This window comes from Nocardia sp. Marseille-Q1738 (genome assembly GCF_965283145.1).
The window spans coordinates 1-56178 of record NZ_CBDIMS010000008.1 but is presented as its reverse complement, the minus strand read 5'-3'; the positions used below and the strand labels follow the sequence as shown (position 1 = coordinate 56178).

Genomic DNA, 56178 nt, shown 5'->3' with positions numbered 1-56178 from the left:
GTCATGGCGGGACTCCGTTCAGGACAGGCCGAGCGCACGCAGGCGCACGGCGTCGAGGGTGTGCTGGGGAAGGGCACGGCCGAGGGTGCTCATCAGCCGGGATTTCTTGCCGACCGGGTAGCGGGCGCGGGGTGTGCGGGCGGTCACGGCGTGCAGGATGGCGCGGGCGACCACGTCGGGGCTGGAGCCGGTGCGCTCTTCCTTCAGCGAGGCGGTGGTCATGGCCCGGTAGGCGTCGCCGTACAGTCGCCTGCCCTCGGCGCCGATCGCGGCCAGCCGCGGCTCGACCTCGTCCTCCAGTTTGTCGACCGCGGCGGTGTGGGTGGAGCCGGGTTCGATGAGCACCACAGCCACTCCGTACGGCTTGACCTCCATGCGCAGGGCGTCGTTGAGCGAACGGATGGCATGTTTGGACGAACACAACGGCCCGCCGAAGGGCAGGGTGATCCAGCTACCCACCGAACCGACGGTGACCACGCGCCCGCGCGAGGCACGCAACATCGGCAGCATGGCCTGGGTGACGGCCACCTGCCCGAACACGTTGACTTCGTACTGCCAGCGCAACGCCTCCAGGGAAACGAACTCCACCGGCCCGGTGACGCCCACGCCCGCATTGTTGACCAAGGCATCGAGCCGGCCGAGGCGCTCGGCGGCCTCGGCGATCCGGCCGGCATCGGTCACATCCAGCACGATCGGGGTGACCGAGGGACCGAGCGATTCACCGTCGGCCTCCTTGCGCACCCCCGCAAAGACGGTGCAGCCCTCCCGGGCCAGCAGCAACGCGGCGGCCCGCCCGATTCCGGTCGACGCTCCGGTCACCAACACGGTCTTCGACATCACTTGCTCCCTTCGTCTGATGCCAACAATTGTTGACCAAGCCTCTCGGTAATGTCAACACGCGTTGGCCTACATGCGTTGACCCAGCTGCGAGCCGTACCGGAGATTCCGATCCGAGCGCGCACGAGAGCGCGCAGGCGGGGTTGGAGGGTGGCCGCCATGCGGCAGCGTGATCATCGCGGGGGCGTGTCGGCATCGGGAGTGCCAGTCAGGTACCGCTGGATTGTCGGGCCGAGCCAGGCGATGACCTCTTGTCGTGTCATCGCGGCCAGGGGTGGGAAGGCTAGTGCGAAGCGGCACAATGCCATGCCCAAGATCTGGGATGCCGCCAGGCCGGCGCGGACCGGTCCGTCGCGGGGGTCGTCGTTCAGGCGGGCGATCACCGGTCCCAGTTGGGTGGCGAAGATCGATCGCATCCGTTCCGCGACGGTTTCATTGGTCACTCCAGCGCGCAACAGTATGAGCAGTGTTTCGTCCCGCTCCCACCGCTCGAGGAAGTGAGTGACCAGTACAGTGCCGACTTGCTCACGCGGGATCACCGTCAGATCCGGCAGCTCGAGATCGAATTCGACCGCCGCCGCGAACAGCCGCTCTTTGTTGCCGAAGTACCGCATCACCATCGCGGGATCGATGGCGGCGTCCGAGGCGATCGCTCTGATGGTGGCCCGGTCGTACCCGTCGGCCGCGAAGCGCTCGCGGGCCGCGGCCAGGATGACAGCTTTCGTTTCAGCCGAACTTCTCCTCATGTCAACAAGTGTAGGCCAACATGCGTTGACAATGGCGGAAGCGCGCTTGGCGGACAAGCGTCTGACCGTCACCCGCTACCATTCAGTTATCCGACGGTGGCGGGATTGGATGGTGTGCACAGCCTGAACACCGGATCGATTCCTGGCGATCAGCTCGTCGACCGGCTGTTCAGGGCAGGTGATGCCGAAGACCGTGCTGTCCGAATCTCTTGTGGTGCAGCTCCACCATGCCGTTCACGCCGATTGGATGGGTGGTAGGGCGCCGATCTGCTGCATTGCCGAGAACAGATTCGCCACGCCCCAGTGCTCGGTGATCTTCCCCTGTCGCACACGCATCGCATCAACCGTCTCGAACTGGACACGGCGGCCGGTGGGGGCCACACCGAGGAACTCACCACGGTGTGTTCCGGCGTATGTCTTGAAGGTGGTCACCACCTCGCCGTCGATGGTCTGCCAATGAATGGTGGCAGAGAAGTCGGGGAAAGCGCGGCGCAGCGCCATATACAGCTTCCGCACACCGTCCTTGTCGGGCGTCGTGCCAGGTTGCGGTGTGTGATCGATGAAGTCGTCAGCGAAAAGGTCTTCGAAAAGCGCAAAATCCCCACCGCCCTGCACCAGTTCGGTGTTGCGACGAACCACTGTTTTGGCATCTGTCGAGACTTCGTTCCCAGCCATGCTCATCCTCCCTCGTTGAACTACCGGCCTGAGGACACCCCCACCCTATTCGGTATAAGTGGCATCAATCCGAGTTCGTCGACGGCGCGCCAGCCGAGGTGATCTACTCCATCCGCTCCGTTCGCGCCAGATCCTGACGCTGGAACAGCAACCGGTCGAACTACGTGCGAGAGCGCGGCGGGGCGCCGCGCGCCCCGCCGGAACGCTGTTCGCTGCGTGCTCAACCACGCTGTCGCTCGGCGGTCCGAGGTGGCCGGTTGCATTCTGCACACCGACCGCGGATCGCAGCCATGATCAACGGGTAACTGCCGCTGAGTAGCGAGGGTCGACCGGTTTGTTGTTCTCACGACGCGCCGGATAACCATCTTCGAACGCGGCTGGATGCAGAATTTTTGCGCCGTCGTGTTCGGTGGCTCGGGTTGAGCCAGTCGGGCAACGGTTCTCGCGCGGCAAGCCACGTCTGCGGCACCCCGACGATCGGACCGGGACGGCTGCTGGTGCCGGTGTAGGCGGCGACGATCCCGCCGACGATGGCGCTGGTGGTGTCGATGTCTCCGTCTGCCGCGATACATGTGGTGACCGCGGCCGGGTAATCGTCCAGATGCTTGGCCGCGACCCACATTGTGAACGGCACCGTATTCTGCGCGGTGACCAGAGATCCGTTGCCGAGTTCATCCGCGGCCTCCTTCGCGGAGGCGCCGAGCAGGGTGCGAGCACGGCGAATCAGTCGGCTCGTGTCACCGTCGTCGAGGCGATCGAGGACGGCGGTGATGAATTCCCATGGTGTGGGTCGCGTCCCGAGCAGGCGGGCATGAGCGGCCTGACCGGCGGCGAGTGCCACCGCGACCGCGCCGAGGACGCCTTCTGGGTGCATATGCGTTACCTGCGCCGACCGGAAAGCCTCGGCGGCGACTTTTTCCGGATCGCCAGCGTAAAAGGCACCCAGCGGGGCGACCCGCATGGCCGCACCGTTGCCACAGGAACCCTGGTGATCGAACACGGCTCCGGCCGCCTCCCGCCAGCGCACGCCGTCCCGGATTCGACGCAATGTGTCGACCGCCAGGAAGCCGTAGTCACGGCTCGGGTCGAACCGTTGCGCGAAGGCGGCGGCAAGCCGATCCTGGTCGATCCGACCGTGACGGGACAGTTCGGCAACCACGGTGCAGGCCATTTCGGTGTCGTCGGTCCACCGCCACCGTCGGGCAGGGAGATTGCCTGCCCGAAGATCCGGAATCGACCGGCCCATGATGGGGAATTCCGCACCCAACGCATCCCCCACAGACAGTCCATCGAGTGAATCGAGCATCAAGTCGATATGCATCGCGTCCGATGGTAGCCATGCCGAATAGGCGGCGCCAACGAGCGCGGTGGCTGGGCTGGACCTCAACTGGACAGGTCTCCGGCAAGGAGCTTTTCGGCTGGGCGCCTTGGCGATCGAGGTCGACCAACCCCCGACTTCCCTGAGCGCGGTGTCATGGAAGATCAGGTGATGCGGCGGGCCGATGGCGCGAATGGCCTACCAACAGTTCATCTTCGCTGAAGCCGAGCTGGAAGACATCATCCGCACCCGGAGCCGCTCAGTCGGTTCCGAGCGTTAACAGAACTGCCTGCCGGACAGGCGGGCACGGTGAGTTGCTTCGGCCCCTACTGGTCAGCGCCAGGTGGGGAGTGGGCGCGCGCATTTTCCGGCTCTGACTGCCGGAGGCTCCAATGACCGCCCACAGGGCTGGCCTTCGCGGTGGCCGGCCATGGCCTTGCGGGCATCGGGTAGTGGGGACATCGAACTGAGCACGGCACGTGTGAGCTGTAAACCGATTGACGACTACTGCAATTCCGGGCGGACCTTCATCCCATGCGTTGGTAGCGACTGCACGGATGGAGACCCGCCGGTCACGGGCCGACTTGGAGCGAACCAACCTCTGCGGCTGTAACAGCGACTTAGAGTTATCCGCTATGGGAGGTAGGCATCGGAACAGCCATGAGCAGGGCCGCGGCATGTTGGCTGTACTGGTTTGACTGGACAGCTGATACGGGTGCAACCGAACTGGCGTGACCCACACAAGCCCCGCAGGGGCCCCGGGGGGTGGAGGGTGCCCACCCCCCGGGTGGGTGGACGCCCGCGGGGTGGGCACCTCAACCCAGCTCGGACCGTAACGGATTCCCGGGCCAGCCATGACATGATTCGACTCGGAGTCGTGATGAAGCACCCAAGGGACAGCGGTGCGTCACCGGCGATCTGCGGCAATGCTGTCCAGGTGCATCGCCACCAACTCCAACAGCACGGTGGCACATCGGAATCCGGTCCTACGCGGTGGTCGGGGGAGGAGGGTTGGCGACCGCGCTCGCGGGGCGCGGTGGCGGTCACGATCACGACGGCCGCCGCGTGGGCCGGGTGGTCGGCGAGATAGTTTCGATGGATGACCACTATTGCGAGGTGGTGTCGAGCGGTCGGCGCGACAGTGCTCATGGTGTGTAGCACGCTGGTGGGCGGAGGTGTCGCCAATGCCGAAGAACCTGCGCTGCAGTGGGCCAATTGTGCTGCTGTAGAGCAACTTCCGGGTTTGGAGCGGTTGCAGTGCGCCACTCTCGACGTGCCGGTTGACCACGCCGCGCCGAACGGAGCCACGGCACGGATCGCGCTGTTCAAGGCACCCGCGCGGGATCCAGGGCAGCGCCGTGGCAGCCTGGTGATCAACCGGGGCGGGCCCGGCTACCCGTCGTCGGTGTATTTGGCGTACCTGGCTTCCGGCGCGTTGCGGGCCCCCTGGGACGACCGGGTCTGGGATCGCTACGACGTGATCGCGGTCGATCAGCGCGGCGTTGGCTTCGCTACGCCAGCGGTGACCTGCTTCGAAACCCCCGAGGACGCCGCCGCGTTCGGAACCGATGTCACGGCCGTTCCCCTGGGACCGCAGGACGTCGCGGTGCGAGCGGTCCGAGATGCCGAGTTCGCCGCGGCGTGCCGACAGCACAACGGTGGCCTGCTCGACCATCTGACCACAGCCGCGGTAGCACGAGATCTGGACCTGGTACGTGTGGCCGTCGGCGAGCCGAGGCTGAACTTCCTGGGTCAGTCCTACGGGGCCGCGCTCGGCCTCGTCTACGCGAATCTGTTTCCGCGCCAGGTCGGTTCGTTCGTCCTGGACAGCGTGCTCAATCCGGCCTGGACCTCGAGCGGACCGGCCGATTCGGTGTCGTCGGAACGAACCGGCGGCGACGTCGCGACCACGGAGGCCATGAACGAGGCGCTGCGCCTGTGCGCTGCGGGACGATCGTGCGCCTTTGCCGTCGACGATCCGGTGCGGGCCTACCCTGCCCTGCTGGCCGAGCTGCGGGAGCACCCGCTACCGCTCGTCGCGCCGGACGGTACCCGGACCTCGCTCACCTACTCCAAGCTCGTTTCCTACCTGGGCGGAATGCTGTACCAACCGTGGCTGTGGCCGGACGTGGCTTTCGACCAGTTGCTGCACCTCGCCTACCAGGTGTCGACCTCCCCGAGGGAGACCCCGGCCGCCGCCGAATTGGCTCAGCTCGTGATCGAGAAGATCGATGCCAGCGGGCTCGGCCGCGCGTACTCCCCGCTCGACCAGGCCTACAGTGCCTTCACCTGCAACGACGTCCAGCTACCCCGCTTCGCGCCCACCTGGTGGTCGGCGGCGCAGCGGCGCGAGGCGGTCGCGCCAGGCTTCGCGACACTACGGGCATACGACACGAGCCAGTGCGCGTTCTGGCAATCGAATCCGACGGACCGCTACACCGGTCCCTGGGAGACACGGACCGACACCCCCGCGCTGATCCTCAACAGCCGGTTCGATCCGGCGACGCCCCTCGCGGGAGCGCTCGATGTCGCCCGGCGACTCGATGGCAGCCGGGTACTCGTCCATGAGGGGATCGGTCACGTCGTGACCCAGCAGTCCAGTTGCGCGGTCCGCGCGGTCTCCGACTACCTGGCGTCGGACACGCTGCCCGCCGAAGGCGCGACCTGCAACCCGGACGCGATCCCGTTCGCCTGAAAACTCCGGTGGCGAGCCGCGCAGCCGCTTCCGACACAGGTGCGGACAGATGGTTCGTTCCGGCCATTGCGAACGCATCGTCACTGTCGGCGACGACTAAGCGATCTGTCCGTTGCCGTGGACCACGACGACCAGGCCGAAGATCTCGGCGATCGGGTACGAGACCCCTTATCCACTGTGTCCAGGCGAAACACCGTGTCCGTGGACGTGTCAGGTCGGCGTCAGGTCGGTGTCAGCGGGCCTGGCGACAGTATTCATGTGAACAGCACAGCAATTGCCGCTTCCGGTGATCATGCCTTCGCCCAGCTGATCCGCTTCGCCCTGGTCGGCGGCTCCAGCAACATTGCCTATGTCCTGCTGTTCATGGCCATGAACGAGATCGGCCCGATGGCCGCCAATATCGCCGCCTCGATCGTCAGCACGGTGATCGCAAACGAACTGCACCGGCAGCTCACCTTCCACGCGGCCGGACGGGTCCGCTGGTTCACCGCACAGTGGGAAGGCGGCGGGCTGGCGCTGATCGGCCTGTTGATCAGCACGGCGTCGCTGGCCGGGCTCGACTTCTGGGCGCCCGGCCTCGGGGGGATCGCACAAGCGGGCGCCGTGATCGCCATTATGGCGGCGGTCGGCGGTATGCGCTTCCTGGCTCTGCGCGGCTTCGTCTTCTGAGAGATCTTTCAGGCATTTCGAATCAGCCCTGGCGTCAAATCTTCTTGGAGCGTCCTGATCACACGTGTCAGTGAATCTGGATGGTGAAAGGGGTGGCAGCGTGTGGCCGGGGATGCCTGGGCGTCGACGGTTATGTCAACGGCATGCGAGGGTTTCACGTTCCGCGGACAGGTCACGTCGCGGTGTTCGGGAGGCTGTGCGAGACACCTGTCCGCGCATCGGGCCGGAACCGTCGAATAAAGGGAGATGCCGCCGGCAATTCAGGCACCACTGTGTAGTGGGAATGGTCTGCAGTAGGTGAATCGGTATATCGGCGTGACATCCGCTGCATAGGCCGTAACGGCCTGTGGTGATCAGCGTGAGGGCTTCATCGATGTCGGCCAACGCTCGTCGGGCGGCCGTGGCCAATGTGATGGTGACCTCATACCTGGCCGAATCAGCCGCATTGGTGGGCGCGGCGGCGCGGTCGATCTCGGCTTCGAGTTCGGCCAGCTGCTGCAGGCGGAAGCGGCGCTGCTGATTCAGTCTGGCTCGCAGTGCGGGGAGGTGATCGGTAAGGCGTGCGCGTGAGGCGGGGTGTGCTTGGGTCATCCTGGTCTCCAGGGCTGGTGGTTGGAATGCGGTTTCAGATGCGGTCGAGTGAGGAGGGATGGGCCGCCCTGCCAGCGGCCCCTGGTACGACCACCTCCACGCCATCCGAATATTCGCTGACAAGGCCAGGATCGTTTACATGGAACGGCTGCGCCTGTCCGTCTGCGACAATTGCAGGCGCGGCACTTGTCCGATTTCTCCACTCGCATCCCCGGGGCCGTTCTCGACAGCGCGCCAGCCGGAAAGTGCGATAGCAGATGGATCGGCGGTCGAATCGGGCGGCGCGGCTGCTTGCGACAGGATCCGAGCGGCGTGCTGGTGGCGTGGGCACCCGGGTCAATGCGTGGGTGCGGCCGCAGCGGCCGGTGTGGTCGCGATGCGGATACCGGGCACTGTGCGGGTCAGGGCGATGGCGATGCGCCGTTCGGATTCGTCGGCGAACCGGCCGGAAATGGTGGCGTCGCCTTCCTCGACGGTGACATGCCACCGCCGTGCGCCGGCGTATTCATCGAGGAGGTTCTGTGCATCGGCCGCGAGTGCATCGTCGGGCGTGAGCATGATCCGCAACGCGTCGCTGCGGCTGAACATGCCGACCACGCGGCCGTCGAAATCGACCACTGGCAGACTGCGCAATCCGTGTGTTACCAGCCTGCTCGTCACCTCGGCCAGGGCCGCACTGCCCGGGACCGACACCGCCGGTGTGGTCATCACTGCACTGACCGTGCCCTCGAGGTTGTCGGCCCGCAAGAGGTCACCACTGGTGAGTACCCCGACAAGGCGATCGTCCTGGTCGAGAACGGGCAACGCCGCGTAGCCCAGTTCGGTGAGCGTCAGCGCCGCCTCACGGGCCGTGGTGTTGTGCCGCACGGCGATGATCGGTCTTTGCATTACCTCGCATACCTGCATGTTCTTCATTCCGTTCAACTCCGTTCAGTGTCCGGGCCGGGCATTTCGATGTGGCGTCGCGCGAGAAAGTGTCGTCAGGGGCGGGCCGAGGCGGCGATGCCGCCACTGACGACGCGCAGGCCCTGGTGCCGGGCCGGGTCTCAGTCGCTCGGACCTACGGGTATCGCGGGTACCAATGCGGGATCAGCGCAGCGGATCGGATTCGTGCGGTGCGTCAGGTCCACAATCTTCGGCGGCAATGGCCGGCTGCGGTCGGTCCGATCGATGCTCACCGTTTCACTGCTCCTACCTGCGACTTCTGGTCAACCCCATGATGGCGTGGCTGTCGATGCGATCTTGAGCCGATTCGACAATCGAGGCGTCGAGATTTGTGGCGATGGCACAGCACAGGTGTGTCAGTCGTTGTCGGTGACGGCGAGTTCGATCATCATGGCGAGACGTTTGCGCGGGTCGTCCAAGTCGAGGTTGGTCACCTCTGCCATTTTGCGCAGCCGGTTTCGTACGGTGTTCTCGTGCACGCCGAGTCGCGCGCCCGCCGCTGCGGGGTCGCCCTGCGCCTGCAACCAGGCGCGCAGCGTGGCCACAAACTGGGTGGAGTTCGTGCGGTCGTGGCGCCGCAACTCCGACACCGGGCCCCGTGCGGGAGTGCGTCCAGAAAGCCCTGCGGTGCGCAATCGTTGTAGCAGGATTTCGTCCCACGACTCGTCATAGGCGGGGGGCGCCGCAGCCGCGGAGCGGGCCTCGTGCAGCGCCAGGCATTCGTCGGCCTCTTGGCGCGCCAACGCCAACTCTGCGGCTCGGGCAACACCGCTGATGCCGGCCGACACCGTCATCTGCGCGGGCAGTGCCGCCTGTCGGTCGCATATCCAGCGGCGTGCCGTCGCCGCCTGATCAGCGGGCAGCACGGTGTAGATGGTGTCGCCGACCAAAGCGCTGCGGCTCGAACGGGACCAGCCGAATCCGGTTGTTGCTCGCTCGAAGACCAGCAGCAGCGCGGCGTGCTGCTCCTCCGCGATCCGAGCGCGCAGCGCGATCACCCGCAAACTCTCCGGTGCCAACCCCAGCCTGCTGGCCACCGTCGCCGCGTCCGCGGCGCCCTCCAGCAAACGGATCACCAGGTCGGATTCCACCTGACGTTCCAGGTCCGCGCTGGCCCGCGACCGCAACAGGTGCAGGGCCACCGTGCGCGCGCCGTCGGCCAAGGCCATGCGTCGAGCCCCGTGTAACGGTGCCGGGCACGACACCCAGACCGAGCCCAGCAGTTGCCGGCCCACGCGCACCGCCACGACCATCCGTCCCGTCATACCACGGTCTGCCTGCGCGGGAACGAACAACGGTTCGTCCGAGACCGCCAAATGCGCGAATACACCGTGCGCATCGAACACCGCCCGCAACCACTGCGGCATCTGCCGGCCCAGAATTGTCTCCACCCGTGCGGTGTCGAGGTGCTGCTGCGGCCTGGAATACGCCAGCACCCGAGACAGGCGGTCCTCGATCGTCACCGCACCCCCGACCGCGTCGGCCAGACTGTCGGCCAAGGCGAACAAATCGGTCGGTCCGCGACCGGCCTCGGTCTCGCGTCCTTCCAGCACCAATCCGTAGACCACCGTGGCCACCTCGCTCCAGGCCACCGCAGGGTCGACCACCATCACCGCCACACCCTCGATTTCCGGCTCGGCCTCGGTCTCGTCACCCTCACGGATGAGCGCGACAACAGCCCGCGCCGACACCGCCCACTCCACCACCTCCGACATGAGCGGGCTCCGATGCCCAGCAGCACATCGCCGACTTCCGTGGGGTCCTGATCGGCCCCGTGGATGACCACGCTGCGCAATTGGGTGGACCGGGGAACCGAACCCAACCGCAAGCGGATCCCGTAGCCACCCAGTACGTTCGCCAACCGGTCCAATGTCACCATGAGCCGCTCCGATGTCGAACCGTAGGTGCAGCGCGATCAGGCGCCCGACGCGGGCGATGCGTATGGCGAGACTCGGTTTCCGCGGCCAACCTGTGTCTCGCAGCGGTCCGTCACTTTTCGGGGGATCTGTTCGGTTGTTCGACGAGATCGGCGAGTACGGCTGCTTCGCTGAGGTCGGTGTTCTTCGTGCCGGTGAGCAGCGTGAGCATGCTCTGGTCGGCCAGTTCGCGCAGGTGCGTGAGAGCGGCGGCGCGGTCGGGTTCGGTCAGTTCGTCGCGGTAGCGGCGGGCAAACTCGTCGAAGAGTTCCGGTCGTGGCCGTACCACGTGCGCAGTTCGGTGGAGGGGGCGATCTGTTTGCACCACTCGTCGAGATCGGCTCTGGTTTTGCTGATGCCGCGGGGCCAGAGCCGGTCCACGAGGACGCGGGTGCCGTCATGCGGGGTTGGGTCGTCATAGATTCTGCGGATTTGCACAGTGCGTCGAGTCATAATCGACTCCCCTTTATCGCTGCTCGCCTGCGGCGTCTCAGCGGGACAGCCCCTGCGGCCGGGGCCGCGCGCCCGCAGGCCGCTCGGCTGGTCCAGGCCCTTTCCACATATTGCACGGTACGCCTGCTAAGGGTCCCTGACCGGTGAGATCGCGTTTCAACTGTCGCATCGGCGGCGTCGGCAACGGTCCTGCTGATATCGAGGGACTCGCCGCGGAGGTACCCCGCGACACCGAGGACCATGCCAACGCAGCCGGATGTCCAGGCCGTCCATGCGGCGCCGCCACTAGCGAAGCCACCGACCCACGGCGCGAGGAACAGTGCAAAGCCCACGACGGCCAGGGCCAGGTAATCGCGCGTGGGGTCGCCCGCGAGCAGCGACCACAACGCGGTCACCGCGGTGAGGCCACCCAGCCCGATCATGACGGCAGTTGCCACGGCGGATGAGTGCACCACGGTACCGGCCAGCATCACTGTCACGACTCCAACGACGAGTGCCGCCCGGGATAGGCCTGCACGGCCGCTGGACTATCCAGCACTGACCGCCCTCAGTGATGGGTTCTATGCCCGGGTGATACTCCGCTTGGGGTGGCTCGTGCCCGCAGGCACCGTGTACTTCCACGCGGACAACGACCTTCTTGCGTCGCAGTCCGATCGCCAAGTGCTCGCATCCGCAGGCTCCCACCGGTTCGGCAATGGATTCTTCGACCAATCGGCGCAACTGTGGGGACACGAAGGAGCGCTGCTCGCGACCAGTCACCAGCTGGTCTACTTCAAAGGCTGACTGCGTGGATGGTCGGACACAGGGTCACTGAGGACACCGAGGACACCTTTGCTCAGACGAGGGTAGCGCGGGTTTGCGCGTAGGCGATGACATCTTCTGCGTAGGTTGAAGCATCTCCTTCGGCGAAGCACTTTCGGAGCTGGTCGAATGCGTCGTCGAGGTCTGGTCCCGGCCCCCGATCGGCGAGCAGGACAACGATCGCCTCCCAGGTCCGGCTCCGTGGGGCGGGTTGGGTCAGCAGCTCGTCGAGGTACCGATCGGGCTCCACCAGCCGTAATGCTCGGCGCGCGTAGGCATGTACGCGCCGGGGCAGCTCGGCACGTATGGCGTCGATGTCGGTCTGCAGCACATGCTGGCCCGGCTGGTCCGGGTCGAGCCGCAGGGACCACATCGTGGTCAGCTCGTGCGGCAGGGCGTGGGTGTCGATCAGGCCGGGGCCGGTCGCTTTTTCCAGCGGTGTGGGTGGTAGACCCAGCCGCGCGTTGCGCCAGTTGCCGAATTCCCACCAGCCCGTTGGCGTGGCGCTCAGATCCAAGCCGAAACTGAGCACCTGCTGTCCGCTGGTCCATGTGCGGGAAACCCGGGTGCGGCCGACGGAGGCGACACCGCCGGTTTCGACCCGTACCCATGCGGGTTCGGAGCCATGAAACCCGTACGACTGCAGTAACTTTCCTGCTTCACGCAGCAGGCGGCGCAATACCGAGTCAGGTCTGACCATGACCGCAGACTAATGACGTGTCCCGACAGATTACGATCGCTGATTTCTATCGGCTCTGGGCATCGGCGGCGGTGAGCCAGCTCGGTACCGCGATCGGCACCGGCGCGCTGCCGTTGATCGCGATCCTGGTCGTGCACGCGTCGGATCTGCAGGTGTCGTTGATGGCGGCGTTGTCGGGGATCGCCGCAGCCCGCTGATGGCTCTGCTGATGTTGCGGGAACTGGGCTTCACGCCCTGGCAGTGCGGTTTGGCCCTCGGCCTGCCGACTCTGGGCGGCCTGCTCGGCTCTCTGTGGGCGCCGAAGCTGGTGACCCGGTTCGGCGGCCGCGCGGTGCTACTCGGCTTCCAACCCGCCTTCATCGCTGTGGGCCGCCTACTCGCCGCAGCCACCAGCACCCGTGTCGCGATCGCCTGCGCGGCCGTCACCCTGCTGGCCAGCTCGCTACTGCTCCCGTGGCGGAACAGGGCCGCACCCGTGATCCTTCAGTGATCGTTGGCCTGTAGTGCGAGGTTGGCATGAGGTAGGTCCAGGATGCCGAATCGGTGCGCGGCCCAGATGCGGCGGGAGCGTTCTTCGGGGTAGGGCTGGGTGGTCGGCTCTTCGTTGTATACGCGGGTGGTGCGGGTGTGTGGATCGTAGGGTGCCCAGCCAGGGTTGCCCGTGGTTGCGAAGCTCACCCAGTCGGTGCGCATGTGGTGGGCAACCTGGGTGATTTCGTTCCCGGCGTTCGGGTGGGCGGACCGGTGGCCGCGTACCTCGTCGGCGCTGAGGGTGCCGAATACGAGCAGGAAGTCGAGGCAGTGCGAGGCGCCTTGTTCCCGGTTGAAGCTCCAGCAGAGTTCGTAGAGCCAGATGGGTCCGCCACCGGTGTGCGCGGAGTCGGCGAGGTGCAGGCTGGGCATGCGGAACAGCCAGTCGGTGTTGATGAGGTCGTACAGCTGCCCAGGGGTGGCGTCAGGGTAGGCGGTGCCGTAGTTGCTGCCGGCGTCCGCGGTGGGTGCGAGGTGGGCGAATGCTGCGGTCATTCGCGCATCGGTCGGCACACCTCCGGGCCGAGAGGTGTACAGCCGGTATTCGTCGCGGGTATGCCCGACCAGCAGGTCGATGTCGCGCGCGGCGCCGCGCGCAAGTGCGTGCCATGGTGCGTCAGGGAGCAATTCGCCGTCGACGATGGGTGAGAACGGTGTGGGGGTGAGCGCCATGGGGCCCCAGGATTCGACGTATTCCGGCATCTTCTGGATCACTGCGTCCGTCGCGTCGGTCAGTGCGCGTGGTGGGAGCTGGGCCAGCTCGCCGATCGTGGCACGCACCCCGAGTTGTGCGGCGATGGTAGCGGAGATCGTGGCGGCGAGCGGTTCGGAGAAGTAGGTGCCGGGCATGCTCTGGCTTATCGCGCGGCGAAACAGTCCGGCTGCCATCGGCATGACGAGCAGGGCGGCAATGCACGCTCCGCCGGCGGACTGGCCGAAGACGGTGACGTTGTCCGGATTGCCGCCGAACGGGGCGATGTTGTCCTGGACCCATCGCAGCGCCGCGATCTGGTCGAGAATGCCGCGGTTGTCCGGGGCTCCGGTGATGTGGGCGAAGCCGTCCATGCCGACGCGATAGTTGATGCTGACCATCACCACGCCGGACCGGGCGAGGGTCGCACCGTCGTAGTGGGGGTTGGCGGAGTTGTTCTCCAGGTACGTGCCGCCCTGGATCCACACCATCACCGGCAATCTCGCGGCGCCGAGGTCGGGTGACCAGACGTTGAGAGTCAAACAGTTGTCGGAACCATCACCGGTGTTGCCGGCCGCCGCCGACATCACCGAACCGGCATGGCTGGCTTGGGGAACCGGTGGGCCGAACTCCAGCGCGTTGCGGATACCATCCCACCGGCGGACCGGTACGGGAGCTGCGAACCGATGCGTGCCGAACGGTGGCTCTGCGTAGGGGATACCTCGGAAGACTGCGACATCGCCCTCCCACCTGCCACGGACAACTCCCGCAACCGTGCGGATCTCGGGTTCGATATTCGACGAAACATTCTGACGCTCAGATGACTTCGGCATCGGTACATCCTCGCCACACAATTGCGACTCACACCACCGATTTGCCACGTGTCACGACAAGTCCCACATCACCACCGAAATCGACGGTCAGAACATCCACTTCGTCCACGTCCCCGCGGTGTCGGGCGCCACGTCGGCGAGGCGGTTGCCGACCGCCACGTCGGCCGCGAGTGGCGGGTCGAGATGGAGTTTCAGCACGGGTTGATGTGATCAGTCTTCATCAGGTGCATCGGGGTCCGGCAGCGGACGGTGCCCGCCTCGTTTCTGTCACAGGGTCGAGCCGCTGGGCACCTTGGGTGCGTTCGGGTTGTAGATCACGGCCTTGAAATACGTGATGCCGGCCGGTTCGGTCGGCATCACGTTGGGGCTGGGTGTCATCTTGCTGTTCGTGACCAGCGGTGGGCAGTCCACGCCCTCGACATGCACGGTCTCGTGTGGCCGTACGACCACGTTGAAGGGGGTTTCGGTTTTCCATGCCGTACCTATGACTCGGCAATGCTGCCATGCCTCGACGAGATAGGTGTCATTCGTGTCGTTGCGGCAGGTGGTGTCGGAACACGACACGCCGGGCGGGAAGGGTTGAGCATGTGCCTGCGGGGCCAGCCCGGCGACGGTAGCCGTGAACACGGAGGCCGCCATACCAGCGACAGTCAGAACTCGTTTGAACATGTTAATTGTCTACCTCAACTTTGGCGCGAAAGACGCTGAGAGCTGCCAGCATTGGATCATGCTGGCCTGGCTGCCGACCACCGGCCACGTGAAAGTGCGCTTGTGGACTGGCTTCGATCAACCCGGGTTCGGTCGACTGGGGGTCGCCGACCGTATCCGGTGGGTTTGCCGAATCTCAGCTGAGGGTGACTGTGGTCGCGATGGGGAAGTGGCCGGAGAAGCGGCGGGGTTGGCGGTGGTGTCGCCGAGGCCGTGAACGGGATGGGTGACTTGTAGCGGTCGGGCGAGTTCATCCGGGGAAGCGGACGATGTGGTGCCGCCTCGGGTAATCTCCGAGCGGCGGCCTGCGCCAGCAGTTGTCGACCGTGTTCGGGTGGCTGCGGCATTTGCGACCACAGGACACGTGGCCCGTGCTGGTCGCCGGCACATTGGCGATCCCACGGACTTCGCCGGGGACATCTGGTGACGGTTTCATCTTTTGCACTGCTGCACCCCAGGACGACCGAGGGAGAACTTCATGTCGGCGAAACACCACACCTACCTTGTCCGTCTCGATCCAGGAATGCTCGGTGACAGCGCCACACCGCGGGGGATTCGGATGGAGTTCTTCGACTGGCTGGAGACGGTGGGCGCGGAAGTCGTACAGCTCTCCGGCACCGATCGAGTCGTCGTTTCCTCCTCGCAGGAGGTAGCCGACCGGATCAGAGAATTCGAATATGTCCTCGATGTCGAGCAATACAGCGCGTAGCACCGGAACCTCAACCGGCAGGGCCCAGGGCTGGAACATTCGCTCGCTCTCGCTGTCGATTATCCGGTGTTCAGCGGCGAGGTAGGCGGGAAGGTGACCGGCAATTCGGTCAATGCCCGGTGGAAGGGGCCTGGTCGCCAGTTGGGTGTCCGGTCGGGCAGGTTCAGTTGGATCTCTGGCAGCGCGTCGAGGAGTTGATCGATGGCGTCTTGGGCGATCAGGTAGGCCAGGGTTCGCGCTGGGCAGGCGTGCGGGCCGAGGCCCCAGGCCAGATGGGAGCGGTTGCCGGTCAGGTTGTCGGTGCGGATCGCGGGGTCGTTGTTGCAGGCGGCCATGCTGATGACGACGGGCTGGTGTGCGGGCAACCAGACGTCATCGATGAGGATCGGTTGGCGGGGGTAGGTGATCAGCAGGTTCGCCAGTGGCGGGTCGTTGAACAAGACCTCGTCGAGGGCATCGCGGGACGACAGGTTGCCGCCGAGGATGCTGTCGCCGAAGCGCTCGTCGGTGAGGATCAGCAGCAGGGTGTTGGCGATCAGGTTCAGCTGGAATTCGATCCCGGTGCCATAGACCTGCGATACGTGGTGGGAGGCCTCTACGTCGTCCAACCGGGCGGGATGCTGGAGCAGTACCGAGGTTATGTCGCGTTGGGGTTCGGCGCGTTTGAGTGCCACCAGTCTCATCAGCGCCTCCCCGAGCATCTGGTTGCCCTTCTCGGCGTCGACACCTTCGAGCAGAGCGGCTGTACCGGCGGCAACCTGCGCACCGATCTCCGGAGGGCAGCCGAGCAGATAGTTCACGACTTCGAATACCAGCGGGAACACGTACTGGCGGATCAGGTCGGCAGACCCGTCCTGGCAGAAGGAGTTGATCAATGGGATGGCGAGTCCCTCGACGACGGCGTGGAGGGCATACAGGTCGACCTCGTCGATGCTCGCGGTGATCGCCCCACGGTAGCGGGCGAAGTCGGCACCGGTGCTACGACTGGCCATGGGCCGCCACTCCAGGAGTGGGAGAATGGGGCAGTCGGCGGGAATGTTCTTCTGCCAGGCGCGCGGGTCGGCGGGAAAGTGCTCGGGATCATTGAGGATCCGCACCGCGGTGCTGTAACCGATCACCAAGGTAGCGGGTACGCCGGGCGCCAACTCCACCGGAGCCAAAGACCCGTAGCGCCTGCGCATTTCGCCGTAGACGCGGTGTGGATCCGCGGCGAATTCCGGCGAGTAGATGGGCACCCGCGGGCCGTCGGAATCGATCGGAGAGCCGTGGAGGACCGGGCAAGACTGAGCCGGAACCTGAGACTGCGGCGTACGCAAGGAGCAAACTCCCAACTGTTCGTAGGCACTGCACGATTGCTGAAGTCCCGCTCCTGACGCAGACGCTGCGATGGAGCGAGTTACCGGATCTATGCTGGAACCGGTCGATGGTATAGCGCGCTGGAAGAAGCATCGTCACCGCACACGAAAACCTGCCCCGCAGAAGATTGTTCGAGCCCGTGTGCAGCCGGGCTCCCGCCCGGCCGCGACGCCGCGGGGCAAAGGTCAGACGGCGAGAGCGTCCAGGGATTCGTGGTCATCTATGGCCGTGGTGATTCGCTTCAGCAGCGTCAAGCAGGTCTCCACCGGCTGCATCTTGGGTTGATAGGCCGCCCTGCCGATCGTGAATGCCCAAGCCGCGTAGGCGAACATGGACTGTTGCCGATACGCCAGCCATGCGTCATCGAAGGACGGCGCCCGGCCGTCGAGCGGTCCGAGCTCGTCCAGGTAGGCCGCCAGCAGTTCGTGGTCCCATGCACGCCGGTCCTCTGGCTCGCATCCCGAGTTGACGGTGTAGGCGAAGTCGTGTGCCCAGCCTCCCCGCATCACCACCTGCCAATCGACGAATCCCATTCGCCCTGTGCCGGTGCTGTAAGTCTGACCGATGTGCGGGTCACCGTGCAGCAGGGTCTGGGGTAGCTCGTTCGTCGCCAGATCGATCGCTCGCTCGACACCGGCCCACAGCCGTTCCGCCTGGCCGTGCAGGACCTCCGGAACCACTTCCTCGGCTCGCCGCAGGCCGACCTCGCAACGCTTCTTCATGTCGATGGCGGCGAGATACGCCTGAAGCGCTTGGGTCGTGGTTTTGAGGTCCGTGATCGACGGGTGATTCCAGAAGGTCCGGTGCAGCCGGGCGAGGTTGCGCACCAGATCTTCGATCTGGTCGCGGGCGACCGGGGTGTTCGGCTCGATGAACTGCGCACCGCGGGTCGAGGCGATGTCTTCCATCAGTGCGATCGAACGCCATGACCCCGCGTCGGCGGCGCCCCAATAGCCGAACGGAGCCTCGATATCGACCTGGGGCCGGAAGTCACGGAAAAAGCGGGTTTCGCCGTCGATCATCTTCCCGCCACCGAGCAGAATGCGTTGGGAGAAGGCGGTTGTCGTCTTAGCGAAGAGGTCGGTCGGCAAGCTCGCCTGCTTGCCCGCGTCGTTGTACTCGACCCGAATCGCGACGCGAGTGGATGTTCCGCGGCTGCCGTCCACGGCCACGACCTCGGCTGGTGTGGGCGCGCGCCCACCGGCCAGCCGCGGCACCGCCGGTGATGTCATGCCGTGAACAGCGCCGTCAATAGCAACACCGACGTGACCGCGAACGCTGGCATCGAAATCCTGATGGCGCGCGTCCTATGTTCTCGTGGGAAGGCGAAGGGCAGCGCGAGAGCGGCTACGAGTCCACTGGGGACGGCCAGCATCGTGCCGATGATCAGCCCATAGCCGTGGGGGTCGTTGGCGGGATCGGTCGACAACCGCGAGCTGAGCACGAGGAACACGCACCACAACCACAATGCGCCGGTGGCGATGCTGATGACACCGGCAACAATGCGCAGTACGACATGCCACCGGGGGCGGTATCGGGTATCTCGACCGGGGCCGAGCACGTGCTGTGAGTGTGGCGCATCCACCCCCTCAGCATGTCATGCATGCGCTGGGCAGCGCCGCTTCTACCGCCGACGAGGCCAGCGGGACGCGATGCTGCCCACGGGGCTGCTTGTGGCTGCGGCCGCTTCGCCCGGTACACCGCCACTGAAGCCGTCCTACTGGTACAGCGTCTCGCCGCGGTGGGTGTCGAAGTACTCGCGCACCTCGGAGATCTTGCCGTCCGTGACGACGAAGTTCGCGATGTAGGCGTTGTCGTACTCGTGGCCTGATAGCGTGGTCGCCCTCGATCGCCACTCGACGACGGCGTTCGAGTCGCCGATGGTCAGGCTGAGCAGTTCAGTGGTGAACGACCCCGGCTGCATCCGAGCCATCGCGATCGGAAAGAACTCCTCAACGATGGCGTTCGGCCCGTGCCAGATTCCGGAGTTGGGCAGACGGCCTGGTGCGAACCATCGCGCGTCATCGGTGAAGCACTCCTTCAGGAGCATCGGGTTCCCAGTCTGGAGGGCATCGAAGTAGCGATGGATGGCGCCCTCGGTGGGGTTCTCGTTGGTCACTGACAAAGCTTAGCCGGGATGGGAACGTTTGTTCGACAGCGGGCTCGGCTAGCCCAGCCGGTGGGCATCACCGGAGGTTGCGTGAACCGTGCCGTCGGGGCACCCGACGGCCGCGGTACAGGCTCACCGCGCGCCGCGGCGACCGCACGAGTCACGGCGGACAGCTACATGCGGGCGGGCGTCATGAGGACCTCGGAGATTTCACGGGCGGCTCGGTGGCCGGATTCGACGGCACCGTCCATGTAACCCGCCCAGCGAGTGGCGGTTTCGGTGCCTGCCCAATGCAGTGGGCCGATGGGAGTGCGCAGCGCACTTCCGAACCGCGTGAGGGTTGCCGGCGCGGTGAACGCTCCGTAGCACCCGCGACTGAATTCCTCCTCGGCCCAGTCTCGTTCGAGGTAGGCGATCGGATGCCGGGCCTGTGGTCCGAAGTATCCGACCAGATCGGTCAGGACTTGGGCGCGACGCTCGGCGAGCCCCAGTCGGCCGGCGGCATCGGCGTGCTTGCCCTCGAGGAATCCGACGAGCACTCCGGGTGCACCGCCCTGTGGCGTGTTGTCGAAAACGGTGCCCAATGACCGATGATCGCTGTTGGCCTGGCCACTGAGCCCGTCACGGCGCCAGAACGGCTCGTCGTAGGCAACATTGACCTTGATCACCCGGCCCATCGGCATGCGCTGGACGAGTTGGTCACGGTCGCCGGGAAGGCCGGGACCGAAGCGGATCCGTGCAGCCAACGGGGGCGGCACCGCGATCACCGCGCGGGCGGCTCGGACCGTGGCCCTTCCCGCGGAAACCTGAACACCCGCTGCGTCCCAAGTGATTTCGGTGACCGGAGCGCCGAGCACGATACGGTCGCCGAGTTCATCGGCCAAAGCCACTGCGATGCGTTGCGAACCTCCGACGACACGGTCCTGTTGCGCGCCGCCCGCGGTGTTGATCAATGCGTCCAGCCCGCCCGCCGCGCCGACGTAGAAGCAGGCCCACAGTGCGGACAGGTCCTCCGGTTCCGCGGAGAACACCGCCTCGGAGATCAGCCGGAAAAAGGATCGGCCACCGGAGGTGTAGACGTTCCGCCGAAGCCAGGTGGCGAACGTCTGGCCGTCCAGATGTTCGGCTTGTTCGGCCAGCCACGGCTCCCGTGCCGCAACCTGCCGTGCGAGGCGGTCGAGTCGCCACTGGGCCTGTGCGACATCGGCCAGCGCCACCGGGTTCAGTCGTGGAATGCGGCCGGTGTAAACCGATCGGGCCGTACCGATTTCGGCGATATGCCGACCTTCGGTGTGCGTGGGGAAGGTGGCCAGGCCGAGCTCGCCGATCAGCGCGAGCACCTGATCCTGTCCCGGTCCCACCCATTGGCCCCCTACCTCGATCGCGGCGCCACCCGGCAGTTCGGCATTGAGCAGCCGCCCACCGACGCGGTCCCGCGCTTCCAGTACCAGCACCGCACGCCCGGCCTCGGCCAGGTCGCGGGCGGCCACCAACCCCGCAAGCCCGGCGCCCACCACCGCGACATCCACGGATTTTTGCATCACTACCTGCTTTCATACACAGTGTATCTTAAATACACACTGTATGTGATATCCATAGCGTATGGAGTCTGTTCGGGAAAAGTACGCGGGGAACACACGTCAAACGCTGTTCGACACCGCGCTGCGCCTGTTCGCCGAACGTGACTATGCGGACATCTCGGCGGAGGAACTGGTGCGAGCGGCCGGGCTGACCCGCGGCGCGCTCTACCACCACTTCGATGGCAAACGCGGCCTGTTCGAAGCGGTCATGAGTGAGCTGGAAGGCCGGGCGGCACAGCGGATCCGCGAAGCAACCGCGACGAGCTCGGACCCATTCGAACGCGCCGATCGCGGAGTGGCGGAATTCCTGAACATCTGCGCCGAACGCGACTACCGCCAGATCGTGCTGCTACAGGGCCCGCTCGCACTGGGCTGGCAGCGCTGGCGCGAACTGGATCAACAGCACCTCGGCGGCCTGGTCGTAGATACCGTGCGAGCTCTACTCGACGCCGGACTCATCCGGCCACACCCCGCCGAGCTGGTCGCCAGCGCGTTCTACGGAGCCCTGACCGAGCTGTCACTGACCATCGCCGACACCGATCACCCTGACCGAACTCGCGCACAGGCGACCCGTCTCATCCAAGACCTCCTCGGCGGACTGGCGACGGGAGCAGCCCGAACCGTCACTTCGGCCGCGGGAAGCGGGCACAGTGAAGGGTCTTGACCGAGACGGCGCGCGCGGCGACAGGCCCGTCGACGATGGCGTTCGGCACAATCTCAGCGATCCGCAGGGCGCAGACTTGGGAAAGGCCAGCCGAGTCACGCCGTATCCGGGTGCGGCAGCGGCGGTCCGTACCAGTGGCAGACCAGGAGGGCGAGTTCGACGTCGAATCTGTCTTCGGCGATCGGCCTGCCGCGCCGCGACACTGCCCGTGCGACCCGGTACTTCACCGAGTTGGAGTGCAGTTCGAGTTCTGCGGCGGCTGCTTTGTAGCTCGATCCGGTGCGCAGAAATACCCGTAGTGTCTCGCGTAGCCGTTCGTCGTTGTCGTTGGCGGCGGCCAGATCGCCGAGCACCTCGCCGACCCATTCCCAGACTTCCACGATCCTGTCACCGAGTAGGGCCGCTACCGACAACCCCGGGTCTTCGGCCGCGATGATTCGCGGTTCGGCGGCTGCCCGCGCCAAGGCGACCGAGCGTGCGTCTTGGGCCAGGCGATGAGACCGCCGGAATCCCGTAACTCCGGGTGCCACCGCACCGATCGCTACCGATGGCGCATCGGCTTGTGCGGCCGCGAAACGACGGACCCTGGCGGCGGCGCCGGGTTGCGCCGAACGATACGGCAGCCACGCCCAGGCGCTCATCTGATCCTCCGCGATGAAAAGTGGGGCCGCGGCAGTTCCCGCTGCCTCCGCCGACTTGCGGACGAATCGTCTCAGCTCGGCCAGTTCGTCACCGTGCGCCCCGGTGCCGGGGTACCAGACGATAAGCGCCAAATGGTGCCAATGGAGCGGATAGCGGATCTGGTCGATAGTGCTGTCGATATCGACGATCTTTTTGCCCGCCAGTAGTTCGCGCACACGTAGCGCGCGGACACTGTTGCGGGTTTCCAACCACTGCTCGCGCTCTGCTTCGTAGATGGCGACGACCTGCTGGATAACGTGGTCGAGGTACTGAAACAGCCGGGTGGTGATCGCCTGTCCGGCGAGGAACCGTTCGACCGGCGTGATATCCGCGGCCTGCAGTTCGGCGAAAACCAGTTCGGTGAACCGCCGCTGGCCGAGGTAATATGCCCGGACCAGGGCGTTGAGCGGGACGCTGTGCTGGGCCAAACGCCGGGTGTACTCGATTGCCGCGGAAGGTAGATGGACTCGCGCCGCCGGGATGTCGTCCCGCAGCGCGTGCAGAAGAGTGTCGAGATTGCCCTGCACGCTGGATCCGAGCAGTTCGACGGTGTGGACATCGGCACGCAATTCGGGTATTTCGGCCTCTATTCCACGGCGAATACTCGCGCTGATGTCCGTCACCCGCTCGTTCATGCGGGCGGCGATCCTCGCGACACAGCGGCCCACCTCGATATCACCGTTGCGACGAAAAGTCGTCACTACCTGATGATAGTTACATCACCGTGACCGCCGCTACGAACCGCGCGGCCGATGCTGTCTTCCGGGGACAAAGCACGCGACGAATTCAGTCGATGCACTACGGTGTGGATCCACCGCGCGATCTCTACAGTTTTCAACGATCCGTGTACGCCGATGCTTAGGACATCGCATGACACTTTCGACCCTGCCGGACCGTCGCGCCGAGGTCGCACCGCAGGCAGCCGCCCTTGCCGACGACAGCAACGAACTGAACAACCGCGAATTGCTGGCCACCGTGCAGCGGGCTGCGGCCTGCCTGCGCGCCGCGGGCGTCACGACGGGCGACGTCGTCGCGATCATGCTGCCCCCCACCGTCGACCTGGTGGTTTCGCTGTTCGCCACGTGGCGCGTGGGTGCCACAGCGACCCTGATCGATCCATCCTTGACCGACCGAGAGGCCGGCTCCCAGATAGCTGACGCGGGCTCCAAGGTCCTCATCGTTGCTGCGCACCGTCCGGCCATTTCCCCTCCGGTCCGGGTCGTCACTCCCGCCTGCGAGTTCAGCGCGGCAGAGCCCGACACCACCGAGGCGGCGCCGCCCCTGACGGAGGGACCGGCGCTCATCACCTACGTCGGCACCGGCAACCGGGCGATGCTCGACCACAGGAATCTCGAGGCGATGTGCCAGTTGGTGATCAAGGTATTCGCGCTGACCGATGCCGACCACAGCCTGTCGACCCTGCCGATGTGGCAGGTAAGCGGGATCATGGTCGGCGCCTTGTCACCGTTGATTGCCGGGGGCCGCGCCACTATGGCGGGCCCGCTCAGCCCGGAGGGATTCTCGGACCGGATAGAGCACAGCCGGCCGACCTACCTCTCCGCGGTCCCGAGGAATTACGCAGCGCTGTCCGATCTACCCGGCCACGCGCGGACGAACAATTCGTCGGTGCGGTTCGCAATCTGCTGCATGGAACACGCGGGGATCGAACTCAAAACCAAGTTCGAACACCGCTGTGGAATACCACTCATCAACGGATACGGGCTGAGCAAGGTTATCGCCCGAGCACACGAGATCCGTCGCGTACGATAACCGGTACTGGTCCGATGCGGCGCGCCATCAGGCCGCCCGCCCCGGTTCATGATGGGCGCGTCGGCTCGAACAGAGGCGATGCAGGCGGATCGGCAGATCAGCTGCGGTCGACCAGAACGTCCCAGCCGGATTCGACCGAGCGTCCGCATCGCTCGGGATCGTCCCCCGCGGCGACGAAGAGTGCGGTGAGCATCGGCACGCCGTATGCGAGCGTCTCGCGCGGCAGCGGTCCCGAGGTGACCAGGGTGGCGAGGCCGTGACCGATGGTCCATGCCTGTGTCGCGAGCTCCAACGGGTCGACGTCGGCGCGGAAGCGGCCTTCCGTCTTCGCTCGCTCCACCGCGTGCACCAAGCGGTGCAGCGTCTCGTCGGCGGCCGCGGCGTCCTCGAGCTCGAAGCTCGCGTCGAACATGACGCGATAGAGGTCCGGGTTCTCCAGCGCGTTGCGCAGGTAGGCGGCACCGAGCGCGACTTGGTCCCGGACCGGGTCAGCAGTCGTCTCGACCGCGGCGAGTTTCGCGGCCAAGCGGGTGAATCCCTCCTGCCGCACCGCTTTCCACAACCCGTCCATGCCGTCGAAGTAGGTGTAGACGGCCATGGTCGATACGTCGGTGCCCGCGACCAAGGCGCGCAACGTCACCGGCTCGCGCATCCGGAGCATGTGCGCGGCTCGTTCGATCAGCATCGACCGGATGCGGGGATTCTTGGTGCGGGCCATGGCGCAACATAACATAGCATTGTTATGGTTTGCCTCGAGTGCCGCACCGCGGACCGAGACGAACGAAGGAGTGGACCATGGCCGTGAAACTGGTCAATCCCGAGGCATTGCCGAAACCCGAGGTGTACCGCCAGCTCTCGATCGCCGAGGGATCGAAGTTGGTGTTCTTGGCGGGCCAGGTGGCCCGCGACGCGAACGGCGAAAAGGTGGGCGAGGGCGACTTCGCCGCTCAGGTCGAGCAGGCGTATCTCAATGTGGCCGCGGCCCTGGCCGAGGTCGGCGGTTCCTGGGACGACATCGCCAAGCTGACCATCTATGTCGTCGACTGGACGCCGGACAAGATGCCGCTGCTCGGCGAGGGGGTCGGGCGCGCCGCCGCGAAGCTCGGGATCGACCCGGTCAAGCCGATTACGCTGCTCGGCGTCTCCGCCCTGGGGGAGCCGGACATCATGGTGGAAGTCGAGGCGACGGCGGTACTGGACTAGGTGGTGTCGCTATCCAGTTGCCCTGTGCTCGTGCCTGCTAGCTGCTTCGTGATAGGCGGCGGTCAGTTCCGCGAGCACGCCATCTGTAGGTATCGGCGCTCCGGCCAAGTGTGTTGCGCGGAGTTCGGCCATGAATCGCTCCCAGAGCGTGGGGCCGCCAGTGGCCAGCAGTTCGGCCCGCACGGTTAGTTCCGGCGCGGTGTCCAGCCAGCGTGCGCCCCACGCGCCCAGCTGGGCCATGACCGGGACGAGCTGGATCGCCGCCTCGGTGAGGTGGTATTCGACCTTCTGGCGGTGGCTCGGGTCGTCGTCGCGGGTGAGCAGGCCCGCGTCGACGAGTTTCGCGAGGCGGCCGGCCAGGATGTTCGACGCGATGCCTTCGATGGACGCGGCGAGCAGTTCACGAAAGTGGGTCTTGCCTCCGAACATGATGTCGCGCAGGACGATCAGACTCCACCGGTCCCCGAGCAGCTCGATCGTCATATTGATCGGACAGCCCGACTTGCCCGGGGCCACGGGCAGCTTGTCGCGAGCAACTGGTTGCGCCATGGGATCAGTCTAGGTATGTTCGCAACCGATTGCACATTGCAACCAGAAAGGGTTCCGATGACTCAGTTGGTCCGCGTTCAGAATTTCGCCGTGTCCAGCGATGGATACGGTGCAGGGGAGGGGCAGAGCCTCGATCATCCGTTCGGCCACGCCGATCCGGGAGCGCTCATGTTCTGGGCGGGCGCCACCGCTCACTGGCCCACCCGGACCGACCCCGGGGGAACCTATGGCCTCGACGACTACTTCACCCGCGACTTCACCAACAACATCGGCGCCGAGATCATGGGCCGCAACAAATTCGGCCCGCAGCGCGGACCCTGGGAGAACTACGACTGGCAAGGATGGTGGGGAGACGAACCCCCGTTCCACACGCCAGTGTTCGTCCTCACCCACCACGTGCGGCCCTCGTTCACGCTGGGGGACACGACGTTCCATTTCCTCGATGCGTCTCCGAAGGACGCGCTGGCGCAGGCATTCGACGCCGCCGAGGGCAAGGACGTGCGAATCGGCGGTGGGGTTGCCACGGTCCGGGAGTTCCTCGACGCCGACCTGGTCGACACCATGCATGTCGCCGTTGCTCCGGTCGAACTCGGTGGCGGCGAGAGATTGTGGGCGAGCGCTGACGAACTCGTCGACCGTTTCCATCTGGAGCGGATCCCGAGCCCGAGCGGGGTGGTGCATCACATCTTCTGGCGACGATAAGGAGCCCCTGCTTCAGCGACGCCGGGGGAGGGCTCTGCCGGCACGCCGACACAACGTTCCGCCGCTTGACGGCTAGCGGAATCGGAGGACTGTCGATCGCCGTGCACGCTGCGGTCGACGATGCCGACTAGTGCGTCGTGGAGGAACGTTCGCTCGGCGGCTCGGACTGTGGGTTGGCCGCAGCGGAGAGTGCCCGACGGGCGCTGCGCCGCTTGGTGGCATACGGCAGTACGAACATGTACAGACCGGAAACCAGCAGGAAAGCGAGCGGGAGCAGCGGTAGGTAGGACACCCAGACCACAGGCTCCTCCTGCGCCAAGGCGACGAAAGTGGCGAGGACGGTCGAAACAAAGGCAATGGCCGACCAACGGTGCAACTGCCGGACCCACCGTGCAGACGAACGACCCCGGGCCTCGGCCGCCTGCCGGGGCGGGATGTCCGCGGCTGGTCGGCTGCGCCGCTTGGTGGCATACGGCAGCACGAATAGGTAGAGACCTGAAAACAGGAGCAAGGCGAGTGGGGCCAGCGGTACGTAGGACACCCAGACCGGGCCCTGTAGCGCCAAGGCCACGACGGTGCCGAGGACGGTCACCGTGAAGACAATGGCCAGCCACCGGTGCGTCTGCCGAACCCACTTGTTCCAGCTCATTGCGTCCTCCTCTGCATGCGAGCAACCCGCGTCCCGGCGACCTGCCGGGCAAATGTCGATGGCGAAGACGTTAGCTACGGCTCGGTGACCAGCGCTTCTCGATTCCTGATCGTTCTGGTCATGTGCTCCGCGCTGGGCGGCAGGCGGAACGCGGCGGTGGGATTCGCCACAGCTACATCGCGACAACCGACGGCGAAACCGGGTATGCGCCTTTGGGAAGCAAGTCGACCGAGGGAGGATGCCGTGTCAGTTTCGGCCTCGCGCCTACAGTATTGCGCCCACCGGCACTGTCGTGGTGGCTATTCCGACGCGTGAGCCGCAACCAACAGTTCATTCGTAGTGGACGGGCGGGTAGGCGCGGTGCGCTGTCCTTACAGCGAAAGCGAAGCAGGGCAGGGCGCTTGGGTGGAAGACGAAAAGGAGTCGATCCTTGGAGGAAGTGTTACGGCCACTCATCGTGGTCTTGGGCACGGTGGCGATCACTGTCACAGTAGGTTTGGCGATGGATCGAATGCTGCAATACAGCGCACGGAGGCGACCGAGTAGTCATCTGCCTACGCTGCTGCGTCGCGTGCAGTTGCCCGTGCAGATATTGCTCGGCTCGGTGGCGTTGCATGCCACTTATCCCTTGGCGCAACTCGATCTGCCCCAGGACAATATGATCCGAACCATCTTGGCCGCGGCGGCGATCATCGCGGCGGCTTGGCTGGTGATCCGCGCCGCCGACGCCGTCGCGGAGAGCATGTTGCGCTCCTACGCCGGGCGTACTCGGGAAGTCTCGCGGGTACGGCAGTTGCGCACCCAGCTGGGGCTGGTGCGCCGCATCGTGACATCGGTATTGGTCGTCACGACCGCCGCCGTGGCGATCCTGCTGCTGTTTCCGAGTCTGCGGACTCTCGGCACCTCTTTGCTGGCCTCGGCTGGCGTAATCGGGATCATCGCCGGTGTCGCGGCGCAGTCGACGTTGAGCAATCTCATCGCCGGTTTGCAGATCGCTTTCGGTGACTCGGTCAAGATCGGGGATACCGTTGTCGTGGAGGGGGAGTGGGGCATAGTCGAGGAGATCACCCTCGCGTTTCTCACCGTGCGGATCTGGGACGACCGCAGGCTGACGATGCCGGTCTCCTACTTCAACAGCAAACCGTATGAGAACTGGTCACGGGGCGGCCCGCAGATCACCGGCACGGTGTTCTTGTACTTGGACCACAGCACGCCGGTACCGCTGCTGCGTGAGCATTTACACGAGTATCTCCGCGAACGCAGGGATTGGGACGGTCGCAGCTGGGATCTGGTGGTCACGGACAGCACCCCGACGAATATCGTGGTGCGCGCGACGATGTCGGCGGCCAACGCCGACGACGCCTGGGATCTGCGCTGCGCGGTCCGGGAGGAACTGCTCGGCTGGCTCGGTAGTCATCACCCGCACGCACTGCCGAAGATCCCGACCGCGATCACCAACTCTGCCACCGGCAACGGCCAGATGGCGTTGACGGCCGACCGTTCCAGCGGCGAGGGTAACGGTTTCGGCGATTGACCTCGGCGATCCGGCCGGTCGCGCGATGCCGTGGATTCGGATTGCCGCAAAATAGCTACTCGTTTGCGGACGGTTCGGGCCGGCCTGCTTCAGTGACGGCGATTTTCATGATACCGTACGTCACATATACATATTTCATGTGATGGAGGTCTCTGATGCCCGACATCGCGCACGACGGGCTCGTGTGGTTCGCCGCTCCGGGTACCGAGGGTGGTGGAGCGGCGCTGGGCCAAGTGGCGGTCATGACCGGCGTCGCGGGCGTAGTCGCGCTCCTTCTGCTGTGGGTCGGGTATCTGCACCGGACCCGCCGCATCACGTGGCTACAGCGGCTCGCCGACCGGATCGGGCGACTGCTGAACCGGCCCGGTTGGGTCGCGCTCCCGCTCGCGATGTTCCTCGCGACGATCCTGACCGCGCTGTTGGGCTTCATCTGGGATGTCAGCTTGCACGTGGGCAACGGTCGCGATGACGGGCCGCTGGCCAATCCGGCGCACTATTTCATCCTGGCGGGATTGTTTTTCCTGTTCACCGCCGGGATGTCGGCGATCGTCCTGCCGTTGGACGAGAAGCCCGGCGCCGCGGCGGTGCGCATCACCCGCACCTGGCATGCGCCGGTCGGGGGCATCCTCATCGCCGGTGCCGGCCTCTACGCATTGATCGGTTTCCCACTCGACGACATCTGGCATCGGCTGTTCGGACAGGACGTCACGCTCTGGGGTCCGACGCATCTGATGCTCATCGGCGGCGCCGGCTTATCGCTGGTCGGTGTGCTGCTGCTGGAGTTCGAGGGCAGGCACAGCCGGCCCGAGCCCGACCGCGCCGATGGGCGACTGATGTGGCTGCTGCGGTCCTTCGCCTTCGGCGGCCTGCTCATCGGCCTGTCGGTGTTCCAAGTCGAATTCGACTTCGGAGTGCAGCAGTTCCGGCTCGTGCTGCAGCCGATGCTCATCGTGGCCGCGGCCACCGTCACCCTCGTCGCCGCCCGCGCGACCCTTGGGCCGTTCAGCACCCTGGTTGTGGTGGTGTTCGCCGCCGTCGTCCGTGCCGTGGTAGCCGTGCTGGTCGGCGGGCCGGTCATCGACGCGCCCCGCAATGTCTTCCCGCTGTATCTCGGCGCAGCCGTCGTGGTGGAACTGCTGGCGCTGCTGCCGCTCGCCCGGCGGCCGATCTGGTGGGGTGCGGTCTGCGGGCTCGGGATCGCGACGGTGGGGCTGTGGCTGGAATCCCTCTGGATCCGTGCGATGTTCGTCAACTCGTGGCCGAGGGCGATGTGGCCGGAACTTTTGGCGATGGCGGTGCCCACCGGCATCGCGGGCGGTGTCGTCGGCGCGCTGCTGGGCATGGTGCTGCGGGGCGAAGCGCTGCCACGCCCACCGGTGCGACGCGGTGTGCTGATCGCGGCGGTCGTGACCGTGGCGGCCGCGACCGCCAACGGGCTGCTCAGCGAGGTACCGGAACGGGCCGCCGCCACAGTGACACTGCGCGACGCCGAAGCGGACACGGACGGAAGAATGGTGCTCGCCGACATCCGTCTTACGCCTGCTGATCTCGCCGGGTCCGATCCCGAATGGGTTCAGATCCTCTCCTGGCAGGGCGGGATCGGCGGTGACAGTCCCGGCCGCGGCCTGGTCGTCGACCAGCTCCAGCGGGTGGGCGCCGGCCACTATATGTCGACCGAACCTGTTCCGGCGCATGGGACATGGAAGACGGTCCTGCGAATGCAGGATGGTCGCGTACTGACCGCGGCGCCGATTTTCCTGGCCGCCGACCCGGGGCTCGGCGTCGAAGAGGTCCCCGCGCTCGCTTCCTTCACCCGGCCGTTCATCGCCGAGATCACCGTGCTCCAGCGGGAGCGATCATTCGACCACCCGTCGTGGTTGTTCGCCGCGGCATCGCTGGTCGTGCTGGTGTGCAGCCTCGTCCTCGTCGGAGCGCTGTCCTGGGGTGCGGCGCGGATCAACGACCGGTATCCGCACGGAAGCCCGACGGCGGCGCCGGAAGAACCGGCGGTGTCGCGATGATGCAGGGCTACGACGGCGTGGACGTGCTGGCCGGTCATTCGATCCTGCTGGCGATACCCGCCTTCCTGCCGGCGTTGCTCGTGGTCGCCGTCGTAGTGTTCGTCGCCCTGCGAGACCGTCGTGCGCAGGATCGCGATCGGATGGCGGGTTCGCCGTCCGACCACGGCGCGGACCAGGAGGACTGATGTCATCCGTGCGGCGTTGGGGCGCGCTCGTCCTTCTCGGTGGCCTGCTCGCGAGCGGCTGCGCCTCGTCGGATCCCGCGCCCACCACATCGACGACCGCAATAGCGGGGGCCTCGGACAGTCTCATGATCACGGTGCGGATCGCCGCAGGCGTGGTGAGCCCGGCCGACGTGCGCCTGGAGGCCCGAGTGGGGCAACCGATCGAGATCGTGGTCGACAGCGATACCGACGACGAACTGCACGTGCATGCCACGCCCGACCACACCTTCCCGATCATCCCGGGCGCCGGCCAGCGCTTCCGCTTCACCGTTGACGTGCCGGGACGCGTGGAGATCGAGCTGCACCATGCCCGGCGGACGGTGTCGACGCTGCTCGTGCGCGGATGACCGTTCTGGCCCACGGCCTCGGCGGTGCCACCGACCTGCCCATTCCGTTGTCGTATGCGCTCGTCGGGGGCGCCTGGGCGTTGACGTTCTCCTTCGCGGTGCTGGTGCTGGCCTGGCCCGAACCGCGGTTGGATCCACGGTCACCCGGAGCGGCGCTGCCGTCGGTCGTGGGTGTGGTCGTGGACTCCAAGGCGGTTCGGGTCGTGATTTCGGCCGTGAGCGTGGGGGCTACCGTCGCCGTCCTCGCGATCGGTGTACTCGGATCCCCGGATCCGGCACGCAATCCCGTGCCCGGCGTGGTCTACCTATTCCTGTGGGTCGGTGTCATGGTCGCTTCGCTCGCCGCCGGATCGGTTTGGAAGGTCCTGTCTCCGGCGCGTGCGGTGCATCGCGCCATCTGCGTGGTGTGGCGCCGTCAGCCCAGCCGCGGGCTGATCCGTTATCCCGGTTCTTGGGGCCAGTGGCCCGCGGTGCTGGGTCTGTTCTCCTTCGTGTGGCTCGAACTGGCCTACCCGGAGCCGGGTTCGGTTACGGCGGTCACCACGTGGCTGGCGGGATACCTCGTCGTGACGACAGTGGGCCTGATCGTGTGTGGCACCGCTTGGGCCGAGCACGCCGACCCGCTCGAGGTGTACAGCAGCCTGCTGGGCAGGCTGAGCCCGTTCGGCCGCCGCGATACCGGTGAACTGGTACTGCGTTCGCCGCTGGACAACCTGGCGGGCACTCCGGCCCGGATCGGTGGGGTGGCCGTGGCCGCCACCTTGCTCGGCTCGACGGCGTTCGACAGCTTCACCACATTTCCTTCGTGGCGCGGTTTGCTGGCCGACGCTGGAAGCACTGGATCGGAAGTCCTGCCGACCGTACTGAACACGGTGGGTCTGCTCGGCTTCATCGCTGTCGTCGGCGGCGTGTTCCGGTTTGCCGCCAAGGCGACCGGTGGCCTGGACGAAACGCGGCGGAGACTGCTTCCGGCTCGCCTCGCGCACAGCCTGACCCCGATCGTCGCGGGCTATCTGGTGGCCCACTACCTCACGTTCCTGGTGGAGAAGGGGCAGGCGACGGTGATCTTGTTCGCGGATCCGTTCGAACGCGGCTGGGATCTCGCGGGGCTGTCCGGGCGCGACGTCGCCTACGTACTGTCCAGCCACCCCGCGGCGCTGGGGACGATCAAGGTGCTGGCCGTGGTGACGGGCCACGTCCTCGGGGTCGCCGCCGCCCACGATCGCTGCCTTCGGCTGCTGCCGCGGGGGCATCGGCTCACCGGTCAACTGGCTCTGATGCTGACCATGGTCGGCTTCACCTTCACCGGTCTCTACCTGCTGTTCGAGTCCTGACGGAGTCTGTCGAATCCGTTGTGCCACCGCGATGGGCGGGGATGGCAGTCCCGGCGGGCTCCCGGGCGCGGGCACTCCGCACAGCCGACGGCGGCCGTGGCTGCGCGTCCAGCTCGGAAGCCGATGGGACGAGGTAGCTACTGACATGGATAAGTGACTGTGTGTTATTGCGGTTAGCGGTGCGGTCACGCGGCGGTTCCCATGCTGCTCTATCCGGCTTTTCGGCGTCGCCTCGTCGAGTTCATCCTGCATGTGCTCTGGTGGCGCCACTGTTCAGTGGCATATATGGACGTCGTCCGGGCCGTTGCCGCTTGGTGGCCAAGTGGGTGAGAGTAAATCCCGGAAAGTTCGGACAACATGCTGGAAACGTTGCTATGTTAATGAATATTCTAGCCTTTGAAGGCGTGAAACGGGGCGCTACCGGTCTCATCGCATCGTCACGGTGGTGCTCGAGCTCAATGAGGAGTAGCGAAGACATGGATGGATTCAGCAGGCGCGACGCGTTGAAGACCGGTGGGGTATTGGGCGCACTCGGTGCGCTGGCCATGGTGACGCCGGCACGGGCGCAGCCGTGGACGTGGTCACCGCAGGGCTCGGTGGCGGGTAGCGGGTCCGGTGTCGATCCGATGGGGGTGTGGGACGCCGAGGCTGACGAGCTGGTCGCCGCACTGCTCGACAGGGGCGAGGTGCCGAGGGTCAATGAGCTGTTGCGGACCTGGACCAGGAACGGTCAGCCCTTGCCTGCGGGTCTACCGCCGGACTTGCGGGACTTCATGGAGTACGCGCGTCGGCTGCCGCCCTGGGCCGACCGCGGCAAGCTGGCCACGGCGGTCGAGTTCAACAAGAAGCGGGGGCTCTATCTCGGTGTGTTGTACGGGCTGGCCAGCGGCATGATGAGCACGGTCATTCCCAAAGAGGCGCGCGCGGTCTACTACTCCAAGGGTGGTCACGATCTCAAGGACCGCATCTCGAAGACCGCGAAACTCGGCTACGACATCGGGACCGCGAATGCCTATGCACCCGATGGTGAGATGGTCGTAACCTGCGTCAAAACCCGGCTGGTGCATGCCGCGGTGCGTCATCTGCTGCCGCAGTCCCCGTACTGGGTGCACTCCGCCGATGAGGACATTCCGATCAGCCAGAACGACATGATGGTCACCTGGCACAGCCTGCCCACGACCGTCATGAAGCACCTGACCGCGTGGAAGGTGCCGATTCCCGCCGCCGAGTCCGAGGCATTCCTGCACTCCTGGCAGCTGTGCGCGCACATGCTCGGCATCCGCGACGAGTACATTCCCGCGTCGTGGGAGGAGGCCAATGCCCAGGCCGCGCAGGTCCTCGACCCGGTGCTGGCTGCGACCCCGGAGGGCGCCAAGCTGGCCGACCGGCTCCTGCGCCTGGGTGCCAACCTCGATCTCGCCATCCTCAGCAAGCCGGTCCTCGGCGCGTTCACCCGCTTCCTGCTCGGTGACAAGATCGCCGATGGCCTGGCCATCCCCAGGGAACCGGTCTGGGACCCGCTGCTTCGGGTGAGTTGGGGGCCATTCATCGCCGTCCGCGAAGGCCTGCTCCCCGTCGTCCCGCTCGCGCCGGATGCCTACTGGCTCTTCGACGAATTCCTTCGTCAGGCAGCCCTGATCTACCTGGCCGAACTACGGATGCCGATCAGTATCGAAATCCCACAGATGAACCGAGACATGAACCAACCGCCGCGCTGATCCGGGGCCTCGGCATCGGTGATGCGCTCGGTCGCGACATCGTCTACCGGAAGACCACATCGAGGTGCACCGGCCGCCCGGCCATCGGCTTGGGCACCGGTGCACCCTTGGGTGGTGATCTGCTCCACCTTGGGGGACGGACCCCAGCACTCGGGGACCTGATACCGGCGGCATATCTGGCGGAAAGTTGAACAAGTCACCGCCAGCAGACCGGAGCCCCCCATGTCGATCTCGAGCACAATCGCCACCTCGGCAGAGCGTCGTGCCACGGTCTCGACCGAAGACGGTGTGGCACTTGCGATTCGCGAATACGGCCCACGAGATGCGGAGCTCACCGTCGTGCTCTTGCACGGGCATTGCCTGCGCACCGAGTCCTGGGCTTACGTCCGCGACGCGCTGCTGCGCCACTACACCGGCGCCCGGATCGTCTGCTACGACCACCGAGGCCACGGCGACTCCGCCGCGGCGTCCCGGCGCACGTACAACATCGAGCAGCTCGGCCACGACCTGCGCGACGTTCTCGACGCTGTCGCCCCCAGCGGGCCGGTCGTCCTCGTCGGCCACTCGATGGGCGGCATGACGGCACTGACCTACGCCAGCCAGAACCCGCACGAGATCGGCACCCGCATCGTCGGCGTCGCACTCATCGCGACCGCCGCGAACGGGCTGGCCGACGCCGGCTTCGGCCGCCTCCTGCGCAACCCGGCCGTTTCCGTATTCCAGGCTGCCGTGCGACGCGCGCCCAGCGCGATGCACCGCGCGAAGCTGATGGCCTGCAAGCTCCTCGCCCCGATCGTCCGTACCGCCGAATTCGGCGATCGCAAGGTCAGCCCCCGGGTGCTCACCCTTGCCAATGCGATGCGCAACCAGACGCCGATCGTGACGATGGCGAGCTTCTTGAGCGATTTCATGGCGTACGACCGAACCGACGCGCTTGCGGTTCTCTCGAAGATCCCGACATTGGTGCTGTGCGGCTCCGCCGACCTGATGACGCCGCCGTCGCATTCCGTCGCGATGGCCGCCGCCGTCGAATACTCGGACTTGGTGCTGGTCGACGGCGCCGGTCACTCGGTGATTCTCGAGCAGCCGAGACAGGTCGCCGAGGCCGTGGCGCGCCTGATGACGCGAGCGGGCGGTATCGGCAAGGTCGAGGACGCTCACCTCACCCTCGTCGCGTAAGGGTCCGCCGGCCGGGGACCCTGCTGGATCGGTGTCCCGCGGTGTCAGTGGGGTGCCATGGATCCCAGCGCACGCAGCGACCAGGGCACCGCCTCGATCGGCACCGCCGCGGCCGATCGGTCCATCCGGCTCGTCTTGGATCCGGTGGTGAATTCGGGATCGGTCCCCATGATGACGCGACCCTCGTCGTTGACCAGCAGTACCCGCTGACCGGATGCCCGGAATCGCGGCAGCAAGACCTCTTCGATCGCGGCAACCGGCACATCGGCACCGGCGATTCCGAGGAAGGTTCCCGATGTGATCGTGACCGGTACCGCGAAGGTACAGACGTACTGATCGCTGCACGCGTAATCGAGGTTCGGCCCGTACACCCATCGCCGACCCTGGTCACGCGGGATCGTGAACCAATCCATTCCGGTGTAGTCGTAGAAGTATTCGCTCTGGGGATTCAATTCCAGCGTCAGGCGTTGCGGTCCGCGTTGTGCGTCCAGAGACCACCACTCCAGGTAGAGGGGGCGATCCAGGAGAACGCCGTCGGCCATCACCACGCCGGCGCCGTGGAACAGCTTTCCGCGCCGCTCGAGCTCGCCGAGGATGGTCTCCCGCAGCGGTGCGAGGTCAGTCGACCGCGGCTTCTCGCTCAGACCATTCCACAGGGTCCTCAGCGCGGTCGCGAGGGTCTCCAGTGACTGGTAGACCTCGTCGGCCAGTTTCGTGACGGCATGAGCGAGCGACTCGACGGTCACCGAGTCCGGCACGTTATCGGTGTCCCTCATCATCACTGAGCTCCAAGCGTAGGGCGACGAGGCGGCGGATCCGTGATTCGGTATGTGATTCTGCCAGTTCTCTCGCCCGGGCATCGTCTTCTCGTTCGATCGCATCCACCAGGTCGCGATACGCGGTCGCCTCCACTGCCGGGTCCATTTTCAGCCGCGGCAGCCAGAGCAAGGCGGAAAGCTCCGCCTGCAGGCCGACCTGGGCGCGGGTCAGCCGGGTGGACTGCGCACACACCGCCATCTCGATATGAAAGCGGCTGTCCGCCCGGCGCGCCGAGACGGGTTCGGTGCTGCCCTTCAGCCGCTCGGCCAAGGCACGGAGCCGGGCTATATCGGCCCGCAACCCGCGGCGCGCGGCGAACACGGCAGCCGCTCCGGTGACGGCGAAGTGCTCGTCTCCAAGATCGCGCAGCTCCTGGATGCTCATCTGCTGCAACCGCGCCAGCGAGGTGGTCTCGAGGACCCCCGCCGAACCGCGGATGAAGCTACCACCCCCGCGCCCGCGCTTGGTATGGACGATTCCCTGCTGCCGGAGTACGGCCAGCGCCTCCCGCAGGGTCATCGTCGACACACCCAACTGGTTGGCGAGATCGGTCTCGCTCGGCAACTGCTGCCCGTCGGCCATCACACCGAGGCTGATCGCGGCGGACAGCCGCTGCACCACGGCCTCGGTTTTCGGACCGCCACCCTCGATGGGTGACAGCACGGCGCCGAGCGCGCTCAATCCGGCGCTCTCCTGGTTGGACAACGCGACTCCTCGGGTGGCGGGAACCTAAGGCAATTCTAGTCGATGAACAATTGAAATATGAACTATAAAGTTAGACATATACGCAGTCCGGCCTGTGCGATCGGGGGTGCGGAAACTGCCAGAGGCGGGCGGGCGTCGCGGGAACCCTGCACTTAACAGATTCTTACTGAAGAACCATTGAACTATGAAATCTAATGTCTTATGTTAGGAAACCGTGTGGTCCGCCTCATCCGGGCACCTTGACGCGACAGCGTCACGATCGAAGCAGGAATTTCCCCATGTCCGAGAACCCGACGAGTCCGAGCGAACGCCACCGGTGGCGCATCCGTGGCCGCGCCGAATTGCCGGCCGAGACGGCGGTGCACAGCCGACTGCGGTCGGTCGCCAGTGGTCCGCAAATGCACGAGGTACGTCTACGTCGACGGGATGTCGAAGATGGATGATGTGCGCCGAACGGAAGTCGACGGACTGCGTGTGACCTGGGGCTTGCTTCAGCACCATCTGATCGCGATTGTCGCCGTGCACAACGAGCACGACACTTCACCAGTAGTGTCCTTCAGCCCCGGCAACTACCCGGACCTCGCGCAAGCGCGAGAACTCCATCCGGAACTGACGAGGCTGTGGGACGCGGTCCGCCGCGAATTCTGGACCAGGCTCATCCCGCCGCAGCCTCAGGTGGCCAGACGGCAGGCATGGGCATAGCCTCGAAGCCGGTCGATGCCATCAGCCCGCATTCGGCCAAGGAAATCGGCCGCCAACCCGAGTGTCGACGCGATTACCACGAGGCCGCCAGAATGCCCGGGGGTCCTTCAGGGAACACGCATCAGTTGCCCGGACAGGGTGAACAGACGACGGGCGAGCTTCACGACGGGGATGCCCAGCGGAAGCAGGATGACCGTCACGCACAGCAGCGCACCGACGAGCCATAGCACGGCCGCGAGGATCCCGAGCACCGTGCCGAGCACGGCCGTGAGGATCCCCAGCACCACGCCGAGCAGGCCCTTTAGTAGTCGCATGATGACCTCCTCGCTCTCAGTCTGCTCTCTTTCGGGCCGCTGCGCACTGGGCGTAGAGCGGCCTCGACCAGCGCGTCTGCAGGCTGCCGGGCCTCCTGTGCTGATCCGCGAGCGGCCCAACGGTGCGCGGCCACGCCCGGAGTTCGCGGGGCGTTTCCCGGCACGCTGACATCCCTGGCCGCCGCGGCGGGATCGGCCGGTACGGTGCCTAGCATGAGCAAGGCGATGGTGGAGCTGTCGCACCCGATCTCGGATGGCATGCTCACCTATCCGGGCCTGCCCGGACCGCGGGTCACCACAGCGTTTTCGCGCGAGCAGTCGCGGCTGATCGACATGAGCTACGACATCGCGCGCGTGGATATGGTCGGCAACACCGGGACCTACATCGACGCGCCCTCGCATTTTCACGCCGGCGGTGCCGACATCGCCGAGCTGCCGCTGGAACGGCTGTTCAACGTGCCGATCGTGATGATCCGCGTGCCGGGGATCCGCGCGGTGGGGCCGGATGTGCTCGGCGACCCGGCGCGGCTGTGGGGAAAGGCGGTGCTCGTGCACACCGGATGGTCGGCACGGTGGGGTTCGTCCGCGTACTGGGGCCCCGGGCATCCGTTCCTGGTCGGCGAGGTCGCGGACGCACTGGTCGCCGCCAATGTGGCGGTGGTCGGGATCGACTCGCTCGACATCGACGATACGTCCCTGCCGACGCGGCCGTGCCACCACACGCTGCTCGGTGCGGGAATCCCGATCATCGAGCAGCTGACGAACCTGGACGTGGTCCCCGGCACCGGTGCCAGGCTGGTCGCCCTGCCGGCGCCGGTGCGCGGGATGGGCTCGTTCCCGCTGCGCGTGGTCGCCTGGACCGATCACGGCGTCGGCAGCTGATCAGCCCCCGATCCACGCCGGGGGCACATACCTGGGCCATCAAGGCCTGATTCGAACCGGGCGCGGCGGCTGGAACTCGGTATGCTCCCGCCGCATTGATGTATCTTTCCGACTGCCAAGAGATTTCGCCGGCTCATGTGGGCATCTGGATTTTCGCTGGGCTGACGCCGTCGAAGGCGCGGCCGAGCGTTCGCGGTGTCGCCGTGGGCGCTGATGGCCGGGCGCGGAAGCAGTGAGGTGTGCGATGCGGGACAGTCGGTGGCGGCGGGCGGTTGCGGCCGTCGTGTGCGGAGTCGGCCTGCTGGCGGGGTCGTCGGTGAGCGCGGTGGCGGAACCGAGTGGTGACGTCGGTGTTGTGTGGTTGTGCAGGCCGGATCGGGCGGATGATCCGTGCCGGGGGAGTTCGGCGACGACGGTGCGGCGGGCCGGGCAGCCCGATGTGCGCGAGGAACCCACGCCCGCGGGGGATTCGGGGGTCGACTGCTTCTATGTGTATCCGACGGTGTCGTTGGAGCCGACGCCCAACTCCGACACCGCGGTGACGCCGGAGGTGCGGGCGGTCGCCGAACAACAAGCGGCCCGGTTTTCCCAGGTGTGTCAGGTGTACGCGCCGGTGTATCGGCAGCGGACCATCATCGCGCTGGCGTCGGAGCGGTCCTACACCCCAGAGCAGCGCGCCGAAATGGCACGGATCGCATACGAGGACGTGCTGATGGCGTGGCGGCAGTTCCTCGCCGAGCGCGAGAGCGGTAGGCCGCTCGTGCTGATCGGGCATTCGCAGGGTGCGCGCATGCTGCGCCAACTGATCCGGGAGGAGATCGAACCGCAGCAGGCGGTGCGAGACCGGATCCTGTCGGCGATCCTGCTCGGTGGCAATGTGGTGGTGCGGAAAAACGGTGACGTCGGCGGTGACTTCCAGCATCTGCCGCTGTGTCACAGCGAACGGCAGACGCGGTGCGTGCTCGCCTGGCAGACCTTCGGCGCAAACCCGCCCGCGGACAGCCGTTTCGGCCGCAACCCGATGACCCCGGAGCCGCTGCCGCGGCCGTACGGTCCGGATTACGAGATCGCCTGCACCAACCCGGCCTCGCTGGACCGCAACGAATCCCATACCGCGGCAACGGTCCTGCGCGTGAGCCCGGTGCCCAGCCCACTCGGCGTCGAGCTGGCGTTGCGCCACGGACCAGCCGCCGTCGCCGCGCCGACCCCGTGGCTGATCCCCGCCGAACGGTACCGGCTCCAGTGCATGCGCAGCGGGGACGCGACGGCGCTCATGGCGACGCCGGAACCGGGCAGCCCCGAGCTGTACGCCGTCCCGGACGCGACGTGGGGTCTGCACCTCACCGATGTGGAGATCGCGCTGGGCGACCTTGTTCGCATCGTGATGTCCCAGAACAGCGCCTATCGCTCGGCGCACCGCTGAGCGCGGTCGATCCGAGGCGGATCCGTCCTGCGGCGACCGCGCGCGATCGCCGTGCATGACGACATCCGCTCGGGCGCGGCTACTGCGGTGGACAACCCGTGGATCATCGGTCCGGACGGCTGCGTTCGCCTGGATGTGGGTGAACCACACCAGGTTCGTCGGCGCGCGACGGTTCATCGACGGATTCGGGCTGCCCTATAACATGTTCTGGATAGGCTTGCCAGCCGTGACGGATCTGAGGGAAGACGCGGTCGTGGTCGAGGACCGGCCCGTCGGCCGTGGTCGCAGGTCGGTGCTCAAAGGTGTGTCGTTCCGTGTGCCGAGCGCCGGCGAGGCGTAGGCATGAGCGAGCGAACCATCGATACAGCCGCCACGACGGTCGTGCCGGAGTCGAGCGCCAGGGAGGCGAAAGCATGAGTGCCGACCCGCTGTCTTTCGCTACCGCGTCGCGCACCGAGCACCGTCCGCCCGCCGAGGCGTTCGCCGTCGACCGGCCCCGTCTCGACGCCTTCGGCGTGCCCGAGGCGCTTCGGATGCTCACCATCGCGCTGGTATTCGGTGTCGCCCTCACTCGCCGGGCCATAGTGGAGGCTGCCCGGTCCGTGACCGGGACGCGCGGGCGTGCCGGGCGGCGAACGCGGCGGGAAGTGCTGGCCGACGGCGTCGTCGACGCTTTCGAACGTCTCGGGCCGATGTTCGTCAAACTCGGGCAGTTGATCGCATCGTCGTCCGGCGCGTTTCCGCGTGAACTCTCCGATGCGTGTCTGCGCTGCCTCGACGATGTGCCGCCTTTCCCGGCCGCCGCGGCGAGGCGGATCGTCGAGCAAGACCTCGGCCGCCCGATCGGCGAGATGTTCGTCGAGTTCGACGACGTGCCGCTGTCGGCGGCCTCGGTCGCGCAGGTGCACGCCTGCGTGCTCGCCGACGGACGCGAGGCTGTGGTCAAGGTGCAACGCCCGGGGATCGCGCGCCGGATGATCGTCGATCTGCGTGCGGCGCTGGTGCTGGCGAAGCTGCTCGAACGGCGATCCGAGCACGCGCGGATCGCCAACGCCGTCGGCGTGGTGCGTGACCTCTACGAAGTCACCGTGGCGGAATTGAACTTCCTGATCGAGGCGGACAATCAGAGCCGCGTCCGCGCCAACCTCGGCGTGTTCGGCGACAACACGGAAGTCGTTGTGCCGGAGGTCTATTGGGAGTTGTGCGGGCCGCGCTGCATCTGTATGCAGCGACTGCGTGGCGTACCGCTCGATCAGTTCGACGTCGTCGGCGAGCACGCCGATCCGGAGCTGCTGATCCGGCGGCTGGTGAAAGTGTGGCTGGAAGGTGTCATCGTGCACGGTCTGTTCCACGGCGACGTGCACGCGGGAAATCTGTGGCTGCTCGAGAACGGCAAACTGGCGATGCTGGATTTCGGCATCGTGGGCACGATGTCGCCGCCGTGGCGAGCGATGGTCCGGGCGATGTTCTACGCCAGCGCCTTCGACGGAGATTTCACCCCGGTAGCGACCACGCTGCGCGAACTGGATCTCTTCGCCGAGCAGAGCACCGACGACACCGCGATCGGCAGGCAGCTCGCCATTGTGCTCGGCCCGATCCTGTCCGGGGAGCTCGCGCGGCTGGACCTGAAGACGATCACCTCAGCGCTGCTGGATTTCGGCAAGCGTCGTGGCGTCGCCGGCCCCGAGCAGCTCATCCTGATGGGCAAGCAGCTCGGCTATTTCGAGCGGTACGCGGTCGCGCTGGCCCCCGGCTGGCAACTGGGCCGCGACCTCTACCTGCTGCGCAACATCTTTCCCGGCGAGGTCGCGGCGAAGGCCGAGGAGCGCGGCATCCGGCTGCCCGACTGAGCTCGCCAGGAGGCGGGGACATCGTGGCGGGAGGGAGCGCCGCGGTATGAGGGTGGATCCGGTCGGCCGCCCGTCGTGCTAGCGCCGGGACACTTCCGGTGCCGTGGGCGCGGCGTGCGGGATGACCGATTCCGGCAGGTGTACGAGAACCAGGCCGACGGCAGCGATCAGGAAGTTCTGCAGCGCAGCCGATGACGCGTTCACTTCCTTGTTGGCCCACATGCGGAACCATTCACCGGCGACGGTGAGGAAACCGCCCGCGAACAGCAGCACGGCCATGGTCCAGCCCAGGCTCGACAGTTTGACGGCCACGCCGAGCCCGGCACGAAGCCGGCGCGGCCGACCGCTCAACACCCGGACCCACACCGCCGCGGCGGCCAGCAGCACGAAGGCGATCAGGAACTCCCAGATCACGATCAGGATGTAGGCGACGAGCGCGAGGTTGCTGTTCGTGATCGCCCGCCAGTCCGTCCCCGCGTTGTGGATCGTCGATCTCATCGACAGCACAGCGGCAACACCGTTTCGGTTGGTGTCGGTGTCCACGCAGTTGGTGATCGCGACGAACAGATAGTAGAACCCGGTGATCGTGGCCAGCGTCGCCACCGCCATCCAACGGCTACCGACGATGTCGAGAAACCTTGTACCTCTGTGCCTCATATATGCCCTACCTCAGGTCGACTGGCATCGATATCCGGCCAGGTAGACGTCGACGCCTCGGGATCTCGGTACGAACGCCCTTGTCGCAGTAGAGATTACCGCTGGCTTGCCGGGGAGCGGGTGGTTCGGCGATTCGCTCGGGCCGTCGAGCGGCTGTAGCCGGCCATCGTGGCTACGCTTCGATCGTGCATTCGAACGGCGCCGACAGGCGCGGCCATGCGGTCGCGCGCCGCGACGAACGTGGCCGTGTCACGGTGCAGGTGCGGCGTGACGCGGCGGGCTGAAGCGCCTATCGACCGTCTGGGCGATCCCAGGGGCGGCGGAGCACGATCGGGCACCCATCAATCTCGTGAGGGGTCGGGGTGCCATGGGACATAAGGCCGCCCGTCGGCTTCGGCCGCTCGCTCGGCTGACTGGAGTTGGAACGGTGTGATGCCGCCGCTGTCCCACGGGCCGACCGATCCGGCGGCGCGCGCGGCGGACGCCTTGGGCGTCAGGCCGATATCGTTGCGCACCACCGTGATGGGGCGGTCAGCGAGGTCGAACCAGTCCAGGTCGAGGAAATCGTGGCTGCCCTGGGTGAGGGCGCCACGGCGCATTGCGTCGGCGAGGCGGGCGGCCATGCCCGCGGTACGGAGGTGGCCCTCGTTGGCCTCGAACAGACCTGCGCCGGCGTGGAGATAGCCGGTTTCGAAGAGGGAGACCACCATGGCGAGAAGGCTGAAGGCACGTGGGTCGTCGTTGGCGCGGGCCATGAACGCGAAGACCTCGATCTCGTTTTCCAAGGTGGTGCCGTATCCGGCGAGCACATGCACCCAATCGTGCTGGGCCAGCAGCGGCGGCGCCGAACCGGGCAGGCCAGGGGTGACGAAGCCGCGATCGCGGTAGAAGTCGGCGACGCCTCGGCCGAGCGTGCCCACCGGTAGGTCGCCCAGCGACGCCCAATGCGCGGCGAGCGCCGGGTCGTCGCCGACCTGGCCCCACGAACTGTCCAGGGTCTCGGTGTGCAGTGCACTGAGCCTGCGTGGGTCGAGGCCGCCGAGGTATCCGTTGCGCGCGAAATCGACCGCCGCGAGATCGATCGCACCCTCGGCGTACTTCTGTGCCACCGCGATCATGTCGTCATCGACGTCCAATGCGTCGGCGAACTCCCGCAACTGGGTCGCGACGAGCGGCGGCAGCGGCCGCACCACCAGCGCGGCCAGCAGCATCGTCTGCACAATCCGGGTACGGAAGATCCGGTTGCGCCGAGCCAGCTGGACCGCGAATTCAGGTGCGGTGATGGGCTCGAGCGTTGTCAACTCGACCGGGTGGCCGGTCATGGACAGGAAAAGCGCCGGAATCAGCAACTGCTGCAACAGCGTCAGACCGGCCTCCCCCTGCGCGGCCGTGACCACACCGCGCGCCAGCAGCCGCGCCTCGTCCGCGTCTGGCGGAGTCAGCAGCACATCGTCCATCCGGTTCACCCTCCGGCCCTTCGAGCATCGGTTGCCGTGACTCATTATCCGTGCGCATGCGCTTCAACACGTACTCGTTTCGCCCTCGGCGTAGCGGCCCCTCGAGAACATTGCGGGTTCCAGCACCAAGTTTTCGTCGATTCGGTAGGAGTTCTCGCACAGCACAGTCAATCGGTGCGCCCGGCTAGCAGCTGGTCGGCAGCTGTTGGGAAGCCCTTCCTGTTTGACAGGCTTAGGTCTGGCTAACTTAAGCTCACGTCTCGTGACCTCGACTGATACGACCCGTACCGCCTCGATGTGGCGCCACGTACCGGCGCTGTTCATCGGGTTGGCGGCGTTGCTGCTGTGTGTCGTGCTCAGTCTCGCGCTCGGGGCCAGGTCGGTGCCCGTACCTACGGTCGTCGAGGCTTTGCTCGGCGCGGGGCATGACCGCGACGCCCTGGTGATCACCGGTCTGCGGGTGCCGCGGACGCTGATCGGACTGGCGGTCGGTGCCGCGCTCGGACTTGCCGGGGCGGTTGTGCAGGGAATTACCCGCAACCCGTTGGCCGCGCCGACCACTCTCGGTATCAATGCCGGCGCCGGGCTCGCCGTCGTCACCGCTATCTACGCGTTGCGCCTGTCGCATCCGGTGCAGTACGTGGTATTCGCCTTCGCGGGTGCGGCCGCCGCCGCGATGTTCACCTTGGCGCTGGGGCGGCGGGCCGGTGACCTGGATCCGGTGCGTCTCGTCCTCGGTGGCACCGTGCTGCAGCTGGTTCTGGTCTCGTGGACGTCGGCGGTGCTGCTGTTCAGTGAGCGAACACTGGACGAGGCCCGGTTCTGGTTGGCCGGTTCGATCGCGGGACGAGATCTCGACGTGCTGGTGCCGATGCTGCCGACCTTGGCCATCGGCGCGGGTGTGGGGCTCGCGATCGGTCCCGCGTTGAACACTCTTGCGCTCGGCGATGATTCGGCACAGGCCCTCGGTGTGCCGGTGGCGCGCATTCGATTCGCGGGAATGGCGGCGGTCGTCCTGCTCGCCGGCTCGGCGGTCGCGGTCGCGGGGCCGATCGCGTTCATCGGCTTGGCCGCCCCGCACCTGGTGCGTTTGCTGGTCGGTGGTGACCACCGGCTGGTGATCCCCGGATGTCTGCTCGCCGGTCCGCTGTTGCTGCTTTCGGCCGATATCGTGGGCCGGCTCATCGCGCGGCCGTCGGAAGTGGAGGCCGGTATCGTCACGGCATTCCTCGGCGCAGCCCTTCTGGCCGTGCTGGCTCGTCGGACGGAGCGTCGATGAGCGAGCAGGTCTCGGTACGTCAGGACGAGACGGATCGGCGCGATTTTCGGAAGACCCTCTCCGGCGGCATGATTCGATCGGTCACCGCTGCGCGCCGCCGCCGTGTCGTGTCGATCGGCGTCGGGTGTGGTGGGGTAGCGGTGATCCTGCTGGTGGTCGCGCTGTCCTCCGGGGAGGTCGACATGGCGGCGGCGACGGCGATTCGCGCCGCACTCGGACTCGGCGACGCCGGAGACGTCTACATCGTCCAGCAGTTCCGGGCGCCGCGAGTGGTCGCCGGACTGATCGCGGGGGCGGGGCTGGCCATGGCCGGGGCCGTGCTGCAACGACTCTTCCGCAACCCCTTGGCCTCGCCGGACGTCATGGGTGTCACGGGTGGGGCCTCGCTCGGCGCGGTCGTCGTGCTCGCCGCCGGCGCCGCGCAGACGCTCATTCCGTTCGGTGCGCTCGCCGGCGGCCTGTTCGCGGCGGTGCTGCTCGGTGTACTCGGCCGCGCCGGGCTGCCGGTCAACCGTCTCGTGCTGGTGGGGCTCGCCGTGCAGGCCGGGCTGGCGGCCGCGGTGAACCTGATCGTGGTGCGTTTCCCGAAAGAGCTGGCGGGATCGGCGATGCAGTGGACGGCGGGCTCTCTCTACGGCCGCACCTGGATCGAAGTACAGGGCGCGGCGATCGCCTCCGTGGTGGTCCTGGCGACGCTGTTCGTGCAGTACCGGACGCTGGCGGTGCTCGATCTCGGCGACGAGTCGGCGGGCACGCTCGGTGTCGCCGTTTCCTCTGCGCGACTGCGCCTGCTGCTCACCACCGTCGCGTTGGCCGCGCTCGCCGCGGCGCTGACCGGCCCGATCGCCTTTGTGGCCTTGGCGGTGCCGCAACTGGTGCGCATGGTCGCGGGGCCGCCCACCGCCGCCACCCTGGCCGTCACCGGGCTGTTGGGCGGGACGCTGCTGATCGGCTGTGACCTGGTCGCCCAGCATCTGCTGCCCGTCGCGGTGCCGGTCGGCGTCGTCACCGCCACGGTCGGCGCGCCGTGGCTGCTGATTCTCCTGCTGCGTGAGGGCAGCCCGGCCCATCGGAGGACCACATGAGCGAAGCAAAGACCGGCACAACCGGTGCCGCCCCGGGCCAGGACGAGCATCGGCCGACCGCGGGTGTGGGTGTGTCCACGGGCATGGGCGTGGCCACGAGTGCGCGCGGGAGTGTGGGTGCGGGTGGCAATGTGCTCGCCACCCACGATCTCGCGCTGCGCTACGGGGACCGCGGCGTGATCGAGGGGCTGGATCTGGAGTTGCCCGGCGGTGCGGTCACCGCGATCGTCGGACCGAACGCCTGCGGCAAGTCGACTCTGCTCCGCGGACTTTCGCGGCTGCTGCGTCCTTCCGGCGGAACCGTCACCCTGGATGGTGCGGAAATCCATCGCATGTCGGCGCGCGCTCTGGCACTGCGGCTCGGTCTGCTGCCGCAGCAGCCGATCACCCCGGAGGCGATCACGGTGGAAGCGCTGGTGCGGCTGGGCCGCTATCCGCATCAACGGATGCTGAGCCCGTGGTCGGCCGCGGACCAAGCGGCGGTGGAGAATGCGTTGCGCCGCACCGGAACCGATGTGCTGCGTGACGAGCTGGTCGACCGGCTGTCCGGTGGGCAGCGGCAGCGGGCCTGGATCGCCCTGGCGCTGGCACAGGAGACCGAATTGCTGCTGCTCGACGAGCCGACCACCTTCCTGGATCTGCGTCATCAGCTCGACGTGCTCGATCTGGTCGCCGAACTGCACAGTGCGGCGGGCCGCACTGTCGTCATGGTGTTGCACGACCTGGGGCAGGCCGCCCGCTACGCCGACCACCTGGTCGTTCTGCACGATGGCCGGTTGGCCGCCGCGGGTGCGCCCGCGGAGGTGCTGGACGCCGATCTGGTCCGAGCGGTATTCGGTGTCGACTGCCGGGTGATCCCCGATCCCGAGACCGGCACCCCGCTGGTCGTGCCCAAAAGCCGGGCCGCGCGACACAACGGTGCCCGGTCGGCATCCACCACCCTTCGGGGCCTGACGCCCGACGGCCACACTGTCACCCCGCGGGAGTGACGGCCGCTTCACCGCTGAGAGACGAGGATCATCATGTCCATCCGACAATGCCGCCTGCGCCGAGCCGGTCGCGTCACAGTTGCGCTGTTCGCGGCCGCGATCGGTATGTCCGGCCTGAGCGGGTGCGGAACCGGCTCCACCGCAATGGATTCGGTGGCATCACCCGCCGACCCCGCGAGTTTCCCGCGCACCGTCGACACCGTGATGGGGCAGGTGACGATCCCCCGGGTACCGCAGCGTGTGGTCGTGCTCGATACGGCCGAACTCGACTCGGTGACCCTGCTCGGCGTCAAGCCGCTCGGGGCAGTGGTGCCGCACACGAAAACCCGTGGCGGATTTCCGGATTACCTGGCCGGCAAAGTCGACGGAGTGATCGATGTCGGCCCGCTGCAAGAGCCGAATCTGGAACGCATCGCCTCGCTGAAACCGGATCTGATCCTGTCGTCGAAGATCCGGCACGAAAAGATCTACGACAAGCTCTCCGGCATAGCGCCCACCGTGTTCACCGAAACCGTCGGCGGCCCGTGGAAGGCCAATCTCGCGTTGCACGGCACGGCGCTCGGCCTGGAAACGCAGGCCGCCGAGGCGCTGAAGCAGTACGAGGACCGCGCTCGCGCGCTCGGCGCCGACATCAAGGCCGGGCACAACGGCAGCCTGCCCACCGTCTCGGTGGTCCGCTTCCTCGCCGGACCGACCCGGCTGTACCAGAGCAACTCCTTCAGCGGGGTGGTGCTCGCCGATATCGGATTGCCGCGCCCGGCGTCACAGATCTCGAACGATCCGAAGAAGATCATGAAGGAGGTGAGCCCGGAGCAGATCGATCAGGCCGACGCGGATCTCATCTTCGTCGCCACCATCGACGATCCGGGCAAGACCCAGAAGAACGCCGTCACCACCAGCCCGGTATGGCGCGATCTGCCCGCGGTGCGGAACGGAAAGGTCATCGAGGTCCCCGACGAGACATGGATGTCCGGTATCGGGGTCCAGGCCGCCGACCGGATGCTCGCGGACGTTGCCAAGGCGACCGGCACGCAACCATCACGGTGATCTCGCCGCCGGCGGGATGCTGCGGTATCTCGCGCCCGCACGAATGCCATTGCCGGACAACTTGTCTCGGAACGGACGCGCGCACGCGGAGTGCTGGCGCGGGCTCGGCAGGGCTTCTCAACCGTGGGTAGACCCCACTATGGACCGACATGAGAGGTGCTCCCAAAAACTGTTGCGCGGCATGGCTTCCGAGGTGCGCGTGCATCATCTGATCGGGGTTGCCGGGCTGGCGTGTTTCCTGCTGCTGGCATGGTTGCCCAGTACCGACCGCCGGGCCGCCTGCGGTAGGCTGCCGCGGATCGCGGTCCTGCTGATGGTGCAAATCGCGCTCGGTTTCCTGCTGCTGAAAACAGGGATCGGGCGCACCGTGATTCGCGCGGTCAGCGACACCTTCGCCCACATACTCGGCTACGCCGCCCAGGGGACGGCGTTCGTGTTCGGCGATCTGCCCACCACTGGCGGTAGCGGGCCGGCGTTCCTGTTCGCGGTCCTGATGCCGATCGTGTTCGTCTCCGCCCTGATCGGCATCCTGCAGCATCTGCGGGTGCTGCCACTGATCATCAAATACGTCGGCCTGCTGCTGTCGTGGGTGAGCGGCTTCGGCAAGATCGAATCGTTCAATGCGGTCGCCGCCGCCATCCTCGGTCAGTCCGAGGTGTTCATCTCGCTGCGCGCCATGCTGGACGACATCCCGCCGCAGCGGATGTACACCCTGGCCGCATCGGCGATGTCGACGGTCTCGGCATCCGTCCTCGGCGCCTACATGCAGCTCATCGACCCGAAGTACGTGATCGCGGGGATCATGCTCAACATGGTCGGCGCGTTCGCGGTGTGCTCGCTGATCAATCCCTACCCGGTCACCGCCGCCGACGATGCCGAGCTGCTCGGCGAGGAAATCGCCGACAGCCGCAAGCCGCAATCGTTCTTCGAGATGCTCACCGACTACATCCTGGTCGGATTCAAGGTCGCCTTCACCGTCGCGGCCATGCTGATCGGATTCATCGCCCTGCTGGCCATGGTCAACGGAATCTTCGCCGCCCTGTTCCACGGCACCACGTTCCAGGATGTGATGGGGCACGTCTTCGCCCCACTGGCCTGGCTGACCGGCGTGCCGTGGCAGGAGGCGGCGGCCGCCGGCCGATTCATGGGCACCAAACTGGTGTCCAACGAGGTCGTCGCCATGCAGGAACTGAGCAAACAACACGCCGGACTGTCCGACCGCACCGTCGCGATCGTGTCCACCTACCTGGTCTCGTTCGCGAACTTCTCCACCATCGCCATCGTCACCGGCGCGGTCCGCAGCCTCAGCGAAAAGCAGGGCACCGTCATCGCCCGCAACGGACTCCGCCTGCTCTACGGCGCCACCCTGGTCAGCTTCCTGTCCGCCACCATCGTCGGCCTCCTGAGCTAGACCCGAGAAGCGAGGGTCAGTGGTGGATGTATCCCACCGTGAACGGCGCATCGCCCAGTCGGGGGGCGATCGATTCACCGCCCAGTGCCTGTCGCAGTACGGCTTGTTCGTCCTGGATGACGTGCATCACGGCGTTGATCAGGGCGAGGTGGGTGAACGCCTGCGGGTAGTTGCCCCAGTGCCTGCCGGTGTGGGGGTCGATCTCCTCGGCGTAGAGGCCGAGCGGGCTGGCGTAGCCGAGCAGTTTCTCGCACAGCTGTTTGGCTCGTTTCTTTTCGCCGATCTCCGACAGCGCCGAGACCAACCAGAACGAGCAGATCGTGAAAGCGCCTTCTTCCCCGGCGCATCCGTCGTCGGTCTCATCGACGCGGTATCGCAGTACGAGGCCGTCTTCGGTCAGTTCGTCGGCGATGGCCAGCACCGTGTTGCGTACCCGCTCGTCGTCGGGGGGCAGGAAGCGAACCAGCGGGATGAGCAGGGTCGAGGCGTCCAGCGCCGTGCTGCCGTAGTACTGGGTGAACACCTGCCGAGAGTCGACGGCGTGCGTGCATATGTCGGCGTGGATTTCGTCGGCGGCTTGCTGCCAGCGATGTGCGCGTTCGAAGTCCTGGTGGATGCGGGCCAGCCGGGCGCCACGATCGGCGGCAACCCAGCACATCACCTTGCTGGAGGTGAAGTGTTGCGGCTTCCCGCGAACCTCCCAGATGCCGTGGTCGGGCTCGCGCCAGTAGGTGAGGGCGCTTTTGACCGCCCGGCCGAGCAACGGCCAGGCCCGTGCATCGATTTGATCTTGGTGGCGGGCATAGAGATAGACCGAATCCAGCGCCGCGCCCCACACATCATGCTGACGTTGCCGGTATGCGCCGTTGCCGATGCGCACGGGACCGGCATTGTCGTAGCCGCGCAGGTGGGTGAGGGTCTGCTCGGTGAGGTCGGTTTCCCCGCCGATGCCGTACACGATCTGCATGTCCCGGACTTCCTCGGTCAAGCTGAGGATGTAGGAGAAGAAGTCATTCGCCTCCCAGCTGAAGCCGAGGGTGTACAGGCCCCACAGCGCGAAGGCGGAGTCGCGGACCCATGAATAGCGATAGTCCCAATTGCGTTGTCCGCCTGGGGTTTCGGGCAACGACGTAGTGGCGGCGGCCGCGATGGCGCCGGTGGGTGCGAAGGTCAGGCCCTTGAGGGTCAGTGCGCTGCGGGTCAGCTGGGTTGTCCACGGGTGGTCGGGAAACCGCCCGCCGGCCAGCCAGTGCCGCCAATGGTGGATCGTTCGCAGCAGCCGTTCGTCGGCCTCGTCAACTTCACTGGGGAGTTCGCGACTGCCCCAGGAGAGCGCGCAGAAGCGTGTGTCGCCCGCCTTCAGCAGGGTGCGGGCGACCGCGTGCGTACCTTCCAGCCCCAAGCGCATGTCGGTGCTCAACGTCAGCCGCAGATCGATCCCGTCCGCGCTGGCCTGCGCCAGGTGGTAACTGTCGAGGTACTCCCAACGAGCGCGATGCCTGCCGTAGTCGAAGGCCGGCTGACAGTCCAGCCCGAACTGGATCTGTCCGGTCTCACAGTGCACCGTCCGGAGCAGAATGTGCTCGGCGTCGTAGTCGGTGGGGGTCCGGCGATGGGCGCTACGGCCGGGTGTCTGGTGCCGCCAGGGCCCGACGAGCAGCACATCGCGCACCGTCGCCCACCCTTCGCCGCTGCGCCAGGTCGTCTCCATGACCATGGTGCCCGGGACGTAGCGGCGATCGGTCGGCACCATGAAGTCGGCGGGGGCGAACCGGAACGAGCCGGCGGAACGATCCAGGATGGCGGCGAAGACACTGGGGGAGTCCATGCGGGGTAGACACATCCACTCGATGGCTCCGTTGGGAGCGATGAGGGCAGTGACCTCGCAGTCGGAGATGAAACCGTAGTCGTCGATAGGCGGGAACGCCGTGAGCCGCGGTGTGCGTTCGATCTCGTCGTCCATGTGCTGCTCCATCGTCGTCTCGGCGCTGACTCTGGCTGGTTATTCCACGCGATCGCCTGGTGAACCGCCTTCTCTCGACCAGACTGCGAGCTGGGTTGGGGGACGTGAGTGATTCGGCGTTTCCAAAAGCCCATCACCTTGCCGGTCGAATCGGCAACCCCTGCATGCGCCGCGACCGGGCACGGTCTCGCGGCTCCCTCGGTAGTATCGGGCTGAGTGGTCCACGCCAGCCGTACACGTTCGGCTCGGCGCAGCCACAGGAGTGGGAGATGAGCGCACGCGACGGTCCCGGCCTGCGGCGGTTGCATCGCAGCACTCGGGTGCTGGTGGTCGCCGCCACGGTGTTCGTCGTGTCGCTGCTGATCGTTCCCCGCCTGGTCAGTGCCTATGTCAGCTGGCTGTGGTTCGGTGAAGTCGGATTCCGCGGTGTCTGGGGCACGGTGCTGGTCACACGTCTGTCGCTGTTCATCGTGGTCGCGTTGTTCATCGGTGGCGTCCTCTTCGCGGCGATGTGGCTCGCCTTCAGATTCCGTCCCGTCTTCGTGCCCGATTCCGGGGAAGAAGACAGCCTCCGGCCGTACCGGGACATGGTGAGGCGCTGGCCGCTGCGGTTCGGGCTGGGCATCGCGGTATCGCTCGGCCTCATCTGCGGCCTCATCGGGCAGTCCAGTTGGATGACTGTCCAGCTGCTCCTGCACGGCGGGTCCTTCGGAGTGTCGGATCCGGAGTTCGGACACGACATCGGGTTCTTCGTCTTCGATCTGCCCTTCTACCGACTGGTCGTGAACTGGCTGTTCGTCGTCACGGTCCTCGCGTTCCTGGCCAGTCTCGCGACGCACTACCTGTTCGGAGGTCTGCGGCTGTCCGGAAACGCGGCCGGTCTGACCCACGCGGCCCGCATCCAGCTCGCGGTGCTCGCAGGCACGTTCATCGCCGTGAAGGCAGCCGCCTACTGGCTCGATCGATACTCGCTGCTCTCCAGCCGCCGCAAGGAACCCACCTTCGCCGGCGCCGGCTACACCGACATCAACGCGGTGCTTCCGGCCCGGCTCATTCTCTTTGCGATCGCGGTGATCTGCGCCGCGGCGGTCTTCGCCGCCGTCGTCGTCCGGGACCTGCGCATCCCCGCGATGGCCGCAGCGCTGCTGCTGTTGTCGTCGATCCTGGTAGGGGCCGTCTGGCCGCTGGCCGTCGAGCAGTTCTCGGTCCGCCCGAACGCCGCCGACATGGAACGCGCCTATATCGAACGCAACATCGCGGCTACCCGACAGGCGTACGGGATCGGCAACGACCGAGTCGAATACCAGGCCTACTCCGGGGTCGGTACCAAGCGCCCGTCCAACCTACCGGCGGACGTGACCACGATCGCCAACGCCCGCCTGCTCGATCCGAACGTGCTCTCGCGAACGTTCACCCAGCAGCAACAGCTGAAGAACTTCTACAGCTTCCCAGCGCATCTGGACCTCGATCGTTACCGCATCGGTGGGGAACAGCGCGACTACGTGGTCGCGGCCCGCGAGCTGACCCCCAGCGCGCTGAGCGGCAACCAGCGCCACTGGGTCAATCAGCACACCGTCTACACCCATGGCAACGGGTTCGTCGCCGCACCGGCCAACCGCGTCAACGCGGCGGTCCGCGATGCCGCGGGCGATGCCGCCAGCAGCAACAGCGGATACCCGATCTACACGGTCAGTGACATCGCCTCCCAAGCATCCGGGCAGCAAGTGATCCCCGTGGATCAGCCCCGTGTGTATTACGGCGAAGTGATCGCCCACGCCAGCCCGGATTATGCGATTGTCGGTGGTGGCACCGAACCGCGCGAGTACGACACCGACACCACCAAGTACACCTACACCGGCGCCGGCGGCGTCCCGATCGGGAACTGGCTCAACCGTCTCGCCTTCGCCACCACCTACACCGAGCGCAACATCATCTTCTCGAAGGCGATCGGTCCCGAATCGAAGATCATCTTCAATCGGGACCCGCGCCATCGCGTCGAACTCGTCGCGCCGTGGTTGACGACCGACCACAATCCCTACCCGGCGGTCGTGGGCGGCCGGATCGTCTGGATTGTCGACGCATACACGACAATCGACGGCTATCCGTATGCCAAGCGCAGCTCGCTCGGACCCCAGGAGCCGGACAGCGATGCCCCCCTGGCTCGGCAGATCTCCTACGTGCGGAATTCGATCAAGGCCACCGTCGACGCCTATGACGGCACGGTCACCCTCTACCAGGTCGACCGGCACGACCCGGTCCTGGCGGCGTGGATGAAAGTCTTCCCGGGCACGGTCGAACCGGAGGAGTCGATCAGCGCGGAACTGCGGGCCCATTTCCGTTACCCGGAGGACCTGTTCACCGTCCAGCGGGAGATGCTCGCCAGATACCATGTGGACGAACCGCGAGAGTTCTTCACCACCAACGCTTTCTGGTCCGTGCCCAGTGATCCGACCGTCGAGACCAACCCGCACCAGCCGCCGTTCTACGTCCTGCTCGGCGACCAGTCCACCGCTCAGCCGTCGTTCCGGCTGGCCAGCGCGATGGTCGGATACAACAGGGAATTTCTGTCCGCCTACGTCTCCGCCCATTCCGACCCCGAGAACTACGGCAAGATCAGCGTCCTGCAGCTGCCCACCGACACCCTCACCCAGGGGCCACAGCAGATCCAGAACTCGATGATCTCCGACACCCGAGTCGCGTCCGAGCGGACTCTGCTCGAGCGTTCGAACCGGATCCAGTACGGCAACCTGCTCACCCTGCCGATCGCCGACGGCGGTCTGCTCTACGTCGAGCCGCTGTTCACCGAGCGGATCTCGACCACACCGAACGGATCGACTTTCCCGCAGCTGGCGCGGGTACTCGTCAGCTACCGTGAACCCGGCACCGGCGGCGTCCGCGTAGGGTACGCCCCGACCCTCGCCGAGGCGCTCGACCAAGTGTTCGGTCCCGGTACCGGCCAGCTCGCCACCGCACCTGGCACCGGCCCCTCCCCGCCTCCGTCACCGGGCCAGCAGCCCCCATCACCACCGCCGGCAGCGGTTCCACCGGCGCAGTCCCCGCCAGCTGTCGATCAGGCGAAGATCGCCGAACTCAACGCGCAGATCGATGCCATCCGCGCGGCCTTGGACCGTCTCCAGCAGGAGCTGAAAGACCTGGAACGTTCCGGTCGATGACGCTGCCGTCATCCGTCGGCTAGGCGAGCGTTCGACCGTCACTACGGGTCGGGGCCCGCGTCGGGACCCGTGGCAATGACAACCCCGCCGAGTCCGGGCGCGTGTCGCCCAGGAAACCGGGCAAGAGCTGATCGGGCAGCTGTGGTGTTGGGATGTCCTTGGTCACAAGTACTGTTCGCTGATCACCAAAACGGGTATACCGAATGCTTCCTTCTAGAGTTCGGTGGGCAGACGCGATCCTCGTTCGCTATATTCCGACAGCACGCTCGGGTCATGGGTTCACGCATTTGAAGCATCGCTTCTGGCTCCATAGCCAGGGCGAACAATGATCGATTCAGAGAGTGAACCTGCCGCCGTATGACCCCGTCACGTCGTTCCGCACGTCGCACCCGTCCCTCACGAGCACGGAGTCTGCTGTTTCCGCAGTTGCTGACCGCTGCGGTGGACACGGCGTTCGACTCGGCAGCGCTGCGATACAACCCGACCGGTGATCCGGCTGATCAGCGTGAGCTGACTTATCGGGAGCTGGATGAGGCGTCGTCGCGGCTGGCTCGGTATCTGATCGGGTTCGGGGTGGGGCCCGGGGATTTCGTCGCGGTGGCCATCACTCGCTCGGTGGAGTCGGTGTTGGCGATGTGGGCGGTGGCGAAGACGGGTGCGGCGTATGTGCCGGTCGACCCGGCTTATCCGGCGGATCGTATCGCGCACATGCTGTCGGACTCCGGTGCGGTGTTGGGGGTGACCCTTGCGGTGCATCGGGTGGGGTTGCCGGGTGCGGGCGTGGAGTGGATCGAACTGGACGCACCGGTTCATCGGGAGAGGATCGCTGCGGAGGCGGCGCATTCGGTGTCGTATCTGGATCGGTTGCGTCCGCTGAGTGAGCAGCATGTGGCGTATGTGATCTATACCTCGGGGTCGACGGGCAAGCCGAAGGGTGTCGCGGTCACGCATGCGGGTTTGGCGGCGTTGGTCGAGCATGAGGT

At 66.4% G+C, this 56178-nt stretch carries 52 protein-coding genes and 3 pseudogenes (1 of these 55 only partly in view); 28 read left to right on the top strand and 27 right to left on the bottom strand.

Going from position 1 to position 56178, the window contains the following annotated elements; translation table 11 throughout:
- The 5 genes from ACWPXK_RS25245 to ACWPXK_RS25225 all read right to left on the bottom strand — a co-directional run.
- Positions 1-5 carry the 5' end (the start) of a carboxymuconolactone decarboxylase family protein gene (locus ACWPXK_RS25245; RefSeq protein ID WP_454198642.1) on the bottom strand. It extends 652 nt beyond the left edge of the window, so only the first 5 of its 657 coding nucleotides appear in the window; its start codon is at positions 3-5; the stop codon falls past the left edge of the window.
- Positions 6-18: 13 nt separating this feature from the next.
- On the bottom strand, positions 19-837 hold the full coding sequence (locus ACWPXK_RS25240; protein WP_454198641.1) for an SDR family oxidoreductase: 819 nt from the start codon (positions 835-837) through the stop codon (positions 19-21).
- Between the two features lie 173 nt (positions 838-1010).
- Positions 1011-1583 (bottom strand): TetR/AcrR family transcriptional regulator, encoded by a 573-nt coding sequence (locus ACWPXK_RS25235; RefSeq protein ID WP_454198904.1) that lies wholly within the window; start codon positions 1581-1583, stop codon positions 1011-1013.
- A gap of 234 nt (positions 1584-1817) precedes the next feature.
- Positions 1818-2258 carry an ester cyclase gene (locus ACWPXK_RS25230; RefSeq protein ID WP_454198640.1) on the bottom strand — a complete coding sequence of 147 codons (441 nt, stop codon included), beginning with the start codon at positions 2256-2258 and terminating at the stop codon, positions 1818-1820.
- A 343-nt stretch (positions 2259-2601) separates the two neighbouring features.
- A complete protein-coding gene (locus tag ACWPXK_RS25225; RefSeq protein ID WP_454198903.1) occupies positions 2602-3504 on the bottom strand; it encodes an ADP-ribosylglycohydrolase family protein in 903 nt (300 codons plus the stop codon).
- Between the two features lie 1171 nt (positions 3505-4675).
- On the opposite strand from ACWPXK_RS25225, the gene ACWPXK_RS25220 reads away from it, so the two are divergent.
- Together ACWPXK_RS25220 and ACWPXK_RS25215 are read left to right on the top strand one after the other, a co-directional pair.
- Positions 4676-6271 carry an alpha/beta hydrolase gene (locus ACWPXK_RS25220; RefSeq protein WP_454198639.1) on the top strand — a complete coding sequence of 532 codons (1596 nt, stop codon included), beginning with the start codon at positions 4676-4678 and terminating at the stop codon, positions 6269-6271.
- A 258-nt stretch (positions 6272-6529) separates the two neighbouring features.
- A complete protein-coding gene (locus ACWPXK_RS25215) occupies positions 6530-6940 on the top strand; it encodes a GtrA family protein (RefSeq protein ID WP_454198638.1) in 411 nt (136 codons plus the stop codon).
- Between the two features lie 927 nt (positions 6941-7867).
- On the opposite strand, the gene ACWPXK_RS25210 is transcribed toward ACWPXK_RS25215, so the two are convergent.
- From ACWPXK_RS25210 to ACWPXK_RS25195, 4 genes and pseudogenes are all read right to left on the bottom strand, one after another.
- Entirely contained in the window at positions 7868-8419 is a 552-nt protein-coding gene (locus tag ACWPXK_RS25210) for a CBS domain-containing protein (protein ID WP_454198637.1), read from the bottom strand.
- Positions 8420-8832: 413 nt separating this feature from the next.
- Positions 8833-10355 (bottom strand): annotated as a pseudogene (locus ACWPXK_RS25205) (PucR family transcriptional regulator).
- Between the two features lie 110 nt (positions 10356-10465).
- Positions 10466-10845 (bottom strand): annotated as a pseudogene (locus ACWPXK_RS25200) (DUF488 domain-containing protein).
- Complete coding sequence (locus tag ACWPXK_RS25195; protein ID WP_454198636.1) at positions 10842-11315, bottom strand: SPW repeat domain-containing protein; 474 nt, start codon at positions 11313-11315, stop codon at positions 10842-10844. Before ACWPXK_RS25195 ends, ACWPXK_RS25200 begins: the two are co-directional and overlap by 4 nt.
- Before the next feature lie 16 nt (positions 11316-11331).
- Here ACWPXK_RS25195 and ACWPXK_RS25190 point away from each other — a divergent pair.
- Positions 11332-11628: pseudogene (locus ACWPXK_RS25190) on the top strand (thioesterase family protein); the annotation flags it as partial.
- Positions 11629-11680: 52 nt separating this feature from the next.
- Here the strand turns inward: ACWPXK_RS25190 and ACWPXK_RS25185 are convergent.
- The gene (locus ACWPXK_RS25185) at positions 11681-12346 is read right to left on the bottom strand and encodes a hypothetical protein (RefSeq protein ID WP_454198635.1); all 666 of its coding nucleotides are present in this window, start codon (positions 12344-12346) and stop codon (positions 11681-11683) included.
- Positions 12347-12363: 17 nt separating this feature from the next.
- On the opposite strand from ACWPXK_RS25185, the gene ACWPXK_RS25180 reads away from it, so the two are divergent.
- On the top strand, positions 12364-12543 hold the full coding sequence (locus tag ACWPXK_RS25180; RefSeq protein ID WP_454198634.1) for a hypothetical protein: 180 nt from the start codon (positions 12364-12366) through the stop codon (positions 12541-12543).
- Positions 12543-12836, top strand: a complete 294-nt coding sequence (locus ACWPXK_RS25175; protein ID WP_454198633.1) for a hypothetical protein — start codon at positions 12543-12545, stop codon at positions 12834-12836. The genes ACWPXK_RS25180 and ACWPXK_RS25175 overlap by 1 nt, the downstream gene beginning before the upstream one ends.
- Here ACWPXK_RS25175 and ACWPXK_RS25170 read toward each other — a convergent pair.
- A complete protein-coding gene (locus ACWPXK_RS25170) occupies positions 12830-14401 on the bottom strand; it encodes a carboxylesterase/lipase family protein (RefSeq protein WP_454198632.1) in 1572 nt (523 codons plus the stop codon). The genes ACWPXK_RS25175 and ACWPXK_RS25170 overlap by 7 nt on opposite strands.
- 267 nt (positions 14402-14668) lie before the next feature.
- Positions 14669-15040: a hypothetical protein gene (locus ACWPXK_RS25165; protein ID WP_454198631.1), complete on the bottom strand. Its 372-nt coding sequence runs from the start codon at positions 15038-15040 to the stop codon at positions 14669-14671.
- A gap of 547 nt (positions 15041-15587) precedes the next feature.
- Between ACWPXK_RS25165 and ACWPXK_RS25160 the strand changes: the two genes are divergently transcribed.
- Positions 15588-15818, top strand: a complete 231-nt coding sequence (locus ACWPXK_RS25160) for a hypothetical protein (protein WP_454198630.1) — start codon at positions 15588-15590, stop codon at positions 15816-15818.
- A gap of 59 nt (positions 15819-15877) precedes the next feature.
- Here ACWPXK_RS25160 and ACWPXK_RS25155 read toward each other — a convergent pair whose 3' ends face one another.
- The 5 genes from ACWPXK_RS25155 to ACWPXK_RS25135 all read right to left on the bottom strand — a co-directional run bounded on the left by ACWPXK_RS25155 (position 15878) and on the right by ACWPXK_RS25135 (position 20825).
- Complete coding sequence (locus tag ACWPXK_RS25155; protein ID WP_454198629.1) at positions 15878-17134, bottom strand: cytochrome P450; 1257 nt, start codon at positions 17132-17134, stop codon at positions 15878-15880.
- Between the two features lie 225 nt (positions 17135-17359).
- Positions 17360-18406 (bottom strand): aminoglycoside phosphotransferase family protein, encoded by a 1047-nt coding sequence (locus ACWPXK_RS25150; RefSeq protein WP_454198628.1) that lies wholly within the window; start codon positions 18404-18406, stop codon positions 17360-17362.
- Entirely contained in the window at positions 18403-18759 is a 357-nt protein-coding gene (locus ACWPXK_RS25145) for a hypothetical protein (RefSeq protein WP_454198627.1), read from the bottom strand. Before ACWPXK_RS25145 ends, ACWPXK_RS25150 begins: the two co-directional genes overlap by 4 nt.
- A 132-nt stretch (positions 18760-18891) precedes the next feature.
- Positions 18892-19293, bottom strand: a complete 402-nt coding sequence (locus tag ACWPXK_RS25140) for a nuclear transport factor 2 family protein (RefSeq protein ID WP_454198626.1) — start codon at positions 19291-19293, stop codon at positions 18892-18894.
- Between the two features lie 164 nt (positions 19294-19457).
- Positions 19458-20825, bottom strand: coding sequence for a flavin monoamine oxidase family protein (locus ACWPXK_RS25135; RefSeq protein WP_454198625.1), 1368 nt, complete (start codon positions 20823-20825; stop codon positions 19458-19460).
- A 61-nt stretch (positions 20826-20886) separates the two neighbouring features.
- Between ACWPXK_RS25135 and ACWPXK_RS25130 the strand changes: the two genes are divergently transcribed.
- Positions 20887-21528: a TetR/AcrR family transcriptional regulator gene (locus ACWPXK_RS25130; RefSeq protein WP_454198624.1), complete on the top strand. Its 642-nt coding sequence runs from the start codon at positions 20887-20889 to the stop codon at positions 21526-21528.
- A gap of 95 nt (positions 21529-21623) precedes the next feature.
- Here the strand turns inward: ACWPXK_RS25130 and ACWPXK_RS25125 are convergent, their stop codons facing one another.
- Positions 21624-22910: a PucR family transcriptional regulator gene (locus ACWPXK_RS25125; protein ID WP_454198623.1), complete on the bottom strand. Its 1287-nt coding sequence runs from the start codon at positions 22908-22910 to the stop codon at positions 21624-21626.
- Between the two features lie 169 nt (positions 22911-23079).
- On the opposite strand from ACWPXK_RS25125, the gene ACWPXK_RS25120 reads away from it, so the two are divergent.
- The gene (locus ACWPXK_RS25120; RefSeq protein WP_454198622.1) at positions 23080-23979 is read left to right on the top strand and encodes a class I adenylate-forming enzyme family protein; all 900 of its coding nucleotides are present in this window, start codon (positions 23080-23082) and stop codon (positions 23977-23979) included.
- Between the two features lie 97 nt (positions 23980-24076).
- Here ACWPXK_RS25120 and ACWPXK_RS25115 read toward each other — a convergent pair whose 3' ends face one another.
- Positions 24077-24697 (bottom strand): TetR/AcrR family transcriptional regulator, encoded by a 621-nt coding sequence (locus ACWPXK_RS25115; protein WP_454198621.1) that lies wholly within the window; start codon positions 24695-24697, stop codon positions 24077-24079.
- A gap of 77 nt (positions 24698-24774) precedes the next feature.
- Here ACWPXK_RS25115 and ACWPXK_RS25110 point away from each other — a divergent pair, with 77 nt between their 5' ends.
- Positions 24775-25182 (top strand): RidA family protein, encoded by a 408-nt coding sequence (locus ACWPXK_RS25110; protein ID WP_067474974.1) that lies wholly within the window; start codon positions 24775-24777, stop codon positions 25180-25182.
- A 9-nt stretch (positions 25183-25191) separates the two neighbouring features.
- Here ACWPXK_RS25110 and ACWPXK_RS25105 read toward each other — a convergent pair whose 3' ends face one another.
- On the bottom strand, positions 25192-25731 hold the full coding sequence (locus ACWPXK_RS25105) for a winged helix-turn-helix transcriptional regulator (protein ID WP_454198620.1): 540 nt from the start codon (positions 25729-25731) through the stop codon (positions 25192-25194).
- Positions 25732-25788: 57 nt separating this feature from the next.
- Between ACWPXK_RS25105 and ACWPXK_RS25100 the strand changes: the two genes are divergently transcribed.
- The gene (locus ACWPXK_RS25100) at positions 25789-26433 is read left to right on the top strand and encodes a dihydrofolate reductase family protein (protein WP_454198619.1); all 645 of its coding nucleotides are present in this window, start codon (positions 25789-25791) and stop codon (positions 26431-26433) included.
- A 127-nt stretch (positions 26434-26560) separates the two neighbouring features.
- Here ACWPXK_RS25100 and ACWPXK_RS25095 read toward each other — a convergent pair whose 3' ends face one another.
- The gene (locus tag ACWPXK_RS25095) at positions 26561-27082 is read right to left on the bottom strand and encodes a hypothetical protein (protein WP_454198618.1); all 522 of its coding nucleotides are present in this window, start codon (positions 27080-27082) and stop codon (positions 26561-26563) included.
- A gap of 439 nt (positions 27083-27521) precedes the next feature.
- Here ACWPXK_RS25095 and ACWPXK_RS25090 point away from each other — a divergent pair, with 439 nt between their 5' ends.
- The 7 genes from ACWPXK_RS25090 (at position 27522) to ACWPXK_RS25060 (ending at position 35439) form a co-directional block, all read left to right on the top strand.
- Positions 27522-28616: a mechanosensitive ion channel family protein gene (locus ACWPXK_RS25090; RefSeq protein ID WP_454198902.1), complete on the top strand. Its 1095-nt coding sequence runs from the start codon at positions 27522-27524 to the stop codon at positions 28614-28616.
- 155 nt (positions 28617-28771) lie between these two features.
- The gene (locus ACWPXK_RS25085; RefSeq protein ID WP_454198617.1) at positions 28772-30637 is read left to right on the top strand and encodes a hypothetical protein; all 1866 of its coding nucleotides are present in this window, start codon (positions 28772-28774) and stop codon (positions 30635-30637) included.
- Positions 30634-30822 (top strand): hypothetical protein, encoded by a 189-nt coding sequence (locus ACWPXK_RS25080; RefSeq protein ID WP_454198616.1) that lies wholly within the window; start codon positions 30634-30636, stop codon positions 30820-30822. The genes ACWPXK_RS25085 and ACWPXK_RS25080 overlap by 4 nt, the downstream gene beginning before the upstream one ends.
- Entirely contained in the window at positions 30822-31208 is a 387-nt protein-coding gene (locus tag ACWPXK_RS25075; protein WP_454198615.1) for a hypothetical protein, read from the top strand. The genes ACWPXK_RS25080 and ACWPXK_RS25075 overlap by 1 nt, the downstream gene beginning before the upstream one ends.
- Positions 31205-32542, top strand: a complete 1338-nt coding sequence (locus tag ACWPXK_RS25070; RefSeq protein ID WP_454198614.1) for a hypothetical protein — start codon at positions 31205-31207, stop codon at positions 32540-32542. The genes ACWPXK_RS25075 and ACWPXK_RS25070 overlap by 4 nt, the downstream gene beginning before the upstream one ends.
- A 476-nt stretch (positions 32543-33018) precedes the next feature.
- Complete coding sequence (locus ACWPXK_RS25065; RefSeq protein ID WP_454198901.1) at positions 33019-34260, top strand: oxygenase MpaB family protein; 1242 nt, start codon at positions 33019-33021, stop codon at positions 34258-34260.
- Positions 34261-34482: 222 nt separating this feature from the next.
- Entirely contained in the window at positions 34483-35439 is a 957-nt protein-coding gene (locus ACWPXK_RS25060) for an alpha/beta fold hydrolase (protein ID WP_454198613.1), read from the top strand.
- A gap of 44 nt (positions 35440-35483) precedes the next feature.
- Here the strand turns inward: ACWPXK_RS25060 and ACWPXK_RS25055 are convergent, their stop codons facing one another.
- A complete protein-coding gene (locus ACWPXK_RS25055; protein ID WP_454198612.1) occupies positions 35484-36215 on the bottom strand; it encodes a cache domain-containing protein in 732 nt (243 codons plus the stop codon).
- Entirely contained in the window at positions 36199-36963 is a 765-nt protein-coding gene (locus ACWPXK_RS25050; RefSeq protein WP_454198611.1) for a FadR/GntR family transcriptional regulator, read from the bottom strand. The genes ACWPXK_RS25055 and ACWPXK_RS25050 overlap by 17 nt, the downstream gene beginning before the upstream one ends.
- 426 nt (positions 36964-37389) lie before the next feature.
- Here ACWPXK_RS25050 and ACWPXK_RS25045 point away from each other — a divergent pair, with 426 nt between their 5' ends.
- Positions 37390-37665 (top strand): hypothetical protein, encoded by a 276-nt coding sequence (locus tag ACWPXK_RS25045; RefSeq protein WP_454198610.1) that lies wholly within the window; start codon positions 37390-37392, stop codon positions 37663-37665.
- Positions 37666-37772: 107 nt separating this feature from the next.
- Here the strand turns inward: ACWPXK_RS25045 and ACWPXK_RS25040 are convergent, their stop codons facing one another.
- Entirely contained in the window at positions 37773-37979 is a 207-nt protein-coding gene (locus ACWPXK_RS25040) for a hypothetical protein (RefSeq protein ID WP_454198609.1), read from the bottom strand.
- A gap of 213 nt (positions 37980-38192) precedes the next feature.
- Between ACWPXK_RS25040 and ACWPXK_RS25035 the strand changes: the two genes are divergently transcribed.
- From ACWPXK_RS25035 to ACWPXK_RS25025, 3 genes are all read left to right on the top strand, one after another.
- The gene (locus ACWPXK_RS25035; RefSeq protein ID WP_454198608.1) at positions 38193-38861 is read left to right on the top strand and encodes a cyclase family protein; all 669 of its coding nucleotides are present in this window, start codon (positions 38193-38195) and stop codon (positions 38859-38861) included.
- Between the two features lie 244 nt (positions 38862-39105).
- Entirely contained in the window at positions 39106-40284 is a 1179-nt protein-coding gene (locus tag ACWPXK_RS25030; RefSeq protein WP_454198607.1) for a DUF3089 domain-containing protein, read from the top strand.
- A gap of 413 nt (positions 40285-40697) precedes the next feature.
- Positions 40698-42134 carry an ABC1 kinase family protein gene (locus ACWPXK_RS25025; protein ID WP_454198606.1) on the top strand — a complete coding sequence of 479 codons (1437 nt, stop codon included), beginning with the start codon at positions 40698-40700 and terminating at the stop codon, positions 42132-42134.
- 78 nt (positions 42135-42212) lie between these two features.
- Here ACWPXK_RS25025 and ACWPXK_RS25020 read toward each other — a convergent pair whose 3' ends face one another.
- Together ACWPXK_RS25020 and ACWPXK_RS25015 are read right to left on the bottom strand one after the other, a co-directional pair.
- Positions 42213-42791: a DUF2165 domain-containing protein gene (locus ACWPXK_RS25020; RefSeq protein ID WP_454198605.1), complete on the bottom strand. Its 579-nt coding sequence runs from the start codon at positions 42789-42791 to the stop codon at positions 42213-42215.
- A gap of 341 nt (positions 42792-43132) precedes the next feature.
- Positions 43133-44248 carry a hypothetical protein gene (locus tag ACWPXK_RS25015; RefSeq protein ID WP_454198604.1) on the bottom strand — a complete coding sequence of 372 codons (1116 nt, stop codon included), beginning with the start codon at positions 44246-44248 and terminating at the stop codon, positions 43133-43135.
- Positions 44249-44510: 262 nt separating this feature from the next.
- Here ACWPXK_RS25015 and ACWPXK_RS25010 point away from each other — a divergent pair, with 262 nt between their 5' ends.
- The 5 genes from ACWPXK_RS25010 (at position 44511) to ACWPXK_RS24990 (ending at position 50059) form a co-directional block, all read left to right on the top strand.
- Positions 44511-45527, top strand: a complete 1017-nt coding sequence (locus ACWPXK_RS25010; RefSeq protein WP_454198603.1) for a FecCD family ABC transporter permease — start codon at positions 44511-44513, stop codon at positions 45525-45527.
- On the top strand, positions 45524-46612 hold the full coding sequence (locus ACWPXK_RS25005; protein WP_454198602.1) for a FecCD family ABC transporter permease: 1089 nt from the start codon (positions 45524-45526) through the stop codon (positions 46610-46612). The genes ACWPXK_RS25010 and ACWPXK_RS25005 overlap by 4 nt, the downstream gene beginning before the upstream one ends.
- A gap of 83 nt (positions 46613-46695) precedes the next feature.
- A complete protein-coding gene (locus tag ACWPXK_RS25000) occupies positions 46696-47601 on the top strand; it encodes an ABC transporter ATP-binding protein (RefSeq protein ID WP_454198900.1) in 906 nt (301 codons plus the stop codon).
- A 33-nt stretch (positions 47602-47634) separates the two neighbouring features.
- Positions 47635-48648 (top strand): ABC transporter substrate-binding protein, encoded by a 1014-nt coding sequence (locus ACWPXK_RS24995; RefSeq protein WP_454198601.1) that lies wholly within the window; start codon positions 47635-47637, stop codon positions 48646-48648.
- A gap of 181 nt (positions 48649-48829) precedes the next feature.
- Positions 48830-50059 (top strand): NupC/NupG family nucleoside CNT transporter, encoded by a 1230-nt coding sequence (locus tag ACWPXK_RS24990; RefSeq protein ID WP_454198600.1) that lies wholly within the window; start codon positions 48830-48832, stop codon positions 50057-50059.
- Positions 50060-50075: 16 nt separating this feature from the next.
- Here the strand turns inward: ACWPXK_RS24990 and ACWPXK_RS24985 are convergent, their stop codons facing one another.
- On the bottom strand, positions 50076-52022 hold the full coding sequence (locus ACWPXK_RS24985; RefSeq protein ID WP_454198599.1) for a glycoside hydrolase family 15 protein: 1947 nt from the start codon (positions 52020-52022) through the stop codon (positions 50076-50078).
- Between the two features lie 269 nt (positions 52023-52291).
- Between ACWPXK_RS24985 and ACWPXK_RS24980 the strand changes: the two genes are divergently transcribed.
- Both ACWPXK_RS24980 and ACWPXK_RS24975 read left to right on the top strand, forming a co-directional pair.
- Positions 52292-55195: a UPF0182 family protein gene (locus tag ACWPXK_RS24980; protein WP_454198598.1), complete on the top strand. Its 2904-nt coding sequence runs from the start codon at positions 52292-52294 to the stop codon at positions 55193-55195.
- 357 nt (positions 55196-55552) lie between these two features.
- A partial coding sequence (locus tag ACWPXK_RS24975) for an AMP-binding protein (protein WP_454198597.1) occupies positions 55553-56178 on the top strand: 626 nt, incomplete at its 3' end.

Bases quoted from the DNA above. Each gene is read 5' to 3' on its own strand.
- ACWPXK_RS25115 (WP_454198621.1), bottom strand. From the start codon at position 24,697: ATGGCCCGCACCAAGAATCCCCGCATCCGGTCGATGCTGATCGAACGA.
- ACWPXK_RS25075 (WP_454198615.1), top strand. From the start codon at position 30,822: ATGTCATCCGTGCGGCGTTGGGGCGCGCTCGTCCTTCTCGGTGGCCTG.
- ACWPXK_RS25195 (WP_454198636.1), bottom strand. From the start codon at position 11,315: ATGCTGGCCGGTACCGTGGTGCACTCATCCGCCGTGGCAACTGCCGTC.
- ACWPXK_RS25135 (WP_454198625.1), bottom strand. From the start codon at position 20,825: ATGCAAAAATCCGTGGATGTCGCGGTGGTGGGCGCCGGGCTTGCGGGG.
- ACWPXK_RS25160 (WP_454198630.1), top strand. From the start codon at position 15,588: ATGTCGGCGAAACACCACACCTACCTTGTCCGTCTCGATCCAGGAATG.
- ACWPXK_RS25105 (WP_454198620.1), bottom strand. From the start codon at position 25,731: ATGGCGCAACCAGTTGCTCGCGACAAGCTGCCCGTGGCCCCGGGCAAG.
- ACWPXK_RS24980 (WP_454198598.1), top strand. From the start codon at position 52,292: ATGAGCGCACGCGACGGTCCCGGCCTGCGGCGGTTGCATCGCAGCACT.
- ACWPXK_RS25100 (WP_454198619.1), top strand. From the start codon at position 25,789: ATGACTCAGTTGGTCCGCGTTCAGAATTTCGCCGTGTCCAGCGATGGA.
- ACWPXK_RS25015 (WP_454198604.1), bottom strand. From the start codon at position 44,248: ATGGACGATGTGCTGCTGACTCCGCCAGACGCGGACGAGGCGCGGCTG.
- ACWPXK_RS25175 (WP_454198633.1), top strand. From the start codon at position 12,543: ATGGCTCTGCTGATGTTGCGGGAACTGGGCTTCACGCCCTGGCAGTGC.
- ACWPXK_RS25020 (WP_454198605.1), bottom strand. From the start codon at position 42,791: ATGAGGCACAGAGGTACAAGGTTTCTCGACATCGTCGGTAGCCGTTGG.
- ACWPXK_RS25130 (WP_454198624.1), top strand. From the start codon at position 20,887: ATGGAGTCTGTTCGGGAAAAGTACGCGGGGAACACACGTCAAACGCTG.
- ACWPXK_RS25150 (WP_454198628.1), bottom strand. From the start codon at position 18,406: ATGACATCACCGGCGGTGCCGCGGCTGGCCGGTGGGCGCGCGCCCACA.
- ACWPXK_RS25240 (WP_454198641.1), bottom strand. From the start codon at position 837: ATGTCGAAGACCGTGTTGGTGACCGGAGCGTCGACCGGAATCGGGCGG.
- ACWPXK_RS25030 (WP_454198607.1), top strand. From the start codon at position 39,106: ATGCGGGACAGTCGGTGGCGGCGGGCGGTTGCGGCCGTCGTGTGCGGA.
- ACWPXK_RS25060 (WP_454198613.1), top strand. From the start codon at position 34,483: ATGTCGATCTCGAGCACAATCGCCACCTCGGCAGAGCGTCGTGCCACG.
- ACWPXK_RS25005 (WP_454198602.1), top strand. From the start codon at position 45,524: ATGAGCGAGCAGGTCTCGGTACGTCAGGACGAGACGGATCGGCGCGAT.
- ACWPXK_RS25045 (WP_454198610.1), top strand. From the start codon at position 37,390: ATGTCGAAGATGGATGATGTGCGCCGAACGGAAGTCGACGGACTGCGT.
- ACWPXK_RS25185 (WP_454198635.1), bottom strand. From the start codon at position 12,346: ATGGTCAGACCTGACTCGGTATTGCGCCGCCTGCTGCGTGAAGCAGGA.
- ACWPXK_RS25025 (WP_454198606.1), top strand. From the start codon at position 40,698: ATGAGTGCCGACCCGCTGTCTTTCGCTACCGCGTCGCGCACCGAGCAC.
- ACWPXK_RS25210 (WP_454198637.1), bottom strand. From the start codon at position 8,419: ATGCAAAGACCGATCATCGCCGTGCGGCACAACACCACGGCCCGTGAG.
- ACWPXK_RS25040 (WP_454198609.1), bottom strand. From the start codon at position 37,979: ATGCGACTACTAAAGGGCCTGCTCGGCGTGGTGCTGGGGATCCTCACG.
- ACWPXK_RS24985 (WP_454198599.1), bottom strand. From the start codon at position 52,022: ATGGACGACGAGATCGAACGCACACCGCGGCTCACGGCGTTCCCGCCT.
- ACWPXK_RS25065 (WP_454198901.1), top strand. From the start codon at position 33,019: ATGGATGGATTCAGCAGGCGCGACGCGTTGAAGACCGGTGGGGTATTG.
- ACWPXK_RS25080 (WP_454198616.1), top strand. From the start codon at position 30,634: ATGATGCAGGGCTACGACGGCGTGGACGTGCTGGCCGGTCATTCGATC.
- ACWPXK_RS25165 (WP_454198631.1), bottom strand. From the start codon at position 15,040: ATGGCGGCCTCCGTGTTCACGGCTACCGTCGCCGGGCTGGCCCCGCAG.
- ACWPXK_RS24995 (WP_454198601.1), top strand. From the start codon at position 47,635: ATGTCCATCCGACAATGCCGCCTGCGCCGAGCCGGTCGCGTCACAGTT.
- ACWPXK_RS25230 (WP_454198640.1), bottom strand. From the start codon at position 2,258: ATGGCTGGGAACGAAGTCTCGACAGATGCCAAAACAGTGGTTCGTCGC.
- ACWPXK_RS25055 (WP_454198612.1), bottom strand. From the start codon at position 36,215: ATGAGGGACACCGATAACGTGCCGGACTCGGTGACCGTCGAGTCGCTC.
- ACWPXK_RS25110 (WP_067474974.1), top strand. From the start codon at position 24,775: ATGGCCGTGAAACTGGTCAATCCCGAGGCATTGCCGAAACCCGAGGTG.
- ACWPXK_RS25170 (WP_454198632.1), bottom strand. From the start codon at position 14,401: ATGCCGAAGTCATCTGAGCGTCAGAATGTTTCGTCGAATATCGAACCC.
- ACWPXK_RS25035 (WP_454198608.1), top strand. From the start codon at position 38,193: ATGAGCAAGGCGATGGTGGAGCTGTCGCACCCGATCTCGGATGGCATG.
- ACWPXK_RS25235 (WP_454198904.1), bottom strand. From the start codon at position 1,583: ATGAGGAGAAGTTCGGCTGAAACGAAAGCTGTCATCCTGGCCGCGGCC.
- ACWPXK_RS25225 (WP_454198903.1), bottom strand. From the start codon at position 3,504: ATGGGCCGGTCGATTCCGGATCTTCGGGCAGGCAATCTCCCTGCCCGA.
- ACWPXK_RS25120 (WP_454198622.1), top strand. From the start codon at position 23,080: ATGACACTTTCGACCCTGCCGGACCGTCGCGCCGAGGTCGCACCGCAG.
- ACWPXK_RS25085 (WP_454198617.1), top strand. From the start codon at position 28,772: ATGCCCGACATCGCGCACGACGGGCTCGTGTGGTTCGCCGCTCCGGGT.
- ACWPXK_RS25220 (WP_454198639.1), top strand. From the start codon at position 4,676: ATGACCACTATTGCGAGGTGGTGTCGAGCGGTCGGCGCGACAGTGCTC.
- ACWPXK_RS25070 (WP_454198614.1), top strand. From the start codon at position 31,205: ATGACCGTTCTGGCCCACGGCCTCGGCGGTGCCACCGACCTGCCCATT.
- ACWPXK_RS24990 (WP_454198600.1), top strand. From the start codon at position 48,830: ATGGCTTCCGAGGTGCGCGTGCATCATCTGATCGGGGTTGCCGGGCTG.
- ACWPXK_RS25000 (WP_454198900.1), top strand. From the start codon at position 46,696: ATGGGCGTGGCCACGAGTGCGCGCGGGAGTGTGGGTGCGGGTGGCAAT.
- ACWPXK_RS25095 (WP_454198618.1), bottom strand. From the start codon at position 27,082: ATGAGCTGGAACAAGTGGGTTCGGCAGACGCACCGGTGGCTGGCCATT.